Annotated in this window: 57 protein-coding genes and 1 pseudogene (2 of these 58 running past the window's edge); 50 read left to right on the plus strand and 8 right to left on the minus strand. The window is 72.3% G+C overall.

Features of this window, described 5'->3' with window-relative positions; genetic code table 11:
* A protein-coding gene (locus tag J2X46_RS12710) for a DUF4037 domain-containing protein (RefSeq protein ID WP_310250998.1) crosses the window boundary here: on the minus strand, nucleotides 1-915 show its 5' portion. 126 nt of this gene lie to the left of the window's left edge; only the first 915 of its 1,041 coding nucleotides appear in the window; its start codon is at nucleotides 913-915; its stop codon lies off the left edge, out of view.
* Nucleotides 916-994: 79 nt separating this feature from the next.
* Nucleotides 995-1,180, minus strand: a complete 186-nt coding sequence (gene rpmB / locus J2X46_RS12715; protein WP_056602600.1) for a 50S ribosomal protein L28 — start codon at nucleotides 1,178-1,180, stop codon at nucleotides 995-997.
* Between the two features lie 234 nt (nucleotides 1,181-1,414).
* Here rpmB and J2X46_RS12720 point away from each other — a divergent pair, with 234 nt between their 5' ends.
* From J2X46_RS12720 to J2X46_RS12765, 10 genes are all read left to right on the plus strand, one after another.
* Nucleotides 1,415-3,064 carry a DAK2 domain-containing protein gene (locus J2X46_RS12720; protein WP_310251009.1) on the plus strand — a complete coding sequence of 550 codons (1,650 nt, stop codon included), beginning with the start codon at nucleotides 1,415-1,417 and terminating at the stop codon, nucleotides 3,062-3,064.
* Between the two features lie 16 nt (nucleotides 3,065-3,080).
* Nucleotides 3,081-5,288, plus strand: a complete 2,208-nt coding sequence (locus J2X46_RS12725; protein ID WP_310251012.1) for an ATP-dependent DNA helicase RecG — start codon at nucleotides 3,081-3,083, stop codon at nucleotides 5,286-5,288.
* Between the two features lie 10 nt (nucleotides 5,289-5,298).
* Nucleotides 5,299-5,868, plus strand: a complete 570-nt coding sequence (gene rsmD, locus J2X46_RS12730) for a 16S rRNA (guanine(966)-N(2))-methyltransferase RsmD (protein ID WP_310251015.1) — start codon at nucleotides 5,299-5,301, stop codon at nucleotides 5,866-5,868.
* A 40-nt stretch (nucleotides 5,869-5,908) separates the two neighbouring features.
* A complete protein-coding gene (gene coaD / locus J2X46_RS12735; protein ID WP_310251018.1) occupies nucleotides 5,909-6,394 on the plus strand; it encodes a pantetheine-phosphate adenylyltransferase in 486 nt (161 codons plus the stop codon).
* 97 nt (nucleotides 6,395-6,491) lie between these two features.
* Nucleotides 6,492-7,058 (plus strand): YceD family protein, encoded by a 567-nt coding sequence (locus J2X46_RS12740; RefSeq protein WP_310251019.1) that lies wholly within the window; start codon nucleotides 6,492-6,494, stop codon nucleotides 7,056-7,058.
* Nucleotides 7,059-7,107: 49 nt separating this feature from the next.
* Nucleotides 7,108-7,293 (plus strand): 50S ribosomal protein L32, encoded by a 186-nt coding sequence (gene rpmF / locus J2X46_RS12745; RefSeq protein ID WP_056906555.1) that lies wholly within the window; start codon nucleotides 7,108-7,110, stop codon nucleotides 7,291-7,293.
* Nucleotides 7,248-8,015 carry a ribonuclease III gene (gene rnc / locus J2X46_RS12750; protein WP_310251022.1) on the plus strand — a complete coding sequence of 256 codons (768 nt, stop codon included), beginning with the start codon at nucleotides 7,248-7,250 and terminating at the stop codon, nucleotides 8,013-8,015. Before rpmF ends, rnc begins: the two co-directional genes overlap by 46 nt.
* 3 nt (nucleotides 8,016-8,018) lie before the next feature.
* Nucleotides 8,019-8,885, plus strand: coding sequence for a bifunctional DNA-formamidopyrimidine glycosylase/DNA-(apurinic or apyrimidinic site) lyase (mutM, locus tag J2X46_RS12755; RefSeq protein ID WP_310251025.1), 867 nt, complete (start codon nucleotides 8,019-8,021; stop codon nucleotides 8,883-8,885).
* 106 nt (nucleotides 8,886-8,991) lie between these two features.
* On the plus strand, nucleotides 8,992-9,183 hold the full coding sequence (locus J2X46_RS12760; RefSeq protein WP_310251028.1) for a hypothetical protein: 192 nt from the start codon (nucleotides 8,992-8,994) through the stop codon (nucleotides 9,181-9,183).
* A 46-nt stretch (nucleotides 9,184-9,229) separates the two neighbouring features.
* Nucleotides 9,230-10,474, plus strand: coding sequence for an MFS transporter (locus tag J2X46_RS12765; RefSeq protein ID WP_310251030.1), 1,245 nt, complete (start codon nucleotides 9,230-9,232; stop codon nucleotides 10,472-10,474).
* An 11-nt stretch (nucleotides 10,475-10,485) separates the two neighbouring features.
* On the opposite strand, the gene J2X46_RS12770 is transcribed toward J2X46_RS12765, so the two are convergent.
* Nucleotides 10,486-11,547: a methyltransferase domain-containing protein gene (locus J2X46_RS12770; RefSeq protein ID WP_310251032.1), complete on the minus strand. Its 1,062-nt coding sequence runs from the start codon at nucleotides 11,545-11,547 to the stop codon at nucleotides 10,486-10,488.
* Nucleotides 11,548-11,610: 63 nt separating this feature from the next.
* Here J2X46_RS12770 and J2X46_RS12775 point away from each other — a divergent pair, with 63 nt between their 5' ends.
* From J2X46_RS12775 to J2X46_RS12785, 3 genes are read left to right on the plus strand one after another with little or no spacing between them, the layout of a single operon-like run.
* Nucleotides 11,611-12,972, plus strand: coding sequence for an FAD-linked oxidase C-terminal domain-containing protein (locus tag J2X46_RS12775; protein ID WP_310251034.1), 1,362 nt, complete (start codon nucleotides 11,611-11,613; stop codon nucleotides 12,970-12,972).
* Nucleotides 12,969-13,460: a DinB family protein gene (locus J2X46_RS12780; RefSeq protein WP_310251037.1), complete on the plus strand. Its 492-nt coding sequence runs from the start codon at nucleotides 12,969-12,971 to the stop codon at nucleotides 13,458-13,460. The genes J2X46_RS12775 and J2X46_RS12780 overlap by 4 nt, the downstream gene beginning before the upstream one ends.
* Before the next feature lie 32 nt (nucleotides 13,461-13,492).
* Entirely contained in the window at nucleotides 13,493-14,581 is a 1,089-nt protein-coding gene (locus tag J2X46_RS12785; protein ID WP_310251039.1) for an alanine--glyoxylate aminotransferase family protein, read from the plus strand.
* 12 nt (nucleotides 14,582-14,593) lie between these two features.
* Here the strand turns inward: J2X46_RS12785 and J2X46_RS12790 are convergent, their stop codons facing one another.
* Nucleotides 14,594-15,223 (minus strand): sensor domain-containing protein, encoded by a 630-nt coding sequence (locus tag J2X46_RS12790; RefSeq protein ID WP_310251042.1) that lies wholly within the window; start codon nucleotides 15,221-15,223, stop codon nucleotides 14,594-14,596.
* Nucleotides 15,224-15,348: 125 nt separating this feature from the next.
* On the opposite strand from J2X46_RS12790, the gene smc reads away from it, so the two are divergent.
* The 5 genes from smc (at nucleotide 15,349) to ftsY (ending at nucleotide 21,754) form a co-directional block, all read left to right on the plus strand.
* Nucleotides 15,349-18,903, plus strand: coding sequence for a chromosome segregation protein SMC (gene smc, locus J2X46_RS12795; RefSeq protein WP_310251045.1), 3,555 nt, complete (start codon nucleotides 15,349-15,351; stop codon nucleotides 18,901-18,903).
* Nucleotides 18,903-19,346, plus strand: coding sequence for a thioesterase family protein (locus J2X46_RS12800; RefSeq protein WP_310251047.1), 444 nt, complete (start codon nucleotides 18,903-18,905; stop codon nucleotides 19,344-19,346). Before smc ends, J2X46_RS12800 begins: the two co-directional genes overlap by 1 nt.
* 98 nt (nucleotides 19,347-19,444) lie before the next feature.
* Nucleotides 19,445-19,621 (plus strand): hypothetical protein, encoded by a 177-nt coding sequence (locus J2X46_RS12805; RefSeq protein ID WP_310251050.1) that lies wholly within the window; start codon nucleotides 19,445-19,447, stop codon nucleotides 19,619-19,621.
* A gap of 69 nt (nucleotides 19,622-19,690) precedes the next feature.
* Nucleotides 19,691-20,605, plus strand: a complete 915-nt coding sequence (locus J2X46_RS12810) for a methyltransferase domain-containing protein (RefSeq protein WP_310251053.1) — start codon at nucleotides 19,691-19,693, stop codon at nucleotides 20,603-20,605.
* Between the two features lie 12 nt (nucleotides 20,606-20,617).
* Nucleotides 20,618-21,754, plus strand: a complete 1,137-nt coding sequence (ftsY, locus tag J2X46_RS12815; RefSeq protein ID WP_310251055.1) for a signal recognition particle-docking protein FtsY — start codon at nucleotides 20,618-20,620, stop codon at nucleotides 21,752-21,754.
* A 115-nt stretch (nucleotides 21,755-21,869) separates the two neighbouring features.
* Here the strand turns inward: ftsY and J2X46_RS12820 are convergent, their stop codons facing one another.
* Nucleotides 21,870-24,848 carry a glycosyltransferase gene (locus J2X46_RS12820; protein WP_310251056.1) on the minus strand — a complete coding sequence of 993 codons (2,979 nt, stop codon included), beginning with the start codon at nucleotides 24,846-24,848 and terminating at the stop codon, nucleotides 21,870-21,872.
* Nucleotides 24,838-25,782: a rhamnan synthesis F family protein gene (locus J2X46_RS12825; RefSeq protein ID WP_310251059.1), complete on the minus strand. Its 945-nt coding sequence runs from the start codon at nucleotides 25,780-25,782 to the stop codon at nucleotides 24,838-24,840. Before J2X46_RS12825 ends, J2X46_RS12820 begins: the two co-directional genes overlap by 11 nt.
* A gap of 236 nt (nucleotides 25,783-26,018) precedes the next feature.
* On the opposite strand from J2X46_RS12825, the gene J2X46_RS12830 reads away from it, so the two are divergent.
* The 7 genes from J2X46_RS12830 to J2X46_RS12860 all read left to right on the plus strand — a co-directional run bounded on the left by J2X46_RS12830 (nucleotide 26,019) and on the right by J2X46_RS12860 (nucleotide 34,436).
* Nucleotides 26,019-27,293: an ammonium transporter gene (locus J2X46_RS12830; protein WP_310251061.1), complete on the plus strand. Its 1,275-nt coding sequence runs from the start codon at nucleotides 26,019-26,021 to the stop codon at nucleotides 27,291-27,293.
* Nucleotides 27,290-27,628, plus strand: coding sequence for a P-II family nitrogen regulator (locus J2X46_RS12835; protein WP_310251064.1), 339 nt, complete (start codon nucleotides 27,290-27,292; stop codon nucleotides 27,626-27,628). Before J2X46_RS12830 ends, J2X46_RS12835 begins: the two co-directional genes overlap by 4 nt.
* A gap of 25 nt (nucleotides 27,629-27,653) precedes the next feature.
* Nucleotides 27,654-29,876, plus strand: a complete 2,223-nt coding sequence (locus J2X46_RS12840) for a [protein-PII] uridylyltransferase (protein ID WP_310251067.1) — start codon at nucleotides 27,654-27,656, stop codon at nucleotides 29,874-29,876.
* A 103-nt stretch (nucleotides 29,877-29,979) separates the two neighbouring features.
* The gene (gene ffh, locus J2X46_RS12845) at nucleotides 29,980-31,563 is read left to right on the plus strand and encodes a signal recognition particle protein (RefSeq protein WP_310251070.1); all 1,584 of its coding nucleotides are present in this window, start codon (nucleotides 29,980-29,982) and stop codon (nucleotides 31,561-31,563) included.
* A 174-nt stretch (nucleotides 31,564-31,737) separates the two neighbouring features.
* Entirely contained in the window at nucleotides 31,738-32,967 is a 1,230-nt protein-coding gene (locus J2X46_RS12850; RefSeq protein ID WP_310251074.1) for an aminopeptidase, read from the plus strand.
* 1 nt (nucleotide 32,968) lies between these two features.
* Nucleotides 32,969-33,331, plus strand: coding sequence for a hypothetical protein (locus J2X46_RS12855; RefSeq protein ID WP_310251077.1), 363 nt, complete (start codon nucleotides 32,969-32,971; stop codon nucleotides 33,329-33,331).
* Between the two features lie 10 nt (nucleotides 33,332-33,341).
* Nucleotides 33,342-34,436: an amidohydrolase family protein gene (locus J2X46_RS12860; RefSeq protein WP_310251080.1), complete on the plus strand. Its 1,095-nt coding sequence runs from the start codon at nucleotides 33,342-33,344 to the stop codon at nucleotides 34,434-34,436.
* Here the strand turns inward: J2X46_RS12860 and J2X46_RS12865 are convergent.
* On the minus strand, nucleotides 34,420-35,301 hold the full coding sequence (locus tag J2X46_RS12865) for a VanW family protein (RefSeq protein ID WP_310251082.1): 882 nt from the start codon (nucleotides 35,299-35,301) through the stop codon (nucleotides 34,420-34,422). The genes J2X46_RS12860 and J2X46_RS12865 overlap by 17 nt on opposite strands.
* An 81-nt stretch (nucleotides 35,302-35,382) precedes the next feature.
* Here J2X46_RS12865 and J2X46_RS12870 point away from each other — a divergent pair, with 81 nt between their 5' ends.
* The 15 genes from J2X46_RS12870 to J2X46_RS12940 all read left to right on the plus strand — a co-directional run bounded on the left by J2X46_RS12870 (nucleotide 35,383) and on the right by J2X46_RS12940 (nucleotide 46,894).
* Complete coding sequence (locus tag J2X46_RS12870) at nucleotides 35,383-36,042, plus strand: GNAT family protein (protein WP_310251084.1); 660 nt, start codon at nucleotides 35,383-35,385, stop codon at nucleotides 36,040-36,042.
* 72 nt (nucleotides 36,043-36,114) lie between these two features.
* The gene (locus J2X46_RS12875; protein ID WP_310251086.1) at nucleotides 36,115-36,606 is read left to right on the plus strand and encodes a sigma-70 family RNA polymerase sigma factor; all 492 of its coding nucleotides are present in this window, start codon (nucleotides 36,115-36,117) and stop codon (nucleotides 36,604-36,606) included.
* Nucleotides 36,596-37,249, plus strand: a complete 654-nt coding sequence (locus tag J2X46_RS12880; protein ID WP_310251089.1) for a hypothetical protein — start codon at nucleotides 36,596-36,598, stop codon at nucleotides 37,247-37,249. Before J2X46_RS12875 ends, J2X46_RS12880 begins: the two co-directional genes overlap by 11 nt.
* Before the next feature lie 171 nt (nucleotides 37,250-37,420).
* Nucleotides 37,421-37,954, plus strand: coding sequence for a 30S ribosomal protein S16 (gene rpsP / locus J2X46_RS12885; RefSeq protein WP_310251093.1), 534 nt, complete (start codon nucleotides 37,421-37,423; stop codon nucleotides 37,952-37,954).
* A gap of 5 nt (nucleotides 37,955-37,959) precedes the next feature.
* Nucleotides 37,960-38,202 (plus strand): RNA-binding protein, encoded by a 243-nt coding sequence (locus tag J2X46_RS12890; protein WP_310252057.1) that lies wholly within the window; start codon nucleotides 37,960-37,962, stop codon nucleotides 38,200-38,202.
* A gap of 188 nt (nucleotides 38,203-38,390) precedes the next feature.
* Nucleotides 38,391-38,960 carry a ribosome maturation factor RimM gene (rimM, locus tag J2X46_RS12895; protein ID WP_310251096.1) on the plus strand — a complete coding sequence of 190 codons (570 nt, stop codon included), beginning with the start codon at nucleotides 38,391-38,393 and terminating at the stop codon, nucleotides 38,958-38,960.
* Nucleotides 38,957-40,135, plus strand: a complete 1,179-nt coding sequence (gene trmD / locus J2X46_RS12900; RefSeq protein ID WP_310251098.1) for a tRNA (guanosine(37)-N1)-methyltransferase TrmD — start codon at nucleotides 38,957-38,959, stop codon at nucleotides 40,133-40,135. Before rimM ends, trmD begins: the two co-directional genes overlap by 4 nt.
* A 194-nt stretch (nucleotides 40,136-40,329) precedes the next feature.
* Nucleotides 40,330-40,680 (plus strand): 50S ribosomal protein L19, encoded by a 351-nt coding sequence (gene rplS, locus J2X46_RS12905; protein ID WP_310251101.1) that lies wholly within the window; start codon nucleotides 40,330-40,332, stop codon nucleotides 40,678-40,680.
* Nucleotides 40,681-40,816: 136 nt separating this feature from the next.
* Nucleotides 40,817-41,551 (plus strand): signal peptidase I, encoded by a 735-nt coding sequence (gene lepB / locus J2X46_RS12910; protein WP_310251104.1) that lies wholly within the window; start codon nucleotides 40,817-40,819, stop codon nucleotides 41,549-41,551.
* 58 nt (nucleotides 41,552-41,609) lie between these two features.
* A complete protein-coding gene (locus tag J2X46_RS12915; RefSeq protein ID WP_310252059.1) occupies nucleotides 41,610-42,323 on the plus strand; it encodes a ribonuclease HII in 714 nt (237 codons plus the stop codon).
* Nucleotides 42,320-42,628 carry a DUF2469 domain-containing protein gene (locus J2X46_RS12920; RefSeq protein WP_056906529.1) on the plus strand — a complete coding sequence of 103 codons (309 nt, stop codon included), beginning with the start codon at nucleotides 42,320-42,322 and terminating at the stop codon, nucleotides 42,626-42,628. Before J2X46_RS12915 ends, J2X46_RS12920 begins: the two co-directional genes overlap by 4 nt.
* 139 nt (nucleotides 42,629-42,767) lie before the next feature.
* On the plus strand, nucleotides 42,768-43,163 hold the full coding sequence (locus tag J2X46_RS12925) for a YraN family protein (RefSeq protein ID WP_310251107.1): 396 nt from the start codon (nucleotides 42,768-42,770) through the stop codon (nucleotides 43,161-43,163).
* The gene (locus J2X46_RS12930) at nucleotides 43,163-44,761 is read left to right on the plus strand and encodes a YifB family Mg chelatase-like AAA ATPase (protein ID WP_310251110.1); all 1,599 of its coding nucleotides are present in this window, start codon (nucleotides 43,163-43,165) and stop codon (nucleotides 44,759-44,761) included. The genes J2X46_RS12925 and J2X46_RS12930 overlap by 1 nt, the downstream gene beginning before the upstream one ends.
* A complete protein-coding gene (dprA, locus tag J2X46_RS12935; protein WP_310251113.1) occupies nucleotides 44,758-45,924 on the plus strand; it encodes a DNA-processing protein DprA in 1,167 nt (388 codons plus the stop codon). The genes J2X46_RS12930 and dprA overlap by 4 nt, the downstream gene beginning before the upstream one ends.
* 70 nt (nucleotides 45,925-45,994) lie before the next feature.
* Nucleotides 45,995-46,894, plus strand: coding sequence for a tyrosine recombinase XerC (locus tag J2X46_RS12940; RefSeq protein ID WP_310252061.1), 900 nt, complete (start codon nucleotides 45,995-45,997; stop codon nucleotides 46,892-46,894).
* Nucleotides 46,895-46,988: 94 nt separating this feature from the next.
* On the opposite strand, the gene J2X46_RS12945 is transcribed toward J2X46_RS12940, so the two are convergent.
* Nucleotides 46,989-47,561: a M23 family metallopeptidase gene (locus J2X46_RS12945; RefSeq protein ID WP_310251115.1), complete on the minus strand. Its 573-nt coding sequence runs from the start codon at nucleotides 47,559-47,561 to the stop codon at nucleotides 46,989-46,991.
* Between the two features lie 442 nt (nucleotides 47,562-48,003).
* Between J2X46_RS12945 and rpsB the strand changes: the two are divergent.
* From rpsB to J2X46_RS12995, 10 genes and pseudogenes are all read left to right on the plus strand, one after another.
* Nucleotides 48,004-48,912: pseudogene (rpsB, locus tag J2X46_RS12950) on the plus strand (30S ribosomal protein S2); the annotation flags it as partial.
* A gap of 349 nt (nucleotides 48,913-49,261) precedes the next feature.
* The gene (gene tsf / locus J2X46_RS12955; protein WP_310251120.1) at nucleotides 49,262-50,074 is read left to right on the plus strand and encodes a translation elongation factor Ts; all 813 of its coding nucleotides are present in this window, start codon (nucleotides 49,262-49,264) and stop codon (nucleotides 50,072-50,074) included.
* A 144-nt stretch (nucleotides 50,075-50,218) separates the two neighbouring features.
* Entirely contained in the window at nucleotides 50,219-50,935 is a 717-nt protein-coding gene (gene pyrH / locus J2X46_RS12960) for a UMP kinase (protein WP_310251122.1), read from the plus strand.
* A gap of 73 nt (nucleotides 50,936-51,008) precedes the next feature.
* Nucleotides 51,009-51,563 carry a ribosome recycling factor gene (gene frr, locus J2X46_RS12965; RefSeq protein ID WP_310252063.1) on the plus strand — a complete coding sequence of 185 codons (555 nt, stop codon included), beginning with the start codon at nucleotides 51,009-51,011 and terminating at the stop codon, nucleotides 51,561-51,563.
* 11 nt (nucleotides 51,564-51,574) lie between these two features.
* The gene (locus tag J2X46_RS12970; RefSeq protein WP_310251126.1) at nucleotides 51,575-52,471 is read left to right on the plus strand and encodes a phosphatidate cytidylyltransferase; all 897 of its coding nucleotides are present in this window, start codon (nucleotides 51,575-51,577) and stop codon (nucleotides 52,469-52,471) included.
* A 1-nt stretch (nucleotide 52,472) separates the two neighbouring features.
* A complete protein-coding gene (locus J2X46_RS12975; protein ID WP_310251129.1) occupies nucleotides 52,473-53,255 on the plus strand; it encodes a sugar nucleotide-binding protein in 783 nt (260 codons plus the stop codon).
* Complete coding sequence (locus tag J2X46_RS12980) at nucleotides 53,252-53,755, plus strand: histidine phosphatase family protein (protein WP_310251132.1); 504 nt, start codon at nucleotides 53,252-53,254, stop codon at nucleotides 53,753-53,755. The genes J2X46_RS12975 and J2X46_RS12980 overlap by 4 nt, the downstream gene beginning before the upstream one ends.
* Nucleotides 53,756-53,970: 215 nt before the next feature.
* Nucleotides 53,971-54,318: a hypothetical protein gene (locus J2X46_RS12985; protein WP_310251135.1), complete on the plus strand. Its 348-nt coding sequence runs from the start codon at nucleotides 53,971-53,973 to the stop codon at nucleotides 54,316-54,318.
* A gap of 63 nt (nucleotides 54,319-54,381) precedes the next feature.
* A complete protein-coding gene (gene rlmN, locus J2X46_RS12990; RefSeq protein WP_310251137.1) occupies nucleotides 54,382-55,509 on the plus strand; it encodes a 23S rRNA (adenine(2503)-C(2))-methyltransferase RlmN in 1,128 nt (375 codons plus the stop codon).
* 83 nt (nucleotides 55,510-55,592) lie between these two features.
* Nucleotides 55,593-56,490: the 5' portion of a glycosyltransferase family 1 protein gene (locus tag J2X46_RS12995; protein WP_310251140.1), read on the plus strand. The gene runs 314 nt beyond the window's last position; 898 of the gene's 1,212 nt are visible here — the first part of the coding sequence; it begins with the start codon at nucleotides 55,593-55,595; the stop codon falls past the right edge of the window.

Here is a 56,490-nt window from a genome sequence, read left to right on the forward strand (position 1 = left end):
CTGCAGCACCTCCTGGTCGTCGATCTGCGCGTGGAGGAGCTCGGGGATCTCGGCCCAGGCCACCCGGAACGGCCGGTCCCACATCTGCACCACCTCGACGGCGACGGGCGCGGTGAGGCCGAGCCGGTTGTGCACGTCGACGAGCGCCGTGGTGGCGCCGACCAGTGCGTCCTCCCGCTCCTGCCACGATCGCGCGTGCACGACGGCGTTGAGGTACGGCGTGAGCGCGGGCCCGCACCCGAGGCGGGCGAACGCGGTGCCGAACCACTTGTCGTACGGCGCGTACTCCCGCTCCATCAGGAAGGCCAGCCGCATCAGGTCCTTCGCCAGTCGCGTCCCCAGCACGGCCGACCCGAGCTCGTCCCCGACGGATCCGGTCCGGCCGACCAGGTTGGCCTCGGGATGCACCCGCCACCAGCCGGTGATCATGAGGTAGAACCACACGTCCCTCGGGTAGTACGACAGCCGCTCCCGCACCGCGCCGAGCCCGACCTCGTCGTGGAAGACCGCACCGGCGGTGACCGACCGCAGGCTGTTCTCGGGCATCGTCAGCCAGTCGACGGCCCGGACCTCCCGGTCGAGGTCCAGCGCCAGCTGCTGCTGCACGAACCCACGGACGGTGTGGACCTCGTGGCGCACGGGGTGCCCGCCGAAGGTCGGCGGCAGTGCCTCGTCGAGCCGCTGGGTCACCTCGGCGCCGAGCGTGGCCTCGTCCTCGTCGGTGAGGAAGAGCAGGACGCGCGCAGCCCAGTCGTGGTCGGTCGAGGTCTCGTCGTCGAAGCCGAGCACCTCGGACCCGCGACCGAGCAGGGCGGCGGAGTGGCGGAGGCTGGGGAACGACCCGGCGAGGACCGGGCCGACCTGCTCGTCGTACAGGCGCCGGCACAGGTCGATGCCGGGGACGAACCTGCTCATCCGAGCAGTGTCCTCCCGCAGGCGGGAACGACGAAGCCCCCGCCGCAGTGCGACGGGGGCTTCGACGAAGAGCTTCAGGTCAGCGCGAGACCTTGCCGGCCTTGAGGCAGCCGGTGCAGACGTTCAGGCGCTTGGGCGTGCCGTTCACGGTCGCCCGGACGCGCTGGATGTTGGGGTTGAAACGACGCTTGGTGATCTTGCGCGACCAGGGACGGTTGTTTCCGAAGCCCGGCTTCTTGGCGCAGATGTCGCAGACGGCAGCCACCGTGCACTCCGATCCGTTCGAGGTTGATAGATGTTCAAGGCCGTCGCCGCTGGAAGCGGCAACAGGCAACCGCGCAAGAGTAGCCGAGGACCCGCGGCGAGATGAAATCGCAGCAGCGTCGGATCCGGGCACTACCCTGTGGCGCGCACCACAGTCGGCCCGAGCCGGCGTGCGGTGCCCGCTCATCCTGCCCCAGCACACGACCGAAGACCTCACCGGGAGCACACCGACTCGATGGAGCCAGTCACCCACGGCATCACCCTGGACGGGGTCGCCCGGTTCGTCGACATCGCGACCGACGCCCTGTCCTCGGCGCGTGAGGAGATCGACGCCCTCAACGTCTACCCGGTGCCCGACGGCGACACCGGCACCAACATGTTCCTCACCGTCTCGGCCGCCCGTGACGAGCTGCGCGCCGCCCGCGCGGCCGACCCCGACCTCGCCCTGGGTGCGGGGATGGCCGTGCTGGCGCGGGCCGCGCTGCTGGGCGCGCGGGGCAACTCCGGCGTGATCCTGAGCCAGATGTTCCGTGCCTACGTCCACCACCTCGCCGGAGCCGGCGTACAGGACCGGCCGGCGCAGACCATCGCCGCCGCGATGGCCGAGGCCACGGATGCCAGCTACGCCGCCGTCGGCACGCCCGTCGAGGGCACCATCCTCACCGTCTCGCGGGCGGCCTCCGACGCCGCCATGGCGACCGCCCAGCGCCCCGGCGCGCGCACCCGTGAGGTGTTCACGGCTGCCGCCGCGGCGGCCCGGGCCGCGCTGGCCAAGACGCCCGAGCAGCTGCCGGTGCTCGCGCAGGCCGGGGTCGTCGACGCCGGCGGACGTGGGCTCTGCGTGGTCCTCGACGCGGTCGAGACCGCCTCGACCGGCCGTCGCCCGATGCCGTGGACACCGCCGATCGGCACCCACCACATCCCGGTCGTGGTCCCGTCGGGCGCGCCGGGGGAGGACCTCACCGAGGACGGCCCGGGCTACGAGGTGATGTACCTCCTCGACGCACCCGAGGACGCCGTCGTCGCGCTGCGCGCCACTCTCGCCGCGCTCGGCGACAGCCTCGTGGTGGTCGGCGGCGACGACCTCTGGAACGTCCACGTCCACGTCGACGACGTGGGCGCCGCGATCGAGGCCGGCATCGCCGCCGGCCGCCCCCACCGCATCCGCGTCACCCACTTCGCCGAGCAGGTCGCCGAGGCCCGCCAGAAGGCCTCGACCCGGAGCGGCCGCAAGGTCGTCGCCGTGGCCGCCGGTCAGGGGCTCGCCGAGCTCTTCCAGTCGGCCGGTGCGGTCGTCGTCGCCGGTGGTCCCGGCCAGCGTCCATCCACCGGGCAGCTGCTCGAGGCGGTCGTCGACTGCGGTGCCGCGGAGGTCGTCGTACTCCCCAACGACGGGGACACCGTGCGGGCCGCCGAGATCGCCGCCCGGACCGCCGAGGCCGAGCACGACGTGACGGTCGAGGTGATCCCGACGCAGGCCCAGGTGCAGGGGCTGGCCGCGATCTCCGTCCACGAGCCGGGCCGCACCTTCGACGCCGACGTCCGGGAGATGACCGCGACCGCCCGCCACGTGCGCCACGGCGCCGTCACGATCGCCGCCCGCCAGGCGATCACCATGGCCGGGCCGTGCGAGCCCGGTGACGCCCTCGGCGTCGTCGCCGGCGACTTCGCGGTGGTCGGCTCCGACCTCGAGGAGGTCGCCCGCGACGTGCTCGAGCGGCTGCTCGCCGGCGGTGGCGAGCTGGTCACGATCGTGTCCGGCCAGGACGGGGTCGAGCTCGCCGCACGGGTCGCCGCCCACGTCGAGGAGCGCCACCCGACCGTCGACGTGGCGGTGCACGAGGGCGGCCAACCGCGCTACCCGCTGCTCGTCAGCGTCGAGTGACCGGCAGGATTCCCGCATGGTCGCGATCACACCGGACAGCCCGATCGGGGCGGTCTTCGGCAACCACCACAAGAAGCGCAAGCTCGCCGAGGAGGGCCTCGGGCTCGCGACCGTCGGCGACCTGCTGCGCCACTTCCCGCGTCGCTACGTCGCCGCGACCGAGCTCTCCGAGGTCGCCACGCCGGTGGTCGGCGAGCAGCTGACGATCGTCGGCGAGGTGCGGTCCTGCGACAGCGCGCCGTTCTTCGCCGGCAACCGCCGCCAGTTCCGTACGACGGTCAGGCTGAGGACCGACGGCCCCGACTTCTCCGTGACGCTGTTCAGCCCCTACCAGGGCCAGGCCGACCGTCACGAGGCCGAGTTCCGGCCTGGCAGCCGCGCCGTGTTCACCGGCAAGGCCAAGCAGTTCCGTGGCAGCTGGCAGCTCGACCAGCCCCACGGCTTCGCCATGGACGGGCCCGAGGGCGCCACGCTGAGCAAGCTGATGCCGGTCTACCCGCTGACCGCCAAGCTCTACACCTGGGACCTCCAGAAGGTCGTCTCCACCGCTCTCGACCTCGTCACCGGCGTGCCCGACGTCTTCACCCCCGAGCTGCGCGAGCGGTTCGAGCTGCTGAGCATCATGCAGGCGCTGCGCTGGATCCACGCGCCCGACGAGTGGAGCGAGCTGGGGGCCGCGCAGAAGCGCTTCCGCTTCGAGGAGGCGCTGATCCTCCAGCTGGTGCTCGCCCGCCGTCGTGCCGCCCACCGCGCCCAGGGCGCGCAGGCGCGGACGTTGCGCACCGACGGCCTGCTGTCCGCCTTCGACGAGCGGCTGCCGTTCGAGCTCACCGGCGGCCAGCGCGAGATCGGCGACCTGGTCGCCGACGAGCTCGGTCGCGACCACCCGATGAACCGCCTGCTCCAGGGCGAGGTCGGCTCCGGCAAGACCCTCGTCGCCCTGCGCGCGATGCTGCAGGTCGTCGACGCCGGGGGACAGGCGGCGCTGCTCGCGCCGACCGAGGTCCTCGCCCAGCAGCACCACCGCTCGATCTCCGCGATGCTCGGCGACCTCGCCCAGGGCGGGATGCTCGGGGGAGCGGCCGACGCCACCACCGTCACCCTGCTCACCGGGTCGATGGGCAAGGCCGCCCGGCAGGAGGCGATGCTCCGGATCGTCACCGGCGAGGCGGGGATCGTCATCGGCACCCACGCGATCCTCGAGGACAAGGTCGAGTTCGCCGACCTCGGCCTGGTCGTCGTCGACGAGCAGCACCGCTTCGGCGTCGAGCAGCGAGCGGCGCTGACCGACAAGGCCGGCACCCCGCCCCACGTCCTCGTCATGACGGCCACGCCGATCCCGCGCACGGTGGCGATGACCGTCTTCGGCGACCTCGAGACCTCCGTGCTCGCCGAGCTGCCCGCCGGCCGTGCCCCGATCCAGACCAACGTGGTCCCGCTCGCCGACCAGCCGGCGTGGATCGAGCGGGTCTGGCAGCGGGTGCGCGAGGAGGTGGAAAAGGGCCACCAGGTCTACGTCGTGTGTCCCCGCATCTCCGGCGACCACGGTGAGGACGGCGAGTCCGACCAGGTCGACCTCGACGAGAGCGGTGCCGAGATCGCGCCCAAGCGCGCGCTGGCCGCGGTCGAGGAGGTCCACGCCGAGCTCGCCGACGGGCCCCTCGCCGGGCTGCGCACCGCGATCCTGCACGGCAAGCTCCCGCCCGACGAGAAGGACCGCACGATGCGGGCCTTCGCCGCCGGGGGCGTCGACGTGCTCGTCTCCACGACCGTCATCGAGGTCGGCGTCGACGTGCACAACGCGACCACGATGGTGCTCCTCGACGCCGACCGCTTCGGCGTCTCCCAGCTCCACCAGCTGCGTGGTCGCGTCGGCCGTGGTGGCCTGCCCGGCCTGTGCCTCCTGGTCTCGCACGCCGAGGTCGGCTCGCCCGCGCGGGATCGCCTCGATGCTGTTGCCGCCACCACCGACGGCTTCGAGCTGAGCCGCGTCGACCTCGAGCAGCGGCGCGAGGGCGACGTCCTCGGCGCCAGCCAGTCCGGGTTCCGCTCGGGCCTTGTCTCACTTCGGGTATTGCGCGACGAGAAGACGATCGTCCGTGCCCGTGAGGCCGCGGAGGCGCTACTCTCCGAGGACCCCGAGCTCGGCCAGTCGCCCGACCTCGCCTCGGCCGTTGCCGACGTCGAGCGGTCCGCAGCCTCGGGGTTCATGGAGAAGGGCTGAGCGCGACGACATGACTCGGATCATCGGGGGAACGGCGGGGGGTCGCCGTCTGGAGACGCCGCGCGGCCAGACCACGCGGCCCACGAGCGACCGGGTGCGCGAGGCGCTCTTCTCCGCCGTGGAGTCGCGCACCGGCTCCCTCGACGGGCTGCGCTTCCTCGACCTCTACGCCGGATCCGGGGCCGTGGGCCTCGAGGCCTGGTCGCGTGGTGCGGGCGTCGTCACGATGGTCGAGCAGGACCGGCGTACGGCGACCCTGATCTCCCGCAACGCCACGGCGCTGGGCTTCGCGCGCGCCAAGGTGGTCGCGACTGCCGTCGCGACCTTCCTCCAGGCCTCGCCGGCCGCCCCCTACGACATCGTCTTCTCCGACCCGCCCTACCCGATGTCGGACGCCGACGTCGCCGCCGACCTCGCCGCACTCGTCGCACACGGCTGGCTGGTCCCCGGCGCGCTCGTCGTCGTCGAGCGCGCCGCCAAGCGCAGCGAGGTCACCTGGCCCGAGGGGATCGAGGAGGACCGCACGAAGCGCTACGGCGAGACGGCGCTTTGGTACGGTCACGCCACCCCGGCAGCCTGACCCGTCGGGCGCCCCCGATCCAGCCGGAAGGGAGACCCGCGTGCGTCGCGCTGTCTGCCCCGGGTCCTTCGACCCGGTGACCAACGGCCACCTCGACATCGTCGGTCGCGCCGCCAAGCTCTTCGACGAGGTCGTCGTCGCCACCGGCCTCAACATGTCCAAGAACCGGCTGTTCACGCCCGACGAGCGCATCGCGATGCTCGAGGAGGCCACGGTCGGCATCCCCAACGTGCGGGTCTCCGGCTTCGACGGCCTCATCGTCGACTTCTGCCGCGAGATCGACGCGGTGGCCATCGTGAAGGGGCTGCGCGGCGCCGGCGACTACGAGTACGAGCTGCCGATGGCGCAGATGAACTCCCACCTGACCGACGTGGAGACCGTCTTCCTGCCCGGCGCGGTCGGCAACGCGTTCGTCTCCTCGAGCCTGATCAAGGAGGTCGCGGCCCTCGGCGGCGACGTCAGCGGGCTCGTCCCGGAGTCGGTGCGGGAGGCGCTCGTACGCCGCCTCGCGGAGCGCCGCTCCTGACCCACCCGTCACCCCGGACCCCACTCGTTTTGCCCCGCCACCCGGGCGACGGATACGATTCCGAGGTTGTGTTGGTGTCCAGATACGGGAGTTCGACGTGAGCAGCCTGGACCCGAGGGCGCCGCTCGTGCTTGACACGCGCGAGCTCGGGCGCCGCCCGGGGTCCCAGCGTGAGCTCGGGCTCTCCGTTCCGGCACCAGCAGAACTTGGTATCGAAGTCCTCTCTGTCCCCGAAGGATCGCCGGTCGAGCTCGACCTGCGGCTGGAGGCGGTCATGGAGGGAGTGCTGCTCACGGGCACGGCCACGGCCGCGCTCGAGGGGGAGTGCGTGCGGTGCCTGCAACCGATCGAGGACGAGGTCCACGTGACGCTGCAGGAGCTCTACGTCTACCCCGACCAGCACGACAAGGCCACGGAGCACCACGACCGCGACCTCGACGACGAGACCAGCCTCCTCGAGGACGACCTGCTCGACCTCGAACCCCTGCTGCGGGACGCGGTGGTGCTCGCACTGCCGTTCCAGCCGCTGTGCATGGACGATTGCCCGGGATTGTGCACCGAGTGTGGTGCGCGGCTCGCGGACGACCCGGACCACACGCACGAGGCACCGATCGACCCGCGGTGGGCAGGGCTCGCCGAACTCAAGCAGGACCCCCAGGACTGACCACCCCGCCGGGAATCCCCGGTGGAGCATCAAGCAACAGGAGACAACCATGGCTGTTCCGAAGCGGAAGATGTCGCGCAGCAACACGCGCCACCGCCGTTCGCAGTGGAAGGCCGTCGCGCCGACCCTCGTGACGTGCGCCAACCCCGCCTGCGGCGCCAAGCACCTCCCGCACCGTGCGTGCGGCCAGTGCGGCCAGTACGGCGCCCGGGCCGACCGTCGCCAGGTCCTCTGACCACCGACGAGCTCCGCGCAGCGCTCGGTGATCCGGTCCTGGATCCCGAGCTGCTGCAGCGTGCGCTGACGCACCGCTCGTTCGCCTACGAGAACGGGCAGATCCCGACCAACGAGCGACTCGAGTTCCTCGGGGACTCGGTCCTCGGGGTCGTGGTCACCGAGACGCTCTACCGCGCCCACCCGGACTTCTCCGAGGGGCGCCTGGCGAAGCTGCGTGCCGCGGTCGTCAACGCGCGCGCCCTGGCCGACGTCGCCCGTGAGATCGAGCTCGGCCAGCACATCATGCTCGGCCGCGGCGAGGAGACCACCGGCGGCCGCGACAAGGCGTCGATCCTGTCCGACACCGTCGAGGCGGTCATCGGCGCCATCCACCTCAGCGGCGGCATGGCCGAGGCCGCGAACGTGATCCACCGGCTCTTCGACCCGGTGATGGAGGCTGCCGCGTCCATGGGCGCCGGCCTCGACTGGAAGACCTCCCTCCAGGAGCTCTCCGCCGAGAGGGGTCTCGGCGTTCCTGAATACCTCATCGAGGACGACGGTCCCGACCACATGAAGACCTTCGTCGCGCGTGTCCGCGTCGGCGAGCTGGTCCTCGGCAACGGCACCGGCCGCTCCAAGAAGGAGGCCGAGCAGGGCGCCGCCGAGACCGCCTACCGCGAGATCGAGGCCTCCCACAGCCGCACGGCCGAGGCCGAGCAGTCCGCCCCCGCCGACGCCTGACCCGTGCCCGAGCTCCCCGAGGTCGAGGTCGTCCGCGCCGGTCTCGAGCGCCATGTCCTCGGCAGCACCATCGAGGCCGTCGAGGTGCTGCACCCGCGGCCCGTGCGCCGCGACCACCGCGGCTCGACCGGCTTCGTGGCCGCCCTCGTCGGCCAGCGCATCGACGCCGTACGACGCCGCGGCAAGTACTTCTGGCTCGCCCTCGCCAACGGTGACGCCCTCCTCGGCCACCTCGGGATGAGCGGCCAGATGCTCCTCAAGGAGCCCGGCGCCCCCGACGAGCGCCACCTGCGGGTGCGCTTCACCCTCGCGCGGCCCGACGGCAGCCGGCTCGAGATGCGCTTCGTCGACCAGCGGATGTTCGGCGGCCTCGCCGTCTCCGCCGGTGGCGCGGAGCTGCCGACCGAGATCGTCCACATCGCCCGCGACCCGATCGACCCCGCGTTCGACGACGCCGAGTTCGTGCGCCGCGCCCGGCGTCGTACGTCGGCGGTGAAGCGGCTGCTGCTCGACCAGGGCCTGATCTCCGGTGTCGGCAACATTTACGCCGACGAGGCGCTGTGGCGCTCGCGCCTGCACGGCGAGCGGCCCGGCGACCGGCTCACCGGACCGGTGCTGCGCGAGCTGCTCGGCCACGTGCGCGAGGTGATGGGGGAGGCCCTCGCCCAGGGCGGCACCTCCTTCGACGCGCTCTACGTCAACGTCAACGGCGAGTCGGGCTACTTCGACCGCTCCCTCGACGCCTACGGGCAGGAGGGCGAGCCGTGCCGCCGCTGCGGCACCCCGATCCGCCGGGTCGCCTTCATGAACCGGTCGTCGTACTTCTGCCCCCGCTGCCAGCGACCGCCCCGGCCGCCGAGGTCGCGATGACCACCCCCGAACCCCGGTCGCAGCCATTGACCCCGCCCCGGCGGGGTGCGACTCTTGGAGACGGCGGCTTCGCGGCCGTGACACCCCCTTTCCGGAAAGGCTCCCCATGGCCAAGGCGCTGATGGGTCATGTGAACAACGACGGACGGACCGCCTCGGTGCTGGCCGTCGAGAACAGCCGGCTCCGGCGCCGGGTCGGGGACCTGGAGTCCCTGGTCCTCCGCCTCCAGGCCGAGAACGACCGCCTGGCCGCCGCAGCCCGTGACGAGCTCAAGGTCGAGGACCTCCAGCTCGCCTGAAATCCGGGTGCGACCGCGAGAGGTCGCACCGTAGGCTCACGTCCTTGTGAGCACCCTCGTCGAGACCGTCTTCCCGAGGCGCCTCGGCACGGGCTTCCGCTGGCTCGTCGCCAGCTCGTGGGCCAGCAACCTCGGCGACGGCCTGATGATGGCGGCCGGCCCTCTCCTGGTGGCGTCGCAGACGCGCAACCCGGTGCTGGTCTCCCTCGCCATGATGGCGTCACAGCTCCCGTGGCTGCTCTTCGGCCTGGTCGCCGGCGCGATCGCCGACCGGCTGGACCGCCGCGTCGTCATCATGACGATGAACGCCGTCCGCGCCCTGGTCCTGGCCGGCCTGGTGGCAGTCGTGTGGACCGGTCACGTCAACATCTGGCTGGTGCTCGTCGCGCTCTTCGCGATGGGCACGGCGGAGGTCTTCGCCGACACCACGGCCTCGACGCTCGTCCCGATGCTGGTGGACAAGCCCGACCTCGGCATCGCCAACGCGCGGATCATGGCCGGGCTGATCACCGCCAACCAGCTGGTCGGACCGGCGCTCGGTGCGGTGCTGTTCGCGGTCGGCATGGCTGTCCCGTTCACGCTCCAGGCGATCTGCGTGGCCCTCGGCGTGGTGCTGATCTCGCGCATCGGTACGCCGCCCGGCGCCGTGCGCGAGGACGTCGACTCCCACATCCGCCAGGACATCGCCGAGGGCATGCGCTGGCTGATGGGCAACCGCCCGGTCCGCACGCTGGCGCTGGTCATCGTCACCTTCAACGTCACGTTCGCGGCACCGATGTCGGTCCTGGTGCTCTGGGCCCAGGAGCGCGTCGGCATCGACGAGGCCGGCTTCGGCCTGCTGACCACGGCGGGGGCCCTCGGCGGCATCATCGCGACCGTCAGCTACGGCCGGCTGGAGAAGCGCGTGCCCCTGGCCACGCTGATGCGCGTCGCGCTGCTGTGCGAGGTGGTGTTCCACCTCTCGATGGCCTTCACCACGTCGTTCCCCGTCGCGCTCGGCCTGATGGTCTTCTTCGGCGTGTACGCCTTCGTCTGGGGCACGCTGAGCAACGCCGTCCGGCAGCGGGCCGTGCCCACCGAGCTCCAGGGCCGCGTCTCGTCGGTCTACATGATCTGCGTGATGGGCGGGATGCTGCTCGGCGCGCTGCTCGGCGGACTGATCGCCGATCAGTGGGGCCTGACGGCGCCGTGGTGGTTCGCCTTCGGCGGCGCCGGGATCACCCTCGCCCTCGTGTGGCGCGAGCTCGGCCACATCGCGCACGCCGACGAGGTCGCGACCGCGGCCTCCTGACCGCCGGACGGTCAGCCGCGGCGGGTCCAGCGGGCCACGCCCGCGCGCAACCCTGTGGTCTCAGCCGCAGGACCGGCGGCGCGTGCGTCGTCGCGCTGTCGAAGGGCGCGGTCCCGCGCGGCACGCACCTTGACCAGGCGCTCGCGCGTGCGGGACAGCTGGTCCTCGACGTTCGCCAGCCGCTCGCGCAGCGCGTCGTCGCCGGCGGCCTGAGCGGCAGGGGCCTCGTCAGGCAGGGCGTCGTGCAGCGCGCGCAGCGTCACGAGGGCCTCGGCCACCGCTCGCTCCCGCGCATCACCGCTCGGGAGCGGTCGCAGCGTCGCGTAGAACTCCTGGTCGCCGACCCGGGTGGCCGTGATCCGCTCGACGGAGAAGTCCACCAGCCCGAGCCGGAGCAGGTCGCCGACCAGGTCGGCGAAGCCGCGCGGCGACATCGGCCAGACGTGGCAGTCGACGTAGGCGCCGTCCTGCTGCCGGGCGAGCTGCTGCATCACGTCCTCGACCGGGTGCGAGGCCGCCTCCGGCGGGGCCTCACCGCTCCACGCCCGGTCGGCGGGATAGTCGACCGCCCGCAGGAAGTGGTCGACGACGGCCCGCGCCGACGGGGTCCGGTCGCCGTCGAGGTGCGCCTGCACCACCTGCCCGGCGGTCGTCGGGGTGCGGCGTACGTCGAAGCAGTAGCGGCGGTCCGGGATCGCGAGCAGCAGCGCACCGTCCGCGGCGACCACCGAGGCCACGTCGCGCAGCCATCCGATCAGGTCGGGCACGTGCTCGATGACGTGGCTGGCCACCACGTGCTGGTAGGGCGCGTCGGCGCCGACCGCCTCGGCCAGGGACGACACGGTCCCGTCGGGTCGCGTGAGCGAGAAGTGGATCTGGGGGATGGCGTCCGGGTCGACCGCGGGGTTGCCGGCGTAGTGGGCGAGCAGCCCGTCACGGTCGACCACGTCGACGTAGCGCACGTCGGCGACGTCGGCACCCACCACGGGGTTGGACAACGGCCCGATCTCCAGGCAGCGCCCCAGTCCCAGGTCGACCTCCCCGAGGATCCGCGCGCGTCGTGCGGCTCTCATGGGGTGACCCTAGGTGCTCGCGGCCGACCGGCGGCGTCGACCCCGCCGTGCCACGATGGATCCGTGGATGCCCTCGCCGAGCTCGTCGAGTCCCTGCCCGCTGGCGTCGTCGCCACCGACCCCGCCACCGCGGAGAACTACCGGTTCGACTGGTCGAAGGACACCGGGGCGGGCACGCCCGTCGCCGTCGTACGGGCCGAGGACGCCGCCCAGGTGCAGACGGCGGTGCGCTGGGCGGCCGCCCACGGCGTGCCGGTCGTCCCGCGCGGCGCCGGCTCGGGGCTCTCCGGCGGCTCCAGCGCGGTCGACGGCGGCATCGTGCTCAGCCTCGAGCGGATGCGTGCGATCGAGATCGACGCCGACTGCCAGGTCGCGGTCGTCGAGCCGGGTGCCTTCAACGCGGAGGTCAAGGCCGCGTCCCGCGAGCACGGGCTGTGGTACCCGCCCGACCCGTCGTCGTACGAGATCTGCTCCATCGGCGGCAACGTCGCCACCAACGCCGGCGGCCTGTGCTGCGTGAAGTACGGCGTCACCACCGACTACGTCCTCGGCCTCGACGTGGTGCTGGCCGACGGCACCCTGGTCACCCTCGGCGGCAAGCGGATCAAGGACGTCGCCGGCCTCTCGCTGCTCAAGCTCTTCGTCGGCTCGGAGGGCACCCTCGGCATCGTCACGCGCGCGATCCTGCGCCTGGTGCCGCTGCCGCTGCCCCCGGCGACCCTCGTCGCCTCCTTCGCGACGGTCGGCGCGGCCGCCGAGGCCGTCGTCGCCGTACGACGCACGCTGCGGCCCTCGATGATGGAGCTGATGGACCAGGCGTCGATCAACGCGGTCGAGGACTACTCGCCGCGCGGGCTCGACCGCACCGCCGGCGCGCTGCTCGTCGTCCAGTCCGACGCCCCGGGCGAGGCCCGGGTGGCGGAGATCGCCGTGGTCGAGGAGGCGTGCGAGGCGGCCGGGGCGAGCGAGGTCGTGGTCACCGACGACCCCGCCGAGGGGGAGATGTTCGTCGAGGCGCGGCGGGCGGCCTTCCCGGCCGTCGAGGCGCGGGGCGCGCTGCTCCTCGAGGACGTCGGTGCGCCGGTGCCGCTGCTGCCCGACCTGCTCGCCGCCGTGGCGGAGATCGCCCGCGAGCACGATGTCGAGATCCCGACCGTGGCCCACGCCGGCGACGGCAACACCCACCCGATCATCGTCTACGACGCCACGGACGCGGACTCCGAGCGCCGCGCCCGCGCCGCGTTCGACGCCATCCTGCAGGCGGCCATCCGGCTCGGCGGCACGATCACCGGCGAGCACGGCGTCGGGCGCACGAAGAAGTCCGCTCTGCCCGACCAGCTCGGCGACGACGTGATGGCGCTCAGCCGCCGGGTCAAGGACGCCCTCGACCCCGCCGGGATCCTCAACCCGGGCGCGGTGCTGTGACCCGGGTCGACCCGGACCGCCTCGGCGACGAGCGGGCTGCGCTGACCCAGCACCTCGCCTACCAGCGGGCCACCATGCTGATCAAGCTCGACGGCCTCGACGACGAGGCGCTCCGGCGCCCGATGACGGCGAGCGGCCTCAACCTGCTCGGGCTCGTACGCCACCTCACGGTGACCGAGCACGGCTGGCTCCTCACCATCTACGGCGGTGTGCCCGACCCGTACCTCGCCCTCGACGAGCAGCCGGGTGCGGAGTTCCGGGTGGACGCCGACGAGCCGACGGAGGAGGTGCTCGCGCTCTACCGCGAGACCTGCGCGCGGGCGGACGAGCTCGTCGCGGCGGGAGGGCTGGACGACGTCGTCACCACGCCGTGGGGCGCCGAGGTCAACCTGCGGGCGATCCTGGCGCACCTGGTCCAGGAGACCGCCCGGCACAACGGCCACGCCGACCTCATGCGCGAGGCCATCGACGGCACGACGGGTTCCTGACGACTCGCACGCGGGTTGGCTACGGTCGGACCATGATCCGCGAGCGCCACCTCTTCGGTCCCGGTCCGTCCAACCCCTACCCGGAGGCGACCGGCGCGCTGGCCGCGCCGCTGCTGGGCCACCTCGACCCGGAGTTCCTCCGGATCATGGACGAGACCTGCGAGATGCTCCGCACGGTCTGGGGCACGTCGAACGCCCGGACGCTGCCGCTGAGCGCGACCGGTTCGGCCGGCATGGAGGCGGCGTTCGTCAACACCGTCCACCCCGGCGACGTGGTCGTCGTCGCGGTGAACGGCCTCTTCGGCCAGCGGATGACCGACGTCGCCGCCCGCTGCGGCGCGGAGGTCGTCGCGGTCGAGCACGAGTGGGGCCAGCCCGTCGACGTCGACCGCGTGCTGTCCGCGCACCCGAGCCCGGCGATCATCGCCGCGGTCCACGCCGAGACGTCCACCGGCGTCCGGTCCGACATCGCCGCACTCGGCGCCGCCAAGGGTGACGCGCTGCTGCTCGTCGACGCCGTCACCTCCATCGCCGGCATCGAGCTGCGCGCCGACGACTGGGGCGTCGACGTCGGCTACGCCGGCACCCAGAAGTGCCTGGGCGTCGCACCCGGACTCGCTCCCTTCACGATCAACGACCGCGCCTTCGAGCGCCGCGTCGAGAAGCCGCGGTCGTGGTACCTCGACCTGGGCATGCTCGGCGGCTACGTGGGGGAGGCGGCCGGCAAGGGCCAGCGGACCTACCACCACACCGCCCCGACAGCGATGGTCGCGAGCCTGCACGCGGGCCTCACCCGGATCCTCGAGGAAGGACTCGAGGCCGTCTGGGCACGCCACCAGGCCGCCGGCGACGCACTGCAGGCCGGGCTGCAGGACCTCGGCCTCGAGCTCTTCGCCGCGGAGGGCCACCGGCTGCCGGAGCTGACCACCGTCAAGGTGCCCGAGGGCGTCGACTCCGCCGCCGTCCGCAAGCAGCTCCTGGAGACGTACGACATCGAGATCGGCGCCGGGGCGGGGGCGTACGCCGCGAGTGTGTGGCGCATCGGGCTGATGGGTCGCAACGCGCGCCCGGACGCCGTACTGATGGTGCTGGCGGCGCTGCGCGAGGTCCTCGGCCGCTGAGGCGGCCGGTGGTCAGTCCAGGCGCTCGACGGCCAGCGCGCCGAGCGCGACCAGGTCGTCCTGGGGCGGGCGGACCTCGGTGAAGCTCACGTCGAGCACGGAGACGGTGCGCCCGACGCGCGTCGCGAGCACCCGGCGCCACGTGATGGCACCGCCCTGGAGCCAGCCGATGAGCATCCCGGTCGACTCGTCGCCCACGCGCGGCGGGATCCAGGCCCGGTTCTTCAGGGTGACCCTGCCGCCCTCGCCGTCATCGGTGCGCACGTTGCCGACGCAGCGCTTGGAGAAGAACCGGTAGCGCTGGAGCAGCTGCCGGGCGGCCTCCGTCGAGCCGAAGCGGACGACGTTCTGGTCGATCAGCGCCACCGAGCGGCGCCTGCTCGCGGGGGAGACGCTGCCCTGGATCCGGCTGCTGCCGCGCACCACCGCCTCCTGGTCCTCGCAGCCGCGGGGCGCGAAGACGGGGGAGCGCAGGACGACCCGGATCGGGTCGTCCATGTCGGGGTAGACCGTGGCGTAGTCGTCCAGGGTCAGCAGCCGATCGCGGCCCACCGGTGCAGGTGCGGCGGTGCCCGGAGGCGCGACGACCAGGCCGGCCAGGACCGTGACGAGTGCTGCGAGCGAGATCATCGTCCTCCGCATGGCGTCCAGCATGGCGGCGACGTACACCGTGTGCAACGCCCGTCAGGCTGGCCCGTGTCGTAGGGTGAGCGGCGCTGAGCTTCCCCAGACTTCAGTGACCATGCCTGAGCGGTGAGGAGCCCTCGTTGTACCTGAAGAGCCTGACCCTCAAGGGGTTCAAGTCCTTCGCGTCCTCGACGACGATGCAGCTCGAGCCGGGCATCACGTGCATCGTCGGCCCCAACGGCTCGGGCAAGTCCAACGTCGTCGACGCCCTCGCGTGGGTGATGGGCGAGCAGGGCGCCAAGAGCCTGCGCGGCGGCAAGATGGAGGACGTCATCTTCGCCGGCACGTCCGGCCGCCCGCCGCTGGGCCGCGCCGAAGTGCAGCTGACCATCGACAACTCCGACGGCGCCCTGCCGATCGACTACGCCGAGGTCACGATCAGCCGCACGATGTTCCGCAACGGCGGCTCGGAGTACGCCATCAACGGCAACGGCTGCCGGCTGCTCGACGTGCAGGAGCTGCTCAGCGACTCCGGCATCGGCCGCGAGATGCACGTGATCGTCGGGCAGGGCCAGCTCGACTCGATCCTGCACGCGACCCCCGAGGACCGCCGCGGCTTCATCGAGGAGGCCGCCGGCGTCCTCAAGCACCGCAAGCGCAAGGAGAAGGCGCTCCGCAAGCTCGACGCCACCGACGGCAACCTGACGCGGCTGGCCGACCTGCTCTCCGAGATCCGTCGCCAGCTCAAGCCCCTCGGTCGCCAGGCCGAGGTCGCCCGCCAGGCGCAGACCGTGCAGATGGACGTCCGCGACGCCCGCGCGCGCCTGCTCGCCGACGACCTCGTGAACGCGCGCACCTCGCTCGACCAGGAGATGGCCGACGAGTCGCTGCTGGTGCAGCGCCGCGAGCAGGTCGAGGCCGAGGTCGCCGCGGGTCGCGAGAAGGAGGCGAGCCTCGAGGCCGCGCTCCGCGACGACCTGCCCCGCCTCGCCGCTGCCCAGGAGACCTGGTTCGCGCTGTCGGGCCTCAAGGAGCGGCTGCGCGGCACCGCGTCGCTGGCCGACGAGCGGATCCGCAACGCCGCGGGCGCCGCCGAGGGCGACACCGTGGACTCGGGCCGCGACCCCGACGAGCTCGAGGCCCAGGCCGGACGCGTCCGGGAGCAGGAGGCGGAGATCGCCGAGCAGGTCGAGCAGCAGCGTGCCGCGCTCGACGCCGCCGTCGTCGCCAAGCGCGCGGCCGAGGAGGCCGCGGCCGAGGAGGACAAGCGGATCGCCGGCCTCCAGCGGGCCGCCGCCGACCGCCGCGAGGGCCTGGCCCGGCTCACCGGACAGGTCAACGCGCTCAAGTCCCGCTCCGAGGCGGCCGACGCCGAGATCCAGCGCCTCACCGATGCCCGCGAGGACGCCGCCACCCGCGCCGAGCGCGCGCAGCGCGACTTCACCGCCCTGGAGACCAAGGTCGCCGGTCTCGACGCGGGCGAGGAGGGCCTCGACTCCGAGCACGAGGAGGCCGTCGCCGCCCTCGACGAGGTCGAGGAGCAGCTGGCCCGGGCCCGCGAGGACTCCCAGCAGGCCGACCGCGACCGAGCCGGTCTCATCGCCCGCCGCGACGCCCTCGAGCTCGGCCTCAACCGCAAGGACGGCGCCGGCGCGCTGCTCGCGGCCACCGACAAGGTCGGCGGCCTCCTCGGCTCCGTGGCCGCCCTGCTCGACGTCGACCACGGCTACGAGGCCGCCGTCGCCGCGGCCCTGGGCACCGCCGCCGACGCCGTGGTGGTCGCCGACTCCCACGCCGCCGTCGAGGCGATCAGCCACCTCAAGGACGACGACCTCGGCCGCGCGGGCCTGCTGCTCGGAGGCGCTCCGCTCGACGACCGCGACTGGCCCGGCCTCCCCGCCTCGGCGTCGTACGCCGTCGACGTGGTGACCGCGCCCGACGACGTACGTCCGGCGCTGGTGCGTCTGCTCCACAAGGTCGCCGTCGTCGACGACCTCCCGGCGGCCCGCAGCCTCGTCGCCGAGCTCCCCGACGTCGTCGCGGTGACCCGCGAGGGCGACCTGCTCGGCGCCCACTTCGCGGCCGGCGGATCCAGCAGCCAGCCCAGCCTCATCGAGATCCAGGCCGCCGTCGACGAGGCCACGACGAAGCTCGCCGAGGCGTCCGCCACCACCGAGCGCCTCGGCTTCGAGATCTCCCGGCTCGAGGCGTCGCGCCACGACATCCTCAAGCGCGTCGACGTGGCGCTGGCCAAGCTGCACGAGTCCGACGCGACGCTCGCCGCGGTGGCCGAGGAGCTCGGCCAGCACGGCTCGCAGGCCCGCGCCGCCAAGGGCGAGGCCGAGCGCCTCGAGCGCGCCATCACGACCGCCCGCGAGGCCCGAGAGGCCGACCTCGCGGGGCTCGTCGAGCTCGAGGCGCGGCTGGCCGCGGCCCAGGACGTCACCGACGAGGAGCCCGACACCTCCGACCGCGAGAAGCTCGCCGAGGCGGCGCGCGAGTCCCGCCAGGGCGAGATGGACGCCCGGCTGGCGCTGCGCACCGCCGAGGAGCGTGCCCGCGCGCTCCACGGGCGCGCCGACTCGCTGCTGCGCGCTGCACAGGCCGAGCGTGAGTCCCGCGCCCGCGCTGCCGAGCGCCGCGAGCGGCTGATCCGCGAGGGCAGGGCCGCGCAGGCCGTCTCCGTGGCCGTCCGGATCGTGCTCCACCAGCTCGAGCGCTCCGTGATGCAGGCCGCTGACGAGCGCGCCGCGGTCGAGGAGTCGCGCCAGGGCAGCGAGCAGCAGCTGATGGCCGTGCGCACGCAGCTGCGCGACCTGGGCCGCGAGCACGACGAGCTGGTCAACTCCGTCCACCGCGACGAGATGGCGCGCACCCAGCAGAAGATGCGCATCGAGCAGCTCGAGGAGCGCGCGCTCGAGGAGCTCGGCCTCGACCCCGACGGCCTGGTCACCGACTACGGCCCGACGACGCTGATCCCGTTCACCGGCGAGGTCCCCGACGGCGAGGAGGCTCCCGAGCCCACCGCCTTCGTCCGTGAGGAGCAGGTCAAGCGGCTCCGCACCGCCGAGCGGGCGCTCTCCATGCTCGGCCGGGTCAACCCGCTCGCGCTCGAGGAGTTCTCGGCGATGGAGGAGCGGCACAAGTTCCTCACTGAGCAGCTCGAGGACCTCAAGCGCACCCGCAAGGACCTCCTCGACATCGTCCGCGAGGTCGACGCCCGCGTCGAGCAGGTCTTCACCGAGGCGTACGCCGACGTGGAGAAGGCCTTCGACCAGACCTTCGCCCGGCTGTTCCCGGGCGGTGAGGGGCGCCTCGTCCTCACCAACCCCGGCGACATGCTCGCCACGGGTGTCGAGGTCGAGGCCCGCCCGCCCGGCAAGAAGGTCAAGCGCCTCTCGCTGCTCTCCGGTGGCGAGCGGTCGCTGGTCGCTGTGGCGTTCCTGGTCGCGCTGTTCAAGGCCCGCCCCTCGCCGTTCTACATCCTCGACGAGGTCGAGGCGGCGCTCGACGACACCAACCTGGGCCGCCTGCTGGAGATCTACGAAGAGCTGCGGGAGAACTCCCAGCTCCTCGTGATCACCCACCAGAAGCGCACCATGGAGGTCGGCGACGCGCTCTACGGCGTCACCATGCGCGGCGACGGCGTCTCCGCGGTGATCAGCCAGCGCCTGCGCGACGCCGAGTCGGCCTGATGCCGCAGGACGTCCCCACCCGCGCCGACTACGTCGCCTGGCGCACCGCCACCACGCGCTGGCGCGACGACGACGCCTACGGCCACCTCAACAACGCGACCTACTACGAGCTCTTCGACACCGCGGTCAACGCCTACCTCTACGAGGCGACCGGGCTCGACGTGCGCTCGCTGCCGCAGATCGGCGTGGTCGCCGAGACCGGCTGCCGCTACTTCCGCGAGATCGGGTTCCCCGAGCCGATCGAGATGGGCCTGGTCGTCGACAAGGTCGGCACGAGCTCGATCGTCTACCGGATCGGGCTCTTCCAGGGCGACTCCGACGAGGCCGCGGCCGAGGGGCGCTTCGTGCACGTGTACGTCGACAACTCCCGTGGTGCCGGCGAGCGTCCGGTGACCCCGATGCCCGACGCCGTGCGGCAGGCCGTCGTACCCCTCCTGCGCTGACGGACGCGACGCGCCGACACGGGGGCCGGGGATGCGGGGCGAGCACCGGCCCTGTGCCATGGTGGAGGTCAACGGACCACCACCTCGGAGGGAATCCCGTGCTCGCGATCATCCTGATGATGACCCTCGGCGTGCTCGTCGCCGCCGGCGTCGGTGTCTACGTCGCCTACCCCCACCGCGGCGAGGAGATGCCCGTCGCCCCGCAGCTGGGCAACGCCATGCGCAAGGGCGTCGACGCGCTGCCCACGCTCGAGGACTCCGAGTCGCGGGTCTGAGCCCTGCGATCCGGTGATGGAGCGGCCCGGCGCCTCGCGGCGTCCGGTCCGCCCACTAACCTGCGCGACGTGACAGGCGCGGACAAGCACGTTCCCAAGGGCTACTGCGCTGCGTGCGGGGCGATGGTCTCCCGGCAGTTCCGCCCGGGTCCCGACGGGCGACCCGACGCCGTCTGCCCGCGGTGCGGGAGCCTGGAGCGGCACCGTTTCCTGTCCCTGCTGCTCGGCGTGCTCGCGCCCGAGCTGCGCGACCTCGACCTGGTGGTGGAGATCGCGCCGTCGCGGCAGTCCAAGCCGCTGCTCGACCGGCTCGACGCCCGCCAGCGGCTCAGCCTCGACGCGGGCTACGACTCCCGCGACGTCGATGCGCTGGCCAGCCTCACCGAGCTGCCGCTGCGCGACGGCTCGGTCGACCTGCTGGTCTGCTACCACGTCCTCGAGCACATCCCCGACGACGGCGCGGCGATGCGCGAGATCGCGCGGGTGCTCAGCCCGCGGGGGATCGCGCTCCTCGAGGTCCCGATCAAGGTGGGCGTCCCGACCGAGGAGGACCCCTCGGCCACCCCGGAGGAGCGGCTCCGGCGCTTCGGGCAGAGCGACCACGTGCGCTGGTACGGCGACGACTTCGACGCGCGCCTCTCGGCGGCCGGGCTGGCCTCGCTCCGGGTGACGCCTCCGGCCCTGGTCGGCGAGGCCGCCGTGAAGTGGTTCCGGCTGATGGCCCACGAGGTCGTGTGGGTCGCGCACCTCGGCCGCGAGACCGCCGCCCCGATGCTGGCCGGTGGCACCGGCTCCGGCCTCACCGCCGCCTTCGACGCGGTGCTCGCCGACCTGGACAAGGCGCAGGCGCGCCTGGCCCGCGAGCGCGAGCGGGCCACCCGCCTGGTCGCCCAGCGCGACGCCCTGCGGGGCCGGCTCGCGGACGAGAAGGCGCGGCGCGAGGCGCGGCTGCTCACCCGGCTTCGCCGTGTCGTGCGCCTCTGATTGGATTGGCCCATGGGTGACTGGCTGTATCTGATCATCGGCATCGCCGTCGTCGGCGTGCTCACGCTCGCCGGGCTGCTGACCTCCGGCCGCCGGCGCAAGGCGGTGCCGCCGTCGGGTGGTACCGACGTGATCGTCCCGGCACCGACCGAGACCGACACGGCCACCGAGGCGCCGCCGGAGCCCGCGGTCGAGACCGCCGAGCCGACCGCGCCGACGATCGAGAAGCCCGAGAAGGCCTCCACCCGCATGCAGCGGCTGCGCGAGCGGCTCTCCCGCTCGCAGGGCGGCCTGGGCAAGGGCCTGCTCGCCCTCCTGAGCCGCGACCGGCTCGACGAGGACACGTGGGAGGCGATCGAGGACACCCTCCTCACCGCCGACATCGGGGTGGCGCCGACGCAGGCCCTCGTGGAGAAGCTGCGCACCCGGCTGCGGGTCGAGGGCGGCCAGACGCCCGACGCCCGCACCGTCCTGCGCGAGGAGCTCATCGAGCTCGTCGGCACCGACCTTGACCGTCGCGTGCAGGTCACCGGCACCGACGGCAAGCCCGGCGTGGTCCTCGTGGTCGGCGTGAACGGCGCCGGCAAGACGACGTCGGTCGGCAAGATCGCCCGCATCCTCGTCGCCGAGGACCTCTCCGTGACGCTGGGCGCGGCTGACACCTTCCGCGCGGCCGCCGTCGACCAGCTCGCCACCTGGGGAGAGCGCGTCGGTGTCGAGGTCGTGCGCGGCCCCGAGGGCGGCGACCCCGCCAGCGTGGCCTTCGAGGCGGTCAAGCACGGCGTCGACAACGGCATCGACACCGTCCTGGTCGACACCGCCGGCCGCCTGCAGAACAAGGCCGGCCTGATGGACGAGCTCGGCAAGGTTAAGCGCGTCATCGAGAAGCAGGCGCCGGTCACCGAGGTGCTGCTCGTGCTCGACGCCACCACCGGCCAGAACGGCCTGATCCAGGCCCGCGTCTTCAGCGAGATCGTCGACGTCACCGGCATCGTGCTCACCAAGCTCGACGGCTCGGCCAAGGGCGGCATCGTCGTCCAGGTCCAGCGCGAGCTCGGCGTGCCGGTCAAGCTGGTCGGCCTCGGCGAGGGCCCCGACGACATGGCGCCCTTCGACGCGGCCGCCTTCGTCGACGCCCTCCTCGGCTGACCCGGTCAGCGATCCCCGGCTGACCGGGGATCGCTGAACATGTCAGGCCGTGCACGGGCCGACAAGTTCAGCGAGAGCCTGACAAGTCCCGGTCGGGCGACCGGCGCGGGCACCGTCAGCCGCGGGCGAGGATTCGGCGTACGGCGTCGTCGATGAGGGTCTCGGCCCGCTTGTCGAAGCTGTGCTCGGCGATGATCCGGGTGGCGATGGCGCGGCGCGCCTCGTCGTCGGGGAAGGCGTCGTACGGCGGCGCGACGAGGCGGGCGAGCTCGTGCTCGTTGTCGAAGGGCAGCACGAGCCCGGAGAAGATCTCCTCCAGCCCGTCGATGCGGTCGCTGAGGATCCGGGCGCCGCAGGCCGCGGCGTCGAAGAGCCGGTTGGAGGCGAAGCTGTCGCGACGCATGTCGAGGTGGTGGTCGTTGAGGACGACGCCGGCCGAGGCGTAGAGCGCGCCGACCTCCTCGTTGGCCACGCCGCCCGACGCGATCTGCTCGCGGTCGACGAACTCGGTCCAGTCGTTGCCGTGCAGCGTCAGGTCGGCGCCGATCGCCAGGGCGCTGCGGACGGCGTAGCGGTAGACGCCACGCGAGTTGCCCACGAAGAGCAGCGCCGGACCCGTGTCGGGCTCGGCCCGGTCGGGGTGGAACCAGCGCGTGTCGGTGCACTGCAGCAGCGGCGCGATCGGGGTGCCCCACTCGCGGGTCATCCGGGCCGACCAGCTCGTGCTGGCGGCGTACACGAGGTCGAAGCACGCCACCTCGTCGGGCGAAATCATGTCGGGGTGGCTGATGATCCACTCGATGTTGAGCAGCCCGGGCCGGGGATCCACCCGGTCGAGGCCGCGCAGCACCAGGAGCACGTCGTCGTGGTCACGCGAGTCGCGGTCGCGGGCGTCACGCCGGTCGATCGCGACGTGCTGGCCGCGTCGCTCGAGCGCGTCGGCGAGCGAGCGGGCGAAGTAGGTGTCGCCCCAGCGGTCACCGCGGTTGGCGGCCGGCGCGGCGATGTCGATCGCCCACCGCAGCCGCGGCGGTGACTCGTGGATGCCGCTGACCGCGCGCACCACGAGCTCGGGGACCAGCACGGCGTCGGCGAGGCGGTCGTCGGGGTCGGCCGAGACCCGGCGGTTGCGCTGGTCGGTGACCTCGAGCCCCGCCTTCAGCAGCAGCTCCGGGGCCGTGTCGGGCGGTGGTGTGAGACCGCTGCCGCGCAGGGAGGCCATCGCGCCGATGAGCTCCTCGGGTGCGGCGTAGTCGGTGCGCGAGGTGATCACCGTGTCGGGTACCACGACCGACTCACCGAGGCCGGCGTGCCGCGCCCGGAGCCCGAGGTCGGTCTCGGCCAGCACGGAGTGGAAACGCCCACTCAGGCCACCGAGGGCGACCGCCGTCTCGGTGCGCACCGCGACGAGCGGCGAGGCCGGCGCGGCGACAGCACACTGCCCGATCCGTACGGCGTCGCTGCTGGGCAGCCCGGCCAGGAACAGCTCGGGGTTGGGGTTGCCGGGGCTGAACCGCGCGCCGGCGCTCAGCACGACGCCGTCGAGGTCGACCACGAGCGGCTGCGCGAGCGCGACCTCCGGCTGGCGCAGCACGTCGGCGAGCTTCTCGGCGATCGGCTGGCGCGGCGGCATCGCCTCCGGTCGGATCAGCAGCACGGTGGCGCCGTCGGCCTGGGAGATGCCGACGTCGGTCGCCGCCGAGGTGGACACGGCTGCCGGGACCGAGACGAACCGGGCTCCGGAGATGATCGCCGCGAGCGAGGCGGCCAGGACGTGGTGCGCGCGCCGCAGCCGTACGCCGACCAGGATCAGCTCCGAGCCCTCGCGCGGCAGCGAGCTGAGCCACTCAACCGTGCGACGCGGCTCGGTGCCCACCGGCATGACGTGGCTGACCAGGTCCTCCGAGCGGGGTCGCGCCGCGGCGGCCTCCCAGTCGACGAGCTGGCGCTCGAGCACGACGGAGTCCCAGTCGTCGCCGTAACCGGTGAGGCCGACGTCGGGCCGCTTCAGGACGGGTACGTCGACCGGCACGGGCTCGTGGTCGTGCGTGAGCCGCAGCATCACGTCACGCTCGACCGACCCGCCGAGCGTCTCGTCGAAGCCGCCGACGTCCTTGATCGCGGTGCGGCGCAGGAGGGCGGTGGTGAGGTCGACCGGCCGGCCGCCGAGCAGCTCGAGGCGTGACCGGCCAACGGCACCCGCACCGGCGAGCACCGCGGCCGCGCCTGTGCCGTTCGCGTGGGCGAGGAGCTGGGCGAGCATGTCGGGCAGCCACACCCGGCCCGGCGGCAGGAAGGCGACGTGGTCGGCGGTGCTGTGCTCGAGCGCGGTGTTGAGCGCGCGCGCGTGGCCGCAGCGCGACTCGCGCACGAGGGTGATCCGGTCGTCGAAGGCGGCCAGGCCCTGGAGCACGCCCGCGGTGTCGTCGAGCGAGCCCCGGTCGACCGCGACCAGGTGCCAGTCGCCGAAGGTCTGGGCCTGGAGCGACGCCACCGTATCCCGGACCTGGGGCCCCACGTCCTGGGCGGCCATCACCACGGTGACCGCGGGGGAGGTGCCCAGGCGCTGCGGGAGGTCAGGTGCCGGGCCGATGAGCGCGGGCCGCTCCAGCACGACCTCCTCGCGCCACGCGGTCGCGGCCTCGATCGCGGCGGCGCGGTAGGTCGACCAGGAGACCTTCCGGGGCAGGATCCGGGTCGGCAGCGCCGTGCCGGGGCTGGAGACCGAGAGCCAGTAGGACAGGGCGCCGTAGGGGTGGTGCCGCGCCTCCGGCATCGCCGCGAAGACCACCCGCGGGTCGACGAGCGGGTGCGGCGCGATCCGGTTGCGGCGGCGGCGCTCGGAGACGTACCAGACCACCGGGTGCTGGCCCGAGCGCTGCCACGAGCGGCGTCGCCCGATCCACTGCGCCTCGAAGAGCGGGTGCGGCGAGACCTCACCGGCCTGCACCGCGGCGCGCGCGGCCTCGTAGGGGGAGCCGAACCGGGTGCCGAGCTGGGCGGCCACGAAGTCGATGTCGACCAGGCCGGAGTCGACCAGCACCTCGGCCGGGTCGTCGAGCCTCACCTGGTGCTGGCGGCGCTCACCGCGCATCTGAGTACCTCACCCGCGGGAACAGCGGCTCCAGCGCCAGCGGGGTCGGCAGCAGCCGCTCGGTGTCGCGGAGGGGGTAGTACTGCGCGGTGTCGGCCAGGAACTGGCGTACGCCGTCGAAGCGCTGCGGGAAGCGACGCTCGCACAGCTCGAGCAGCCGGTCGGCGTCGAGGTTGTAGGGGTCGTAGCGCAAGGTGTCGATCTTGACGTAGGGGAGCCGGGCGTTGTCGAGCACGCGGTCGGCCAGGCTGCGCGCGGGGTTCCACGGCTCGTTGGCCCGCTCGCGCCACTCGCGCACCTCCGCGCGCGTGCGCGGGAAGGAGGAGCGGTGGGCCGCCCACCACCGCATCCGCTCGCGGGCGATGCGGCGGTCCTCGGGGGTCTCCACGAAGTAGGTGTCGGAGGCGAAGCCGGCCTCGTAGAGCCGGCGCGACATGCCGATCTCGTAGCGGCGGATGACCTGCCGGCGCTTGGAGATCGGCTCCATCTCCTCCCAGAAGGCGGTGAAGGCGCGCGAGGCGACCACCCAGGGCCGGAAGGCGACGAAGAAGGACTGGATGTGGGGCGCGAGGCGCTCCGCGGCGGTCAGGCCCCAGAAGTCGCACGGCCGGGTGGCCATCTCGTCGAAGACGGGGGTGTAGGAGTCGAGGGCGAAGACGTAGGTGTCGTTGCAGACCACCACCTCGTCGTACGCCGTCAGGTCGCCCGCGGCGTCGAGGCCGACCTTGTAGCTGAAGAAGTCGTAGCCGTAGTTGGCGCGCTCCACGACCTCCGCGCGCTCGCCCAGCCACTCGCGCGCGGAGTCCTGCAGGTGCGCGGTCGTGCAGACCAGCAGCTTGTCCACCGACGCGGCCAGCGCCTCGACCTGACCACGCACGTGCGGCCGAAGATCTCCGGCGACGTCGTAGTGCGCCATCACGGCCAGTCTGGACACGGCCGAACACTAACAAGGCGGGGTCGGAGGTCGTTCCGTTCACACACCCGTAACACAAGGGTCCATTCCGTTGCCTGCCCGCAACATGTCCCGCGGCCCGGTGAAACCTCGCCCGCGCAGTCTTCGGATGAACATGTGGACCCCTGCATGACAGCGGCGTCATGACCCGGCGGACCACACCCCCGTACGTTTCCTGCCCGATCCCTGGAGGTTCTGTGGACGGCTATTACGCCTTCATGCTGGTGGCGACTGCCTTCGTCCTGATGATGACGGTTCCCGCGCTGGCCCTGTTCTACGGCGGCATGTCCCGGTCGAAGTCCGTGCTCAACATGATGATGATGTCGTACGTCGCGGCTGCCATCGTCGGCATCCTGTACGTCGCCGTCGGCTGGTCGATGGGCTTCGGCGGGGACGGCACGCTCTTCGCCAACCCGTTCGAGCTCCTCTGGCTCGACGGCGTCTCGACCGGCGACTACATCTTCGTGATGTTCCAGATGACGTTCGCGATCATCACCGCCGCGCTGATCAGCGGCGCGGTCGCCGACCGCCTCAAGTTCTCCGCGTGGGTCGTCTTCGTCCCGCTCTGGGCCGTCATCGTCTACTTCCCGATGGCCCACATGGTCTTCAGCTGCACCGACGACTCGCTCATCTGCGGTCGCATCGGCGCCCAGGACTACGCCGGCGGCACCGCGGTCCACATCAACGCCGGTGTCGCGGCCCTCGTGCTCGTCCTGCTGCTCGGCAAGCGCATCGGCTGGCCGCGTGAGCAGATGCGCCCGCACAACCTCACGCTGACCATGCTCGGTGCCGGCCTGCTGTGGATGGGCTGGTACGGCTTCAACGTCGGCTCGATCGTCTTCGGCGACGACCCGGAGACCCAGTTCCCGCTCGAGACCGGTCGCACCTTCGCCACCACCACGCTGGCCACGATGGCCGCCATCCTCGGCTGGCTGCTCGTCGAGCGCCTGATCCACAAGAAGGCCACCTCGCTCGGCGCCGCCTCCGGCATCGTCGCGGGCCTCGTCGCGATCACCCCGGCGACCGGTGCGGTCAACCTCTCCGGTGCCGTCGCCATCGGCGCCATCGCCGGTGCGGTCTGCGCCTGGGCGGTCGGCCTGAAGTACAAGCTCGGCTACGACGACTCGCTCGACGTGGTCGGCGTGCACCTGGTCGGTGGCATCATCGGCACTGTGCTGATCGGTGTGTTCTCCACCTCGGAGGGCGCCGGCGGCGTCGACGGCCTGCTGTACGGCGGCGGCTTCGGCTCGCTGGGCGACCAGTCGCTCGGTGTCCTGGTGGCCGTCCTCTACTCGGGCATCCTCACCGCCGTCATCGGCCTCGCGATCAAGTACACGATCGGCCTGCGCCTCGACGAGGAGGACGAGGTCAACGGCATCGACCTCTCGGCCCACGGCGAGTCGGCGTACGACCTGCACAGCGGCACCAGCGGCGGCTCGTCCAGCGTCCTCGCCGCCAGCACCGCCACCCGCACGGAAGGAGTCAACGCATGAAGCTCGTGACCGCGGTCATCAAGCCGCACAAGTGGGAGGACGTCCGCGAGGCCCTCGAGACCTTCGGCGTCGCCGGGATGACGGTCTCCGAGGTCAGCGGCTACGGCCGGCAGAAGGGCCACACCGAGGTCTACCGCGGTGCCGAGTACGACATCGCGCTCGTGCCCAAGATCCGCCTCGAGATCGTCGTGGACGACGGCGACGCGGACGACATCGTCGGCATCATCGTCAAGACTGCGCAGACCGGTCGCATCGGCGACGGCAAGGTCTGGGTCAGCCCGGTCGAGACCGTCGTGCGGGTCCGGACCGGCGAGCAGGACGCGTCCGCGCTCTGATGGCCACCCTCTCGGGGCAGCTCTCGTGACCGCACCACAACGCCAGACCAGGGCCACCTCGGCCGACGAGCTCTGCCGGCAGGCATACGCTGCCTCCGCGGGGCCCGCCGCCGGGGTGGCCCTGGTCGCGGTCGGGGGATACGGGCGCGGCGAGCTCGCGCCCCACTCCGACCTCGACGTCGTCCTCGTCCACGAGGACGGCACCGACCTCGGCGAGCTCGGCAGCGTGCTCTGGTACCCGCTCTGGGACTCCGGCAAGCGGCTCGACCACTCGGTGCGCTCGATGAGCCAGATGCTCGACGCCGCCGGCGACCTGCGGGTCGCCCTCGGCCTGCTCGACGCCCGCCACCTGGCCGGCGACCCCGGGCTGAGCCTGCGGCTGCGCACGACGATGCTCGCCGACTGGCGGCGGCAGGCCCGCTCGCGGCTGCCCGAGCTGAAGGCGCTCACGCAGAAGCGCCACGAGGTGACCGGCGAGCTCGCCCACGCCTCCGTTCCCGACGTGAAGGAGGCCGAGGGCGGGCTCCGTGACGCGGGCGTGCTCAAGGCCATCGAGGCCAGCTGGCTCGTCGACGCGTCCACCCCTGCGCTCGAGGCCGCCCGGCTGCTGCTCCTCGACGTCCGCGACGAGGTGCAGGACCTCGCCGGCCGCCCGGGCGACCGGATCGCCCCGGAGATGTGGGCGCCGCTGGCCGAGCGCCTCGACCTCCCCGACGCCGAGGCCGCCCAGCGCCATGTGCGCTCGCTCGGGCGCCGGATCGCGCACCTCTCGCGTCTGGCCTGGCGTCGTACGGACGCGGTGATGGCACGTACGACGGGGGAGAAGGGGCGTCGCACGCCCGCTCTCGAGCGGATCGCACCCGGCATCGCGCTCTCCCGGGGCGAGGTGGTCCTCGACGCGGGCACCAAGCCGGCCGACGACCCGACCCTGCTGCTGCGCGCCGCAGCCGAGGCCGCGAGCCGCGACGCCGTGCTCGCCCCGACGACGGCGGCCCGCCTGGTGCGCGAGGGCACCGAGCTGCCGACCCCGTGGCCCGCCCCCGCGCGCGACGCGCTCGTCCGGCTCCTCGCCAGCGGGCCCGGCCTGCTGCCGGTCTGGGAGACGCTCGACGAGGTCGAGGGGATCGAGACGTTCCTGCCCGAGTGGGAGCAGATCCGGCTGCTGCCGCACGCCTCGGCCATCCACCGGTTCACCGTCGACCGGCACGTCGTGGAGACCTGCGCCGAGGCCGGCTCGCTGATCCGGAGCGTCCGCCGCCCCGACCTGCTGCTGGTCGCGGCGCTGCTGCACGACATCGGCAAGGGCTCGCTCCACGACCACTCGGTCGCCGGCGAGCCGCTCGCCCGCAAGATCGTCACCCGGATGGGCTTCACCGACCTCGACGCCGAGGTCGTCGCCTCGCTCGTGCGCTGGCACCTGCTGCTCGCCAACCTCGGCACCACTCGCGACCCCGACGACCCGGCGACGACCGCCGAGCTGCTCACCCACGTGCCCGACGCGGCCAGCCTCGAGCTGCTGCGCGCGCTCACCGAGGCCGACGCCCGCGCCACGTCCTCGGCGGCCTGGACGTCGTGGCGCGAGTCGCTGATCGACCGGCTGGTCTCCCGGGCCGGGCACGCCCTCGGCGCGGAGATCACCCACAGCGCCCCCGTGGAGTCGCTCCCCGTCCCCGAGTCCGTACGACGCGACCACGCCGCGGTCTCCGTCGAGATCGCCCCGCACGAGGTCGGCGCGACGGTCACCGTGATCGCCGCGGACCGGGTTGGCCTGCTGGCCGACGTCGCCGGGGGCCTGGCCGCCCTGCGGGTGCCGGTGAAGGCCGCCCGCGCCTGGGCCCAGGTCGACGCCGACGGCGAGTGGGGCGTGAGCGCCTGGGAGGTGCCCGACGCCTACCTCGATGCGACCGTCGTGCGCGACCGCATCCGCCGGGTGGTGGAGGGCAGCCAGCGCCTGCCCGACCTCGCCGCACGGCCGGCCGACGAGCTGCCGCCGATCGTGGAGGTGCGCCCCGACGCCTCGCGCGCCTCGCTCGTGCTGGAGATCCGGACCTCCGACCGCCCGGGCGTCGTGCACCGCGTGCTCACCACGCTCGCCGGCCTCGGCCTGACCGTCGCCTCGGCCCACGTCTCGACGCTCGGCCCGCAGGCGGTCGACGTGTTCTACGTGCAGGAGGTCGGCGGCGTACGTCCCACGGAGGAGCGCGCCGCGGCGGCCGCCCATGCCGTGCGCACCGCCCTGGGCGGCTGAGCACCGAGGTTTCCCGTCGAGGCGGGTCCGGCGGGGTCGCCCCGTTAGGCTGGAGCGTCGTACCACCCTGATCCACCACCGATGCGAGGGACAGACCCACACCGTGTTCGCCACACTCTCCGACCGCCTTGCCGACACCTTCAAGAACCTCCGGGGCAAGGGCCGGCTCTCCGAGGCCGACATCGACGCCACCGCGCGCGAGATCCGCATCGCGCTGCTCGAGGCCGACGTCGCCCTGCCGGTCGTCAAGGAGTTCGTCGCCGCGGTGAAGGAGCGGGCGCGCGGCGAGGAGGTCAGCGGCGCCCTCAACCCGGCCCAGCAGATCATCAAGATCGTCCACGAGGAGCTCGTGACGATCCTCGGTGGCGAGACCCGCCGCCTGCGCTACGCCAAGAGCGGCCCGACGGTCATCATGCTCGCCGGCCTCCAGGGCGCCGGAAAGACGACGCTGGCCGCCAAGCTCGCGCTCTGGCTCAAGGACCAGGACAAGACCCCGATGCTGGTCGCCGCCGACCTGCAGCGTCCCAACGCGGTCCAGCAGCTCCAGGTCAACGGCGAGCGCGTCAACGTGCCCGTCTTCGCCCCCGAGCCCGGCAACGCCCAGGGAATCGAGCACGGCGGAAACCCGGTCGACGTCGCCCGCGCCTCCATCGAGGAGGCCAAGCGCAAGCTGCACGACGTCGTCATCATCGACACCGCCGGCCGCCTCGGTGTCGACGAGACGCTCATGCAGCAGGCCAAGGACATCCGCGACGCGGTCCAGCCCGACGAGGTGCTGTTCGTCGTCGACGCGATGATCGGCCAGGACGCCGTGACGACCGCGCAGGCCTTCCTCGACGGCGTCGGGTACGACGGCGTGGTGCTCACCAAGCTCGACGGTGACGCCCGCGGTGGTGCCGCCCTGTCGATCCGCTCGATCACCGGCAAGCCGGTCATGTTCGCCTCCAGCGGCGAGAAGATGACCGACTTCGACCTCTTCCACCCCGACCGGATGGCCTCGCGCATCCTCGACATGGGCGACATGCTCACCCTGATCGAGCAGGCCGAGAAGGCGTTCGACTCCGAGCAGGCCATGAAGGCCGCCGAGAAGCTCGGCACCAAGGGCGGCTTCACCCTGGAGGACTTCCTCCAGCAGATGATGCAGATCCGCAAGCTCGGCTCGATGACCAAGATCATGGGGATGCTCCCCGGCATGGGTCAGTTCCGCGACCAGCTCGAGAACTTCGACGAGCGCGAGATCGACCGGATCCAGGCGATCATCCAGTCGATGACCCCCGCCGAGCGGGACAACCCCAAGATCATCGACGGTTCGCGTCGCGCCCGCATCGCCAAGGGCTCGGGCCGCCAGGTCTCCGACGTCAACCAGCTCGTCGACCGCTTCTTCGAGGCGCGCAAGATGATGGAGCAGATGGCGCGTGGCGGCGGGATGCCCGGCATGCCGGGCCTGCCCGGCGCGGGCGGCAAGCGATCCGGTGCGCGGCAGCAGCCGCAGAACAAGGGCAAGAAGGGCAAGAAGCGCGTCTCCGGCAACCCCGCCAAGGCCGCCCAGCAGAAGGCCGACCAGAAGGCCGCTGCGTCCGAGAAGGCCAGCAACCCCTTCGGCAACCCCGACGGCGCCGACATCGACTACGAGAAGGCCGCCGAGCAGCTCAACCTCCCCAAGGACTTCTCCCAGTTCCTCAAATGAGACGAGCAACCGGGATCGAGGAACGAGATCCCGGTGCGGGCTCGGCCAGATTGAGCAAGCGACACGGCTGAGGCACGAAGCCGTACGAGCGCGTCGAAATCCCTTGTGGAGGTGTGGTCGTCGGCAGCCGTCGATGATTGAGTGACCCCACGTTGTCCACGGGGGAGGAAAAGCATGACCGAGCCGTTCGACCACCTGCTGGAGAAGTACGCCCGACTCGTCGTCCGCGTGGGGGTGAACGTCCAGCCGGGCCAGGAGGTCGTGATCAACGCCCTCCCGGAGCAGGCCGACGCCGCACGGGCGCTGGCCGACGAGGCCTACCGGGTGGGCGCGTCGCGGGTGCGCATCGACTACGGCGACCCCCACGTGAAGCGCGCTGCCGTCGAGCACGGTCCCGAGGACCAGCTCGGCGTCTCGCAGGAGCACGAGCTCGCCCAGGTGCGGGCGTGGAACGACAGCAAGCCGGCCCTGATCAGCCTCACCGGCAACCCGCACCCGACCCTCATGGAGGGGCTCGACCCCGCGCGGCTGGCGAAGTCGACGCCGATCGACCTGATCCAGCAGGTCATGCCGCTGATCCTGTCCAACAAGGTGGCCTGGACGGTCATCGGCGCCCCGACGAAGGGCTGGGCGGACAGCGTGGGCGTCGCCGACCTCGCGCAGCTCTGGGACGCGGTCGCGGTGTCCATGCGCCTGGACCAGGCCGACCCGGTCGCCGCCTGGCAGGCGCACGTCGCCAAGCTGCGCACGCGGGCCGCGATCCTCAACGGCCACCGGTTCGACCGGATCCGCTACCGCGGACCGGGCACGGACCTCACGCTCGGCATGGCGTCCGGCTCGACGTGGGTCGGTGGCGCGCTGGAGAACGAGGACGGCGTCGAGTTCGTGCCCAACATGCCGACCGAGGAGGTCTTCATCTCCCCGGACTGGCGTCGCGCCGAGGGGCACGTCCGGACCTCGGCACCGTTCTTCCTGGCGTCGATGGGGACGCTGGTGGAGGACCTCGCCCTCGAGATCAGCGACGGCACCATCACCGGCGCCACGGCCGCCCACGGCGAGGACGAGGTCCGTGCCCAGTTCGACCTGATCCCGCGCTCGAAGCACTTCGGCGAGGTCGCCATCGTCGACTCCGACTCCACGGTCGCGAGCACCGGGCTGGTCTACAAGGACATGCTGTTCGACGAGAACGTCGGCTCGCACGTCGCCTGGGGCATGGGCTACACCAGCGCGATGGACGGCACGCTGCCCCTCTCGCCGGACCAGCGGGTCGACCAGGGCCTCAACCAGTCCGACACCCACGTCGACATCGTCATCGGCAGCCCCGAGGTGCAGATCGACGGCATCCACGCCGACGGCACCGTCGTACCCGTCACCCGCGGCGACGAGTTCGTGCTGCGCGACTGAGGTGACCTCGGTTCTCGTCGTCGACGGCGCCAACGTCGTGGGATCGGTCCCCGACGGTTGGTGGAAGGACCGCGCGGGTGTGGCCCGGCGGCTCCACGAGCGGCTGCTCGTCGCCGACACGTCGTACGACGAGATCGTGCTGGTGCTCGAGGGCCAGGCCAAGGCCGGCGTCCGGGCCGGCCGCGACGGCCACGTCACCACCGTCCACGCGCCGCGCGACGGTGACGCCGAGATCCGCACGCAGGCGCGCAGGGTCACCGAGGCTGGCGGCAGCGTCGTGGTCGTGACCGCCGACCGGATGCTGGCGGCCAACGTCCAGCCCGCGCAGGTGCTCAGCCCGTCCTGGCTGCTCGACCGCCTGTAACGTCCCGGCCATGCCCTCCGAACCCGCCCAGCGCTTCCGCGGCCCGGTCCTGCCGGACGGCGAGACCCGTGACCTGTACGTCGTCGACGGACGCATCACGTTCGAGGTCCAGCCGGGCGCCGACACGGTCGCCGAGGGGTGGATCGTCCCCGGCCTGGTCGACGCCCACTGCCACCTCGGCCTGGACGACTTCGGGGCCACCGACGACGCGGCCACCGAGCAGCAGGCGATCGACGACCGCGACGGGGGAGCCCTGCTGATCCGCGACGCGGGCTCGGCCGCGGACACCCGCTGGATCCACGACCGCGACGACCTGCCGCGGCTGATCCGCTGCGGGCGCCACATCGCCGCGACGAAGCGCTACATCCGCGGCTACGCCCACGAGGTCGAGCCGGCCGACCTGGCGACGTACGCCGCCCAGGAGGCCCGCAACGGTGACGGCTGGATCAAGCTGGTGGGCGACTGGATCTCCCGCGAGGAGGGCGACCTCGCGCCGTCCTTCCCCGCGCAGGCCTTCGCCGACGCGATCGAGGCCGCCCACGCCAACGGCGCCAAGGTCACCGCCCACTGCTTCGGCCACGGCGTGCTGCCCGGGCTGATCGAGGCCGGCATCGACTGCATCGAGCACGGCACCGGCCTGACCGAGGACCTGATCGACGCGATGGTCGCGCGTGGCACCCGGCTCGTGCCGACCGTGATGCAGCTCGACAAGTTCCCCGAGCACGCGGCGGCCGGGGCGGAGCGGTTCCCCGACTACGCGTCGACGATGACCGACCTCTACGAACGGATGCCGGCCACGCTCATGGCGGCGTACGAGGCGGGCGTGCCGATCTACGCCGGCTCGGACGGCGGCGGCATCAGCCGCCACGGCAACATCGCGGGGGAGGTCGAGGCGCTGGCGCGGATCGGGATGCCGGCCCACGACGCGCTCGGCGCGGCGAGCTGGCGGGCGCGCGAGTGGCTCGGCGTCGACGGCCTGACCGAGGGCGCCTCGGCAGACTTCGTGGTCTACGACCGCAACCCGGTCGAGGACCTCTCGGTCCTGCGCACCCCGAGGGCCGTCGTGCTCCGAGGGCGTCAGGTCGGCGTCAGCCGATCTCGATGACCTCGACCTCGGGCCCGGGCTCGTAGACCACCAGCGCGCAGTTGCCCTTGACCAGCTCCTCGCCGACCTGGTCGCCGGTGCGCCGGTCGATCACCCGGCGCCAGATCTGGTTGCGGCGGAACACCTGGTCGCCCCGCCGCAGGAACTGCTCGGCGCGGGCCTCGACCCGGTAGGAGTGCTCGGGCCGCACGTCGGTGCGCAGCTGGCCGTGGAGGTAGCGGTCGCCGACCCAGGTGCGGAGCTGGTAGGTCTGCTCGGTGTCGTTGCACACCACGAGGTCGACGTAGTTGTAGACGATCGAGCAGCCCACGCCCCACGGCAGCACCCGGCCCTTGTCGGGGAACGGGTCGAAGGAGTGCTCCGAGCGCTCGACCACGGTGAGGGGCGAGTGCAGCACCATCCAGTGCACGAGGTTGGCGAGCTGGCAGATGCCGCCGCCGACGCCCGCCTCGGCCGAGCCGTTCGAGAGCTTCATCCCGTCGAGGTAGCCCTTGCGGCGCGTGCAGTTGCCGACGACCCGGTTGAACGACAGCGTCTCGCCGGGGCGGACCACGATCCCGTCCATCCGCGACGCGGCCAGGCGCAGGTTGGTCACCTTGTTGTGCTGGAGGTGCATCTGGTCCGGGTCGAGCTCGCGGAGCAGCAGCGAGCCGTGCTGCTTGAGCCGCACCGGGAGGTCGACCTCGTCGCGGGTGCGGGCCCAGACGACCCGCCCCGACCACGCGTCCCGCACCCACGTCGTACGACGTCGCGCCCGGTGCGCGGCCATCGCGACGGGCAGCAGCCACGGGTGGCGCTGGGTCAGGCGCGGGGGAGCGGTGAGCCGGGCCGGGAGCTCCAGCGCTCCGGCGTCCACGGTGGTCATGCCAGATAGACGTCGCTCGCGCCCGATTCGTTGCCGGACATCGGTTTGTGGCGGCCGTGCGCGCTCCTCGAGGATGGAGCCATGACGACTCTCGCGGACCACTTCCCGCCCCTCGGGCTCACCATCGAGGCCGGGCCTGTGGTCCTGCGGAGCATCACCGACGAGCTGCTCGCCGACCTCTGCGAGGTCGCGGCGCGAGGTGTCCACGACCCGTCGGAGATGCCGTTCTACTTCCCGTGGACCGACGTGCCCGCAGAGGACTTCGCACCCAGCTTCCTGGCGTACCACTGGCGCACGAGGGCCGAGTTCAGCCGCGAGTCGTGGAGCCTGAACCTGGCTGTCCTCCACGAGGGCGAGCTCGTCGGCGTCCAGGGCATCGACACCTCTCACTACCTCGTGACCCGCACGGGCGAGACGGGGTCCTGGCTCGGCCGGGAGTTCCACGGCCGCGGCATCGGCACCGCGATGCGACAGGTCATGTGCGCGTTCGTCTTCGACCACCTCGACGCCGCCGAGATCGCGTCGGGCGCGTTCGTCGACAACCCGGCGTCGCTCGCGGTCTCCCGCAAGGTCGGCTACCGGCCCAACGGGGTCCGCCGACTGAAGCGTCGCGAGGGCGAGCTCGCGCTGAACCAGTCGCTGGTGCTGTCCCCGGACGACTTCGTCCGCGGCCCACACCCCGTGCAGGTCTCGGGGGTCGAGGCGTTCCGCGCCTTCATCGGCCTCGACGCGGTGGCCTGAGCGCGAGAAACTTTCCCGGACGGGTCAACCACCCGGGCTCCTCGTGGCTGTCACCTGTCATGGAGGCGCACCATGAGGGCCAATGAGCAGCGGGAGTACGACTGGTACTTCCGTGCCTGCTTCCCGCCGGTCTCACGCACCGTCTTCCTGATGGTGCACGACCGCGAGCTGGCCGAGGACATCACGCAGGAGGCGCTCTACCGCATGCTGCGCCACTGGCGCACCGTGTCGGAGTACGAGCGTCCCGAGGCCTGGGTACGCCGCGTCGCGATCCGCATCGCGGTGCGCGAGCTGCAGCGTCGTGCGGCCCGGGTGAGCAAGGAGCGCCTGGGCCAGCCCACGTCGTACGACGAGCTGCCGGACCCCGACGTCGCCCGCGCGGTGGCCGAGCTGGCGCCGATGCAGCGGGCCGCCGTGGTGCTCTTCTACTGGGAGGACCGCCCGGTGCACGAGATCGCCGAGGTCCTGGCCGTGTCCGAATCGACCGTCAAGCAGCACCTGTACCGGGCCCGGCAACGCCTGGCCTCGCTGCTCGGAGAAGGAGCGAACGACCATGCTCGTTGAGGACCGGCTCCGTCAGGGGCTCGAGGCGAACGCGACCTCCTTCACGCCGTCGGGGGAGGGTCGGCTCGAGACCCTCCACCGGCGCCGCCGTCGTCGTACGGCGACCACGGCTGCGTCCCTGGGGACCGCGGCGGCTGCGCTGGTGGCCGGTGTGGTCGCCCAGCTCGGCGGCCTGTCGCTGCCGGGGCAGTCGCCCGACCAGGACCCGGCGCGACCGGGTGTCATCCAGCCCTCGGGGCGGCCGACGGCGCTCCCCGAGCTCGGCGGCTTCGTCCACGAGGTGACCGAGAAGCAGGGGCTGGCCCTCGGGGTGCCCCGGCAGACCGTCGACCAGCTCGCCGGGAAGGACAGGATCCTTCTCCTCGGGATCCAGTTCCGGTTCGGGACCTTCACGATCTGGACCAACGACGACCGGTACAAGTCGACCGCCTGGGACTATGGCAGCTACGAGTTCACGTCGGACGGACACCTCGTGCTGACGACGATCTCGGACAAGTGCCCCAGCTGCACCACCACCCTGTCGTGGCGGTGGGCCGGGAGGACGGGCCAGGACGTGGTCTTCAGCTCGGTGGACCGGGACACGGACGGTGACCTCGCCCGCTGGTTCTGGGAGGGACGCTGGACCTACCAGGCGCCACGGTGACGTGACCGGATTGGTCGTGCGCGGCTCACGTCTGGCAGAATCTTCCCTCGTGTCCTGCGCGCCCGGACCCTCTCATCCGAGCGACGCAGAGCCCTTCGAGTGACCTGACCCGGTGGCCCCACCTGGAGAAGGTCGCTCACCCACGACAATTTCTGAGGAGACACCACAAACGTGGCCGTCAAGATTCGTTTGAAGCGCCTGGGCAAGATCCGGGTGCCGCAGTACCGCATCGTCGTCGTCGACTCGCGCAAGAAGCGCGACGGCAAGGTCCTCGAGGAGATCGGCAAGTACCACCCCAAGGAGGAGCCGTCGCTCATCGACGTCGTCTCCGACCGGGCGCAGTACTGGCTCGGCGTGGGCGCCCAGCCCTCCGAGGCCGTCGAGGCCCTGCTGAAGATCACCGGTGACTGGCAGAAGTTCAAGGGCCTGCCGGGCGCCGAGGGCACCCTGAAGGTCAAGGAGCCCAAGCGCTCCAAGCTCGACATCTTCAACGAGGCCCTCAAGGAGGCCGCCGCCGAGCCCAAGGGCGCCGCGACGACCGCCAAGAAGAAGGCCGAGAAGGTCGAGAAGGCCGAGAAGGTCGAGGAGCCCGCTGCCGAGGCTCCCGCCGAGGTTCCCGCGTCGGAGACCCCCGAGGGCGCCGCTGACGCCGCCGAGGCCGCCGAGACGGTGACCGCCGAGGACGCCGGCAAGAGCGAGGCGTGAGCGTCGTGCTGGCCGAGGCTCTCGAGCACCTGGTGCGTGGCATCGTCGACCACCCCGACGAGGTCACCGTCCGCGACAAGCAGCTGCGTCGTGGCTCGATCCTCGAGGTCCGGGTCCACCCCGACGACCTCGGCAAGGTGATCGGCCGCAACGGCCGCACCGCGACGGCCTTCCGCACCGTCGTCTCGGCCCTCGCGGGCCGTGGCGGTGCGCGCGTCGACTTCGTCGACACCGACCGCCGTCGCTGAACCAGCGCACAGCACCGTTCGACGGGCGTCACCCCATGCGGGGTGGCGCCCGTCGCTGCATCTCGGGGCGTCCGCCGCGAAGGTGGCGGCGTACGACATCGCGGCGGCCCGACGCCGTGTCGTACGCCGCCACCCTCGGCCTTGAGTCGCTGGGAGACTCAAGGGCCAGTCCCTCTACGCTGGGCCGCGTGAGCGAGGACAGCAGGGCCGACATCGAGGTCGTGGTCGGCCGCATCGGCAAGCCCCACGGCATCCGCGGCGAGGTCACCCTCGACGTCCGCACCGACGAGCCGGAGAGGCGATTCGCCCCGGGCAGCGTGCTGCGCGCCGAGGCGCCGGCAGGGGCCGACCGTCGCCCGGCAGCGCTCACCGTGGCCCGCGCCCGCTGGCACCAGAGCACGCTGCTGGTGACCTTCGAGGAGCTGCCGGACCGCAACGCCGCCGAGGCCGCCCGCGGCACCGTCCTGCACGCCACGCTCGCCCACGACGAGGTGCCCGAGGACCCCGAGGAGTTCTACGACCACCAGCTGGTCGGGCTCGCCGTCGTCGACCTCGACGGCACCCACCTCGGCACCGTGAAGGGGCTCGTGCACGGCTCCGCGCAGGACCTGCTGACCGTCCGCACCGACGACGGGCGCGACGCGCTCGTGCCGTTCGTCTCCGCGCTCGTCCCAGAGGTCGACCTGGCCGGAGGGCGCCTGGTCGTCGCCGACCGACCCGGGCTGGTCTCACCCTTCCCCGACGAGGTCGCGCCGTGAGGATCGACGTCGTCACGATCTTCCCCGACTACCTCACCCCGCTGACGCTCAGCCTGCCCGGCAAGGCCCGCGACAACGGCCTACTGGACGTCCACGTCCACGACCTGCGGGAGTGGACGACCGACCGGCACCGGACCGTCGACGACACCCCCTACGGCGGTGGCGCCGGCATGGTGATGAAGCCCGAGCCGTGGGGTCGGGCGCTCGACGCCGTCGCCGGGGGAGCCACGATCATCTTCACCACACCCAGCGGCGAGCCGTTCACCCAGGAGGTCGCCCGGGAGCTGAGCGGCCACGAGCACCTCGTCTTCGCCTGCGGGCGCTACGAGGGCATCGACCAGCGGGTCATCGACCACGCCGCGACCGTCGGCACCGTGCGCGAGATCAGCCTCGGCGACTACGTCCTCAACGGCGGCGAGGTCGCCGCCCTGGCGATCACCGAGGCGGTCGTGCGGTTGCTGCCCGGGTTCATGGGCAACGCTGAGTCGCTGGTCGAGGAGTCGCACGCCGACGGCCTGCTCGAGTACCCCGTCTACACCAAGCCCGCCTCCTGGGAGGGCCGTGAGGTGCCCGAGGTGCTGCTCTCCGGCGACCACGGTCGGATCGCGGCGTGGCGCCGCGAGCAGGCCGAGGCTCGCACCGCGCAGCGCCGGCCCGACCTCCTGCCGCGCACCGGTGTCGTCGGCAGCCTGGCGGAGCTCGACGTACGTCCTGCGGTGCCGGCCGACGCGGGGGAGCTCTACACGCTCCAGCGCGCCTGCTGGCTCCAGGAGATGGAGGCCAACCCCGGCGTGGAGATCCCGGCGCTGCGCGAGTCGCTCGACGACGTACGACGTGGGCTGGGGCAGTGGACCGTGATGGTGGCGCGCGAGCCGTCGTCCGGCCGCCTGGTCGGTGCCGTGCGCGGGCGCGTCGACGCGCACGGTGAGTGGGACATCGGCCGGATCATGGTCGCGCCCGACCTCCAGGGCAAGGGCCTCGGGCGCGCGCTGCTCGAGCTCGTCGAGGACCTCGCTCCCGCCGAGGTGGAGACGTTCGTGCTGTTCACGGGTGCCGGCTCGACCGACAACCTGCGGATGTACAAGAAGGCCGGCTTCCGGCTGCGGTCCGACCGGAAGGCGCCACCCGGAGCCGTGGTGCTCACCAAGAGGGCGAGCCGGCGGATTTCACGCTGACCGCACGCTCTGGCAGACTTCACCCTTGGTCTGCTCGAGACCAGGGTCGCCCGGACACATCCCAGATGCACCGCCCCGGGGTCCCGCCGAACCGCACCTGCCACAGGGGGCGCGCCGGCCGGTCATGTCGAGCACCGACAGACACCATCACCACCTATGTCCGCGGCTGACCTGTGGCACTCGCGAGGAGCATCATGAGCAACGTCATCGTCGATCTCGGCAGCGCCATCAAGCGCGACGACGTCCCGGACTTCCGCGCCGGCGACACCATCAAGGTCCACGTCAAGGTCATCGAGGGCAGCCGCTCGCGTGTCCAGGTCTTCCAGGGCGTCGTGATCCGCGTCCACGGCTCGGGCATCGGCCGCACCTTCACCGTCCGCAAGGTCTCCTTCGGCGTCGGCGTCGAGCGCACCTTCCCGCTGAACTCCCCGATCTTCGAGAAGATCGAGGTCGTGACCCGCGGTGACGTCCGTCGCGCCAAGCTGTACTACCTGCGCAACCTGCGCGGCAAGGCTGCCAAGATCAAGGAGCGCCGCGAGGCGTGATCCACCGGACTCGCGCCGCGAGGCGTGAGTTCGACCAGGGACTGGTTAGTCTCTGCGCGTGACTTCTGATGACCGCGGTTCCACGTCCCTCTCAGCGGACGAGGAACCGCGGTCGTCGCGTTCGGGGGGTGGGGGCGTGAAGAAGAACGGCAAGCCCAAGCGCAAGCAGCTGCCCCTGTGGCAGGAGACCATCCTGCTGCTCGGCGTGGCGCTCATCCTGGCCATCGTGATCAAGACGTTCTTCGTCCAGGCCTTCTACATCCCCTCCGAGTCGATGGAGCCGGGGCTGGTCCTCAACGACCGGATCCTGGTCGAGAAGCCGTCCTACTGGGGCGACAGCGGCCCCGAGCGCGGCGACGTCGTGGTCTTCAAGGACCCGGGCGGCTGGCTGCCGCCGACGGAGGCCGCCGGGCCGAGCAGCCCGGTCGCGAAGGTGATGGCCAAGATCGGGCTCTACCCGACCGGCGGCCACCTCGTGAAGCGCGTCATCGGCGTCGCCGGCGACACGATCAAGTGCTGCGACGACCAGGGGCGCCTCGAGGTCAACGGCCAGCCCCTCGACGAGGACGCCTACGTCAAGCGCAGCGGCGCCACCTGCAACGGGCCGATGCCCAGCAAGTGCGCCTCCGACTGGCAGGTCGGCCCGATCCCCGAGGGCCACATCTTCGTCATGGGCGACAACCGGTCGCGCTCGGCCGACTCGTCCTACCACATGTGCCAGTCCGACGAGACCGAGTGCGTGCCCGGCGACGAGTTCGTCCCGGTCGACCTGGTCGTCGGCAAGGTCTTCGTGCTGCTCTGGCCGGCCGACCGGTTCCGCTGGAACCACCGGCCCGACAGCTTCGAGGACGTGCCCGCCCCGACCTCGTGAGGCCGCGGTGACCCACCCGTCCACCCCCGTGTCGCTGCCGGACCCCGCGTCCGGCGCCGTGACCGTACGCCGTGACGCCGGGCTCTACGGCTACGAGCGAGCCCTGCGCCGCGCGGGCCTCGAGCCCATCGCCGGCGTCGACGAGGCCGGCCGCGGCGCCTGCGCCGGCCCGCTGGTCGCCGGCGCGGTCGTGCTGCCGCCGGGCAAGGCCGGCATCGTCCCCGGGCTCGCCGACTCCAAGCTGCTGACCGAGGCCGCCCGCGAGCGCGTCTACGCCCAGGTCGTGCGCCGGGCGCTCGCCTGGTCGGTCGTGGTGATCGACTCCGAGGAGTGCGACCGGCTCGGCATGCACGTCGCCAACGTCGAGGCGCTGCGCCGCGCCGTGGCCCGGCTGGAGACGCGCCCGTCCTACGTCCTCACCGACGGCTTCCCCGTCGACGGGCTCGGCGTCCCCGGGCTCGCGGTGTGGAAGGGCGACCGGGTCGCCGCCTGCATCGCCGCCGCCTCGGTGATCGCCAAGGTCACCCGCGACCGCCTGATGGTCGGCCTCGACGGGCAATGGCCGTCGTACGACTTCAAGACGCACAAGGGCTACTGCACGTCCGAGCACGACGCCGCGCTCATGGAGCACGGGCCGTCGCCGGTGCACCGGATGCGGTTCGTCAACGTCCGCCGCGCCGCGGGACTCGAGCCGATCCCCGGTCCCGACGTGGCCCCGGCCACTAGTGTCGGTCCGGACGGGCCGGGGGACATCACGGAGGAGGATGCATGAGCGCCGAGGACCTCGAGAAGTACGAGACCGAGATGGAGCTCACCCTCTATCGCGAGTACCGCGACGTCGTCGGCATCTTCAAGTACGTCGTGGAGACCGACCGCCGGTTCTACCTGTGCAACCAGGTCGACGTGAAGGCCCGCTCGGAGAGCGGCGACGTGTTCTTCGAGGTGTCGATGAGCGACGCGTGGGTGTGGGACATGTACCGCCCCGCCCGCTTCGCGAAGAACGTCAAGGTGCTGACGTTCAAGGACGTCAACGTCGAGGAGCTCGCTCCCCAGGAGATCGACCCGCCCAAGGACTGACCCGCGCCGGGCCACCAACCGTCCACAGCCGCGCCTGCGGACGGCTTCTCCACAGGCCGTCCGCCGCACCGGTCGTCACCGTCGGTACGCCGCGGTGTGCTGGTGCCTTCCCGATCTGCCCGACCGGAAGGCACCCACGATGGCCCGCACCCCTGCTTCGCTCGTCCCCGACCCGATCGCCGAGCACAACCGTCGGCTCGGCCGGCGTGGTGAGGCACTCGCGGCCCGCCACCTCACTGGGCTCGGGATGGAGGTCCTCGACCACAACTGGAGGTGCGAGGCCGGAGAGATCGACCTGGTGCTGCGCGACGGTCGGGTGCTCGTGATCTGCGAGGTCAAGACGCGGTCCTCGACCGACTACGGCGCGCCCCTCGAGGGGGTCGACCGGCGCAAGGCCGACCGGCTCCGTCGGCTCGGTGCCCGCTGGCTCCGCGCGCACGACTCCCACCCGGAGGACATCCGGGTCGACCTGGTCGGTGTGCTCGCCCCGCCCGGTGGCCCGGTGGAGATCGAGCACGTCGCGGGGATCGGCTGATGGCGTTCGCGACGGCCCGTTCGCTCGCCCTCAAGGGCGCCGACGGGCACGTGATCGACGTGCAGGTCGACGTGTCGCCGGGGTTGCCCAACACGACCGTCGTCGGACGCGTCGACAAGACGCTGTCCGAAGCACGCGAGCGGGTGCGGATGGCGATCAACAACGACTGCGGCCGCTGGCCGGCGACCAAGCGGGTGACGATCCTGCTGGCTCCGGCCGACCTGCCCAAGGGCGGCACCCACTACGACGTCGCCATCGCCGTCGCCGTCCTTGCGGCCGACAAGCAGCACGACGACCTCCGGCCCGAGCACCTGGCCGGATGGGGTTTCATCGGCGAGCTCTCGGTCTCGGGCGGCCTGCGACCGGTCCCCGGGATCCTGCCGATGGTCCTCGCGGCGGCCGCCCACGGCATCACCCGCGTGTGCGTGCCGGAGCCGCAGGCCGCCGAGGCGGCGCTGGTGCCGGGCATGACCGTGTTCGGCGTCCGGTCGCTCGCCCAGGTCTCCGCCGTGCTGCGCGACGTGGAGGTGCCGGAGGCCGAGCCGGTCGTCGCGCCGTCTGCGAGCCCGCTGGCCACCTGGCGCGGCGAGGACCGGCTGGCCGACCTCGACCTCCGCGACCTCGACGGCCTCGAGGACGTCCGTTACGCCGTCGAGGTGGCGGCGGCCGGGGGCCATCCGACGATGCTCATCGGGCCTCGTGGCACCGGAAAGACCTCGATCGCGGAGCGGATCCCGTCGATCCTCCCCGACCTCACGACCGAGCAGGCGCTGGAGGTGACCGCCCTGCACTCCGTCGCGGGGACGCTGCCCGACGGCAGCGGCCTGCTGCGCCGTCCACCGTGGTTCGCCCCGCACCACTCAGCGACGGCGGCCAGCGTCCTCGGCGGCGGCACGGGCCGCGTCCGGCCGGGGCAGGTCTCCCTGGCGCACCACGGCGTGCTGTTCCTCGACGAGTTCCCGCACTTCCGCACCGACGTCATCGAGGCGATGCGTCAGCCGCTGGAGTCGGGAGAGGTGACGATCGCGCGCGGCGAGGAGTCGGCCACCTATCCCGCGCGATCGCTCGTGGTGCTGGCAGCCAACCCGTGCCCCTGCGGCAACTTCCACGGGCTGTCGGGAGGCAGCTGCGAGTGCTCCGAGGTCCAGCGCCTGCACTACCGGCGCAAGCTCACCGGCCCGATCCTCGACCGGGTCGACATCTGGATGGAGGTCCGCCCGCAGGGAAGCGGGAGCGGGTCGTTCCGGCCGGAGCCCGAGTCGTCCGACGACGTCCGGGCACGGGTGACGGAGGCGCGCCAGCGCCAGGCCCGACGGTTCCGGCACTGCACCTGGCTGCTCAACTCCTCCTGCCCCGGACCGGTCCTCGCGGAGCACTGGCCGCTGGAGTCCGACGGCCAGCACCTCATCGACAGCGAGCTGTCCGCAGGCAGGCTCACCCGCAGGGGGCTGACCCGCGTGCAGCGCCTGGCCTGGACGGTGGCCGACTGCGCAGGGATCGACCGGCCGGGTCGGCACGAGGCCGAGATCGCCCTGGCACTGCGGTCCGACGACGCGGCGCGCAGCCTTCCCGCGCGCGCCGTGCGGGTGGCCTCGTGAGTGCCGCACACCTGCGGTCCGTGCCGCCGGTCGGCGAGCCGGTGTCCGAGGCCGAGCGCCTCGCCCGGGTCGTCCTGAGCTGCGGGGTGGAGCCCGGCGACGGCACCACGTCCTCGCTCGTCGCCCAGCTGGGTGCCGAGCGTGCGCTCGAGCGGTCGCTGTCCGGGGCCGAGGGCGAGCCCGGGGAGATGCTCGCCGCGCGGTTGGCAGAGGTCGACCCGGCCCGTCAGCTCGACCAGGCCGAGCGGTGCGGCATCCGGTTCCTGGTCCCCGGCGACCCCGAGTGGCCGCCCGGCCTCGACCAGCTCGACGGAGCCATCACCGACGAGGGCTTCGGCGGCACGCCGCCGGGCCTGTGGGTGAAGGGCCCGATGCCGCTCACCGAGCTGGCCACGTCGGTCGCCGTGGTCGGCTCACGCGCCGCGTCGGCCTACGGCGTGGAGATGACGCGCGCGGTCTGCGCCCACCTCGCCCTCGCGGGCGTGCCGGTCGTCTCGGGCGGAGCGCTCGGGATCGACTTCGAGGCCCACGACGCGAGCCTGTCGGCCGACGGCGTCACGGCCGCCGTCCTGGCGTGCGGCGTCGACCGGGTCTACCCGGCCAACAACCGTCGTCTGCTCCACCACCTCGCCAGCGAGTTCGCCGTCGTGTCGGAGCAACCGCCGGGCTCGGCGCCGACGCGCCCGCGCTTCCTCGCCCGCAACCGGCTCATCGCGGCCATCACCAGCGGCACGGTGGTGGTCGAGGCAGCCCTGCGCAGCGGTGCCCTCAACACCGCCGGGTGGGCCGAGAGCCTGCACCGCCACGTGATGTGCGTGCCGGGCCCGGTCACCAGCTACACCTCTCAAGGCGTCAACAACTTCCTCCGCGAGGGCCGCGGCACCGTGGTCACCCACGGGGCGGAGGTCCTCGAGCTCGTCGGCGCGACGGGGGAGCACCTGGTCGACCCGCCGCGGGGCGAGCGGCGTGCACGCGACGACCTCACGCCAACTGAGGCGAAGGTCGTGGAGTGGGTGCCGGTGAGCGAGCCGGCGCTGGTCGAGTCGATCGCCCGCCTCTCCGGGCTCCACCTTCGCACCACCGAGGGTGCGCTGCGCCGGCTGCGGTCGAAGAGGTTCGTCGAGCTGAGCGATGAGGGGTGGCGGCTCGCGCCTGACGTGTGACGCGGTCGTGCGCGCCTAGGCTGCTGGGGTGAGCGACGCTGAGGAGGACCAGGCCGGGCTGCCCGAGCCGATGGTGCGCCTGCTCGGCGACTACGAGCGCCACCTCGTCTCCGAGCGCGACCTGGCCCCGCACACCGTGCGCGCCTACCTCGGCGATGTCTCCAGCCTGCTCGACCACTGCGTGCGCCTCCGCCTCGACGACGTCACCGAGCTCGACCTGCGCACCCTGCGCAGCTGGCTCGCGAGGCTCCAGACGACCGGCCGCAGCCGTACGACGATCGCGCGCCGCGCGACTGCAGCCCGGGTCTTCACCGCCTGGCTCCACCGCACTGGCCGACTGCCGACCGACCCGGGCGCCGCGCTCGGCTCGCCGAAGAAGCACAAGACGCTCCCGCCGGTGCTGCGCGCCGACGAGGCGGAGGCGCTGATCCGGTCGGCCGCCGACCTCGCCGACGACGGCACGCCCGTCGGCCTGCGCGACGTGGCGATGCTCGAGCTGCTCTACGCCACGGGGATCCGGGTCGGCGAGCTCGTCGGACTCGACATCGACGACCTCGACGCCGAGCGCCGCGTGGTCAGGGTCTTCGGCAAGGGCCGCAAGGAGCGGTCGGTGCCCTACGGCACGCCCGCCGGCCGCGCGGTCGACCGGTGGCTGACCGCCGGGCGCCCCTCCCTGCGGGTCGAGGGCTCGGGGCCGGCACTGTTCCTCGGCGTCCGCGGGCGCCGGATCGACCAGCGGGCGGTCCGCGACCTGGTGCACAAGCGGATCGCCGACGTGCCCGGAGCACCCGACATCGGCCCCCACGGCCTGCGCCACACCGCCGCCACCCACCTCCTCGAGGGCGGGGCCGACCTCCGCTCCGTGCAGGAGCTCCTCGGCCACGCCTCGCTCGCGACGACCCAGCTCTACACGCACGTCACCACCGACCGGCTCCGCCGGGCCTACCAGCAGGCCCACCCCCGCGCCTGACTCCCGCTGTCCGGCATCCGTCATCCCGATCCGACCTGATGGGGTCGGGTTCGTATGACGGATCCACCACGGCCATCGGTCTGTCAGACGGAGGTCAGGCCGCCCAGTCGACCGGGCGCCGCCACGACGCCAGCGGGGGAGTCCAGGGCAGGCGCAGGGTCACCGGGTCGTCGCGCCAGAGCGGCAGCAGGCGGACCGGACCCGACCCGACGAGGGTGAGCGGGTCGAGGTACTCCTGCGCGTCGCCGGTGCCCCGGATCAGCCCCCAGTGCAGGCATGCCGCCGGGAAGCAGTGGCTGTCGGTCACCGTCAGGCGCCCCAGCACGTCGCCGGCGGCCACCGGTTGGCCGGCCTCGACGGACGCCGCAACCGGCTCGTAGGTCGTACGCCGCCCGCCGTGGAGCACCGTGACCACCGGCTTGCCGCCGATCGAGCCGACGAAGCCGACCGTGCCTGGGAGAGACGACCGCACGGCCTGACCGGGGGAGCCGGCGAGGTCGACGCCGCGGTGACCGGCCGCCCAGGGGCCGGGCGGGGGCTCGAAGCCCCGGACGACGGCCGGCTCGGGGTCGAGCGGCCAGACCCCGACAGGCTCAGCGGCACCGGTGCGGGCCGGGCAGGCGAGGGAGACCAGGACGAGGACGACGGCTCCAAGGAGGGCTCTCATCGGGCGATCCTGACCCCGGCGCGGGCGTCGTACGACCCTCGCGGGAGCTGCCTGTGGACGACGGGTGGACCACCCCGCCTGTGGACGGCTCGTGGCCCTCTCCGAGGCGGGGCGTTCCACGCTCAGCCCACGCTCAGCCGGAGCGTCCCCAGCGATTCGCGCCACGGGGAGCCTCTGGCCTACGATGTGCGGAGCAGTCCGCCTGGACTGACTTCGCACGCTCGCAGACCGCGGCGGAATGCTTCTCGGTTCCGCACCACCCGTGGGCGTCGGCCCTCAGTTCCCACCAGCTCCACCGGTGCGGATCGGACCGGCGTGTGGGCGTCAGGGCACCCGGCACCCGCCGGGCGCAGCAACTGAAAACAACAGGAGTCACGCTCCCGGCACGACCTGCTGAAGGTCGGGCACATCGGCGAGCGCCTCCGCGAAAACAGGAGAACCCATGGCAGTCGTCACCATGCGCCAGCTGCTCGAGAGCGGCGTCCACTTCGGTCACCAGACCCGTCGCTGGAACCCGAAGATGAAGCGCTTCATCATGACCGAGCGCAACGGCATCTACATCATCGACCTGCAGCAGTCGCTCGCCTACATCGACCGCTCCTACGCCTTCGTCAAGGAGACCGTCGCCAAGGGCGGTGTCGTGATGTTCGTCGGCACCAAGAAGCAGGCCCAGGAGGCCATCGCCGAGCAGGCCACCCGCGTCGGCATGCCCTACGTCAACCAGCGTTGGCTCGGCGGCATGCTCACCAACTTCCAGACCGTGCACCAGCGGATCAACCGCCTGAAGGAGCTCGACGAGATCGACTTCGACGACGTCGCCGGCTCCAACCGCACGAAGAAGGAGCTCCTGCAGATGAAGCGGGAGCGCACCAAGCTCGACAAGACGCTCGGCGGCATCCGCGACATGACGAAGATCCCGTCGGCTGTCTGGATCGTCGACACCAACAAGGAGCACCTGGCTGTCGAGGAGGCCCGCAAGCTGCGGATCCCGATCATCGGCATCCTCGACTCCAACTGCGACCCCGACCTCGTCGACTTCCCGATCCCGGGCAACGACGACGCCATCCGCGCCGTCGGCCTGCTGACCCGCGTGGTCGCCGACGCCGTGGCCGAGGGCCTCGTGGCCCGCTCGGGCGCCAAGCCCACCGAGGGTGACGAGACCGTCGGCACCGAGGAGCCGCTGGCCGAGTGGGAGCGCGAGCTCCTGCAGGGCGACGCCGAGAAGACCGCCGCCGCCGCGACCGGTGACGCTGCTGCGGAGACCCCGGCCTCCGAGGCCACCGGTGCCGCGTCCGAGGCCCCGCAGGCCGAGGCCGCTGCCGAGGCTGCGACCGAGGCGCCCGCCGAGGCTGCCACCGAGGTGAAGGCGTTCGCCGCCGTCGCCGAGGGTGAGTTCGGCGCCGACTCCGCTCCTGCCAACGAGGACGGCTCGGCTCCCGAGGGCTTCGAGGTCAAGGGCAACAAGGACTCGATGAAGTTCCACGCCCCGACCAGCCCCTGGTACGACCGCACCAAGGCCGAGGTCTGGTTCCGCACCGCGGAGGCCGCCGAGGCCGCCGGCTTCGTCAACGCGGAGCAGAAGAAGGACTGATCACGCGTCGCCGGTCACGAGCCCTGGGCCCGTGACCGGCGTCCGTGCTGTTCATCCCCCCACTCGCCCGACCACGGTCGGGCCCACAGAAATTCGAGGAAGAAGGACCATGGCCAACTTCACCGCTGCCGACGTCAAGAAGCTCCGTGAGCTGACCCAGGCCGGGATGATGGACTGCAAGAAGGCGCTGACCGAGACGGACGGCGACTTCGACAAGGCCGTCGAGCTGCTCCGCGTCAAGGGTGCCGCCAAGGCTGCCGCCCGCGGCGCCGAGCGCGAGACCGCCGCCGGTCTCGTCGCCACCTCCGGCAACGCGCTGGTCGAGCTCAAGAGCGAGACCGACTTCGTCGCCAAGAACGAGGACTTCATCACCAAGGCGCAGCAGATCGCCGATGTCGCCAACGCCGTCAAGGCCGCCGACACCGCCGCCCTCAAGGCCGCCGAGCTCGACGGCAAGACCGTCGGCGAGGTCGTCGAGGACCTCGCCATCACCATCGGCGAGAAGATCGAGCTGGGCGAGGTCGCCTACTTCGACGGCACCACCGTCACCTACATGCACAAGCGTGCCGCCGACCTGCCGCCCGCCGTGGGCGTGCTCGTCGAGTTCGAGGGTGACGAGGCTGCCGCCCGCGGCGCCGCGATGCAGATCGCCGCGATGAAGGCCCAGTACCTCACCCGCGACGAGGTCCCGGCCGACGTCGTCGAGTCGGAGCGCTCCATCGCCGAGCAGAAGACCCGCGAGGAGGGCAAGCCCGAGCAGGCGATCGCCAAGATCGTCGAGGGTCGTCTCGGTGGCTTCTTCAAGGAGATCGTGCTGCTCGAGCAGGAGTCGGTCACCGAGTCCAAGAAGTCGGTCAAGGCCGTCCTGGACGAGGCCGGCACCACCGTCAAGCGGTTCGCCCGCTTCGAGGTCGGCGCCTGAGGCACCGCCTCACCCGCACCACGACGGGGCCCGTACGCATCGGCGTACGGGCCCCGTCGGCATTTCCTGCACGCCGGGTTCGACCCCCGACCCCACTGGCCGGTAGGTTTCTCGGGACCCACCAAGCCGTGTGAAGGGATCCCAGTGACGGCCTACAACCGCGTCCTCATCAAGCTCTCGGGTGAAGTGTTCGGCGGTGGGACCGTGGGGGTGGACCCCGACGTCGTGTCGAAGATCGCCCGCGAGATCGCCGGCGTCGTCCGCGAGGGCGTCGGCGTGTGCATCGTCGTCGGCGGCGGCAACTTCTTCCGGGGCGCCGAGATGCAGCAGCGCGGCATGGACCGCAGCCGCGCCGACTACATGGGCATGCTCGGCACCGTGATGAACTGCCTCGCCCTCCAGGACTTCCTGGAGAAGGAGGGCATCGAGACCCGGGTGCAGACCGCGATCGCGATGGGCCAGGTCGCGGAGCCCTACATCCCGCGCCGCGCCATGCGCCACCTCGAGAAGGGCCGCGTCGTGATCTTCGGCGCCGGCGCCGGCATGCCGTTCTTCTCCACCGACACCGTGGCGGCGCAGCGCGCGCTGGAGACCCACTGCGAGGTCGTGCTGATGGCCAAGCAGGGCGTCGACGGCGTCTACAGCGCCGACCCGAAGAAGGACCCGACGGCCACGAAGTACGACACCCTGAGCTTCTCCGAGGCCCTCCAGCGTGGCCTCAAGATCGCCGACGCCACCGCGTTCGCCCTGTGCATGGAGAACAACATGCCGCTGGTGGTCTTCGGCGCCGACGACGAGGGCGCGATCCTGCGCATCGTCCGGGGTGAGAGAATCGGCACGCTGGTGAGCCGCGAGGGCTGACCACCGCCGAGGACCGGCCCGCACGCGGGACCAGAGCCAGCACGCACGCACCACGAAAGAGAGCGCAACCGTGATCAACGACGTCATGAACGATGCCGACGCCAAGATGGGCAAGTCGGTCGAGGCGACCCGTGAGGAGTTCGCCGCGATCCGTGCGGGCCGCGCCAACCCGGCGATGTTCTCCAAGATCACGGCCGAGTACTACGGCACCCAGACCCCGCTGCAGCAGCTCGCGAGCTTCACCTCGCAGGACGCGCAGACGATCCTGATCGCACCCTTCGACATCACCGCGATGGGCAGCATCGAGCGCGCGATCCGCGACTCCGACCTGGGCGTCAACCCGGCCAACGACGGCAAGGTGCTGCGCTGCGTCTTCCCGGCACTCACCGAGGAGCGCCGCAAGGAGTACATCAAGCTCGCGAAGGCCAAGGCAGAGGACGGCCGCGTGTCCGTGCGCAACGTACGCCGCACCGCGAAGCAGGCGCTGGAGAAGCTCGAGAAGGACGGCGAGGTCGGCAAGGACGACGTGACCGGTGCCGAGAAGCGCCTCGACGCGGTCACCAAGACCCACACCGACAAGATCGACGAGCTGCTCAAGCACAAGGAAGCCGAGCTGCTCGAGGTCTGAGCGCCCCTTCGATGACGACCCCTGACAGTCCGGCGGCCCCGGAGGCACCGCAGCCGCAGAAGGACCACGGCCGCGCCGGCCGTGACCTGCCCGCGGCGATCACCTCCGCGGTGGTGCTGATCGCGGCGATCCTGCTGTCGCTCTTCTTCTGGAAGACCGCCTTCATGGGGATCGTCGCCGCCGCCGTGGCCGTCGCAGTGTGGGAGCTGCACCGTGGCCTGTCGGCCAAGGACATCGACATCCCCGAGCAGCCACTGATGGCCGGTGGTGTCGTCATGGTCGTCGTGGCGTACTTCTGGGGCGCCCCGGCTCTCGTCACCGCCACAGCCGTCACCGCGCTGGTGATCATGCTGTGGCTGCTGCGCCGCGGCGTGGAGGGCTACGTCAAGAACGCCACTGCGTCGGTCTTCACGCTCGTCTACGTGCCCTTCCTCGCCTCGTTCGTCGCGCTCCTGCTGGGCGAGGGCGGCACCAGCCCGGCGTTCGCGCTCGACACCGACGACCTCGGCGTGCGGGGCGTGATCACCTTCATCGCCATCACCGTCGCCTCCGACACCGGCGGCTACATCGCCGGCGTGCTCTTCGGCAAGCACCCGATGGCGCCGGTCATCTCGCCGAAGAAGTCGTGGGAGGGCTTCGCCGGCTCGGTCGTGGCGACGGTCGCGGTCGGCGTGTTTCTCGTGACGTCGTTCCTCGACGGTGACTGGTGGGTCGGCGTGATCCTCGGTCTCATCGCGGCCGCGATGGCCACCCTGGGCGACCTCTGCGAGTCGGTCATCAAGCGCGACCTCGGCATCAAGGACATGAGCCAGGTGATCCCCGGCCACGGCGGCCTCATGGACCGCCTCGACTCGCTCCTCGCCACCGTTGCGCCGATCTGGCTGGTCCTCTACTACCTGGTCTTCTGACGTGCGGGTCCTCGTCACGGGTGGCCGCACCGGCTACCTCGGTCGGCACGTCGTCGCTGCGGCTTCCCAGCACGACGTGATCGCCGTCGGCTCGGCCGACTGCGACGTCCGCGACCGTGCTGCCGTCGAGGCGCTGCTGGCGACCCACCGGCCCGACGCCGTCATCCACACGGCCTACGTGCAGTCCGACCGCGACGTCACCGCAACCGGGGCCGCCAACGTCGCGCTCGCAGCGGCAGGTGTCGGCGCCCGGTTGGTGCTCGTGTCTTCCGACGTCGTCTTCGGCGGCCGCCCGCTTCCGTACGACGAGTCGGCGCACCCCGACCCTGCGTCGGCCTACGGCGAGGCCAAGGTCGAGGCGGAGCAGGCGGCCCTCGCCTCGGGGGACGACGTGGTGGTCGCCCGCACCTCGCTGATCCTCGGCGACGGCCTGTCGAAGCACGAGGAGCTCTTCCACGCGCTGGCCGAGGGAGCCGACGGCGCACTGTTCGAGGATGAGCGCCGCTGCCCGGTGCACGTCGCCGACCTCGCGGCCGCCCTCGTGGAGCTCGCCGGCAATGACGTCCGCGGCCTGCTGCACCTCGGCGGCGCCGATGCCACGAGCCGGCTCGAGCTCGGCCGGCTGGTGGCCCGACGCGACGGGCTCGACCCCGACGCGCTCCGCGCCGGCCGCCGGGCCGACCTTCCCGACCCCGGCCCGGTCGACGTACGTCTGGACTCGACGCTGGCCTCGACCCTGCTCGCCACCCGCCTGCGCGGGGCGCGCGAGTTCCTCGCGCCATGACCCTCCACCTCGTCCGCCACGGACGGCCCGTGATGACGCCCGGCATGCCCGCAGCCGAGTGGCACCTCGACCCGGCGTCGTACGACGACGTGTGGGCGCTGCGCGCCCGGCTCCCGGCTCGGGCGGCGTGGTTCAGCTCGCCCGAACCCAAGGCCCTGCAGACCGCGCAGCTGCTCACCGACGGCGAGGTCGGGGTCGTCGACGACCTGCGCGAGCACGAGCGAGGCGAGGTCTGGGTCGAGGACTTCCCCGCGGCGGTCCGGCGCGCCTTCGCGCACCCGGACCGGCCCGCGGTCGACGGCTGGGAGCCCCTCGAGGCGTGCCGCGCGCGCGTGACCGCGGCCGTGCGGCGCATCGTCGAGGTGCACGGCGACGACGACGTGGTCCTCACCGGCCACGGCACCGCGTGGACCCTGGTCAGGGCCGACCTGACCGGCCAGGAGCCCGACCTCGAGCGCTGGGCCGCACTGGCGATGCCCGACCTGATCACCGTCGCGTGACTCGCTGATCAAGGGCCGGTGTTTCGTCGCGGCGCGCCCGGGAGTGCAGGAGGAGCGACAAAGCCGGAGGAGCGGAGCGGGGGAGGGTGCGGGCGCGACGACGAACGAGCGGGTTACGAGCGCCGCGACATGCGCCGGAGCGAAGCGGAGGCGCCAAATCACACAGCCCGCGAGCCCAGCGCGGACCGGCCCGTTCGACCGCCTAGGCTGGGAGCGTGGAGACGGAACAGCTGAACGAGGTCGAGGAGCAGCGCGACCGCAACTTCGAGTGGTGGCACCACAGCCACCCCACGTTCGCCGGCATCACCGGCTTCTTCGCCGGCATGCTCTACGTCACGGCCGTGCCGGGCGCCTTCGTCGGCATCCTGCGGCTGCTCTTCAGCTACGAGACGGCCGAGAAGCTGTTCCCCTTCGTGCTGATCGCGCTCGTCCTGCCGATCGTGATGCTCATCAAGCGCAAGACCCGGCGCTTCGCCCAGTTCATGTTCGTCGGCATGGTCGTCACGGCAATGGTCGTCCTCGGCGTCGCCTCGCTCGTCCTCTACTTCATGGTCGACGCCTGATCAGGCGAGACGCCTGACCCGCTGAATCGCCCCGGCGCCCGCCGGGATGGGAGAATCGGCGCGATGTCCACGCACGAGCCGATCAAGACGCTGCCCCTTGTCCTCAGCGAGCCGCGCGGCCGCAAGAAGCCGCCGCCCCACCTCGCCGACCTCGACGAGGCGGGTCGCAAGGCGCTGCTCGAGGAGATGGGGCTGCCGGGCTTCCGGGCCAAGCAGGTCTCCACCCACTACTTCTCGCGCCTGGTCGACGACCCGGCGGAGATGACCGACCTGCCCGCGGGCCAGCGCGACGACCTCGTCTCCACGCTCCTGCCCGAGCTGATGACGCCGTTGCGGACGATGGAGGCCGACAAGGGCACGACCCGCAAGACGCTGTGGAAGCTCTTCGACGGTGCGCTCGTGGAGTCGGTGCTGATGCGCTACCCCGACCGCGCCACGATGTGCGTCTCGAGCCAGGCCGGCTGCGGCATGGCCTGCCCGTTCTGCGCCACCGGCATGGGCGGCCTCCAGCGCAACATGTCGACCGCCGAGATCGTCGAGCAGGTCGTCGCCGGCGCTCGCTCGCTGGCCCGGGGCGAGGTCCCGGGCGGCCCCGGTCGCGTGTCCAACGTGGTCTTCATGGGGATGGGGGAGCCGCTGGCCAACTACAAGGCGGTCGTCGGCGCCGTACGCCGCCTCACCGACCCCGCGCCCGCCGGCCTCGGCATGAGCGCCCGCGGCGTCACCGTGTCCACCGTCGGCCTGGTGCCGCGGATCAAGCAGCTCGCTGACGAGGGCATCCCGGTGACCCTCGCGCTGAGCCTGCACGCGCCCGACGACGAGCTGCGCAACGAGCTGGTCCCGATCAACACGCGTTTCTCGGTCGCGGAGACCGTCGACGCGGCCTACGAGTACTTCGAGAAGACCCACCGACGAGTCTCCATCGAGTACGCCATGATGCGCGGCATCAACGACCAGGCCCACCGCGCCGACCTGCTCGCCGACGTGCTCAACGAGCGCGGCCACGGCTGGGTCCACGTCAACCTGATCCCGCTCAACCCGATCGAGGGCTCCAAGTGGACCGCCTCCGACCCGGCCGACGAGCGTGAGTTCGTGCGGCGTCTCGAGGCCAAGGGCGTCCCGACCACCGTCCGCGACACGCGTGGCCGCGAGATCGACGGCGCCTGCGGCCAGCTGGCCGCCAAGGAGTAGAAACCGGTCCCGTCAGGGACCGTTCACGTGTCGTCTGCCCGGGACGGGTGGTCCGTTGCGGCGCGCTTCCTAGCGTCCGTGGCATGGACCTGCTCGAGAGGCGGCGTCGCAGCCGCACCGTTCCGGCAAACCTCGTCACCCTCCCCGTCAGCCCGTCCGCCTCCGCTCGCCGCCTGCGCGTGCTCGTGGTCACCGAGTCGTTCCTCCCGCAGGTCAACGGCGTGACCAACTCCGTGCGCCGCGTGCTCGAGCACCTCGCGGCCGAGGGCCACGAGGCCGAGCTGGTCGCCCCGACCGGCCCGGCGACGTACGCCGGCTTCCCGGTCACCCACGCCCGCAGCGCGAGCCTGCCGTTCTACGCCGAGTTCCGGATCGGCCTGGAGACCCGGCGCCGGCTGCGCGCGACCATGGAGCGCTTCCGGCCCGACGTCGTCCACATCGCCTCGCCGGCCACCCTCGGCTACCAGGCCGCCAAGGCGGCCCGCTCGCTCGGCATCCCGACGGTCGCGATCTACCAGACCGACCTCGTCGGCTTCGCGGACCGCTACGCCATCCCCGGCGGCGCCCGCGCGATGGAGTCGCTCACCCGCCGGATCCACCTCGGCGTGGACCGCACGCTGGCCCCCTCGAGCGCGAGCATGACCCAGCTCGACCGGCTCGGCATCACCGAGGTCGCCCGCTGGCCCAGGGGAGTGGACCAGGTGCTGTTCGAGCCGGCGAAGCGCGACGAGGCCCTGCACGCCGAGCTCGCGCCGCACGGCGAGCTCCTCGTGGGGTACGTCGGCAGGCTGGCGCCCGAGAAGGAGCTCGAGCTCCTGGCCCACGTCGACCGGCTCCCGGGCGTGCGCCTGGTGCTGGTGGGCGGGGGACCGGAAGAGGCTCGGCTGAAGGCGCTGCTGCCCGACGCGGCGTTCCTCGGCGTGCTGCACGGCGACGATCTGGCCCGCGCCTACGCCACGCTCGACGTCTTCGTGCACACCG

Source organism: Nocardioides sp. BE266 (assembly GCF_031457855.1).
GTDB lineage: Bacteria > Actinomycetota > Actinomycetes > Propionibacteriales > Nocardioidaceae > Nocardioides.

Excerpts from the sequence above, each read along its gene's own strand:
- J2X46_RS12720 (WP_310251009.1), top strand. The coding sequence starts at position 1,415 with ATGGAGCCAGTCACCCACGGCATCACCCTGGACGGGGTCGCCCGGTTC.
- J2X46_RS12725 (WP_310251012.1), top strand. The coding sequence starts at position 3,081 with ATGGTCGCGATCACACCGGACAGCCCGATCGGGGCGGTCTTCGGCAAC.
- rsmD (WP_310251015.1), top strand. The coding sequence starts at position 5,299 with ATGACTCGGATCATCGGGGGAACGGCGGGGGGTCGCCGTCTGGAGACG.
- rpmF (WP_056906555.1), top strand. The coding sequence starts at position 7,108 with ATGGCTGTTCCGAAGCGGAAGATGTCGCGCAGCAACACGCGCCACCGC.
- J2X46_RS12760 (WP_310251028.1), top strand. The coding sequence starts at position 8,992 with ATGGCCAAGGCGCTGATGGGTCATGTGAACAACGACGGACGGACCGCC.
- J2X46_RS12770 (WP_310251032.1), bottom strand. The coding sequence starts at position 11,547 with ATGAGAGCCGCACGACGCGCGCGGATCCTCGGGGAGGTCGACCTGGGA.
- J2X46_RS12785 (WP_310251039.1), top strand. The coding sequence starts at position 13,493 with ATGATCCGCGAGCGCCACCTCTTCGGTCCCGGTCCGTCCAACCCCTAC.
- J2X46_RS12790 (WP_310251042.1), bottom strand. The coding sequence starts at position 15,223 with ATGCGGAGGACGATGATCTCGCTCGCAGCACTCGTCACGGTCCTGGCC.
- J2X46_RS12800 (WP_310251047.1), top strand. The coding sequence starts at position 18,903 with ATGCCGCAGGACGTCCCCACCCGCGCCGACTACGTCGCCTGGCGCACC.
- ftsY (WP_310251055.1), top strand. The coding sequence starts at position 20,618 with ATGGGTGACTGGCTGTATCTGATCATCGGCATCGCCGTCGTCGGCGTG.
- J2X46_RS12820 (WP_310251056.1), bottom strand. The coding sequence starts at position 24,848 with ATGCGCGGTGAGCGCCGCCAGCACCAGGTGAGGCTCGACGACCCGGCC.
- J2X46_RS12830 (WP_310251061.1), top strand. The coding sequence starts at position 26,019 with ATGCTGGTGGCGACTGCCTTCGTCCTGATGATGACGGTTCCCGCGCTG.
- J2X46_RS12835 (WP_310251064.1), top strand. The coding sequence starts at position 27,290 with ATGAAGCTCGTGACCGCGGTCATCAAGCCGCACAAGTGGGAGGACGTC.
- J2X46_RS12850 (WP_310251074.1), top strand. The coding sequence starts at position 31,738 with ATGACCGAGCCGTTCGACCACCTGCTGGAGAAGTACGCCCGACTCGTC.
- J2X46_RS12860 (WP_310251080.1), top strand. The coding sequence starts at position 33,342 with ATGCCCTCCGAACCCGCCCAGCGCTTCCGCGGCCCGGTCCTGCCGGAC.
- J2X46_RS12865 (WP_310251082.1), bottom strand. The coding sequence starts at position 35,301 with ATGACCACCGTGGACGCCGGAGCGCTGGAGCTCCCGGCCCGGCTCACC.
- J2X46_RS12870 (WP_310251084.1), top strand. The coding sequence starts at position 35,383 with ATGACGACTCTCGCGGACCACTTCCCGCCCCTCGGGCTCACCATCGAG.
- J2X46_RS12875 (WP_310251086.1), top strand. The coding sequence starts at position 36,115 with ATGAGGGCCAATGAGCAGCGGGAGTACGACTGGTACTTCCGTGCCTGC.
- J2X46_RS12880 (WP_310251089.1), top strand. The coding sequence starts at position 36,596 with ATGCTCGTTGAGGACCGGCTCCGTCAGGGGCTCGAGGCGAACGCGACC.
- rplS (WP_310251101.1), top strand. The coding sequence starts at position 40,330 with ATGAGCAACGTCATCGTCGATCTCGGCAGCGCCATCAAGCGCGACGAC.
- J2X46_RS12920 (WP_056906529.1), top strand. The coding sequence starts at position 42,320 with ATGAGCGCCGAGGACCTCGAGAAGTACGAGACCGAGATGGAGCTCACC.
- J2X46_RS12925 (WP_310251107.1), top strand. The coding sequence starts at position 42,768 with ATGGCCCGCACCCCTGCTTCGCTCGTCCCCGACCCGATCGCCGAGCAC.
- J2X46_RS12930 (WP_310251110.1), top strand. The coding sequence starts at position 43,163 with ATGGCGTTCGCGACGGCCCGTTCGCTCGCCCTCAAGGGCGCCGACGGG.
- J2X46_RS12940 (WP_310252061.1), top strand. The coding sequence starts at position 45,995 with ATGGTGCGCCTGCTCGGCGACTACGAGCGCCACCTCGTCTCCGAGCGC.
- J2X46_RS12945 (WP_310251115.1), bottom strand. The coding sequence starts at position 47,561 with ATGAGAGCCCTCCTTGGAGCCGTCGTCCTCGTCCTGGTCTCCCTCGCC.
- tsf (WP_310251120.1), top strand. The coding sequence starts at position 49,262 with ATGGCCAACTTCACCGCTGCCGACGTCAAGAAGCTCCGTGAGCTGACC.
- J2X46_RS12970 (WP_310251126.1), top strand. The coding sequence starts at position 51,575 with ATGACGACCCCTGACAGTCCGGCGGCCCCGGAGGCACCGCAGCCGCAG.
- J2X46_RS12980 (WP_310251132.1), top strand. The coding sequence starts at position 53,252 with ATGACCCTCCACCTCGTCCGCCACGGACGGCCCGTGATGACGCCCGGC.
- rlmN (WP_310251137.1), top strand. The coding sequence starts at position 54,382 with ATGTCCACGCACGAGCCGATCAAGACGCTGCCCCTTGTCCTCAGCGAG.